At 59.1% G+C, this 56,680-nt stretch carries 54 protein-coding genes, 1 tRNA gene and 2 pseudogenes (2 of these 57 only partly in view); 21 read left to right on the forward strand and 36 right to left on the reverse strand.

The window, feature by feature from the left end:
• On the forward strand, nt 1-21 hold the 3' end of the coding sequence (locus LJX92_RS17720) for a GNAT family N-acetyltransferase (RefSeq protein WP_228308737.1). Its footprint begins 474 nt before the window's first position; 21 of the gene's 495 nt are visible here — the last part of the coding sequence; the start codon falls outside the window, past its left edge; its stop codon occupies nt 19-21.
• 6 nt (nt 22-27) lie between these two features.
• Here the strand turns inward: LJX92_RS17720 and LJX92_RS17725 are convergent, their stop codons facing one another.
• Nucleotides 28-261 carry a hypothetical protein gene (locus tag LJX92_RS17725; RefSeq protein WP_003192651.1) on the reverse strand — a complete coding sequence of 78 codons (234 nt, stop codon included), beginning with the start codon at nt 259-261 and terminating at the stop codon, nt 28-30.
• A gap of 162 nt (nt 262-423) precedes the next feature.
• Between LJX92_RS17725 and LJX92_RS17730 the strand changes: the two genes are divergently transcribed.
• Together LJX92_RS17730 and LJX92_RS17735 are read left to right on the forward strand one after the other, a co-directional pair.
• A complete protein-coding gene (locus LJX92_RS17730; protein WP_032880211.1) occupies nt 424-966 on the forward strand; it encodes a GNAT family N-acetyltransferase in 543 nt (180 codons plus the stop codon).
• Between the two features lie 205 nt (nt 967-1,171).
• On the forward strand, nt 1,172-1,537 hold the full coding sequence (locus LJX92_RS17735; protein ID WP_228308738.1) for a hypothetical protein: 366 nt from the start codon (nt 1,172-1,174) through the stop codon (nt 1,535-1,537).
• A 38-nt stretch (nt 1,538-1,575) separates the two neighbouring features.
• On the opposite strand, the gene LJX92_RS17740 is transcribed toward LJX92_RS17735, so the two are convergent.
• The 6 genes and pseudogenes from LJX92_RS17740 to LJX92_RS17765 form a co-directional block, all read right to left on the reverse strand.
• Nucleotides 1,576-2,292, reverse strand: a complete 717-nt coding sequence (locus LJX92_RS17740; RefSeq protein WP_228308739.1) for a class I SAM-dependent methyltransferase — start codon at nt 2,290-2,292, stop codon at nt 1,576-1,578.
• 363 nt (nt 2,293-2,655) lie between these two features.
• Nucleotides 2,656-3,072 (reverse strand): hypothetical protein, encoded by a 417-nt coding sequence (locus LJX92_RS17745; protein WP_228308740.1) that lies wholly within the window; start codon nt 3,070-3,072, stop codon nt 2,656-2,658.
• 136 nt (nt 3,073-3,208) lie between these two features.
• Nucleotides 3,209-4,021 carry an HNH endonuclease gene (locus LJX92_RS17750; protein ID WP_228308741.1) on the reverse strand — a complete coding sequence of 271 codons (813 nt, stop codon included), beginning with the start codon at nt 4,019-4,021 and terminating at the stop codon, nt 3,209-3,211.
• Nucleotides 4,018-5,538, reverse strand: a complete 1,521-nt coding sequence (locus tag LJX92_RS17755; protein ID WP_228308742.1) for an AAA family ATPase — start codon at nt 5,536-5,538, stop codon at nt 4,018-4,020. The genes LJX92_RS17750 and LJX92_RS17755 overlap by 4 nt, the downstream gene beginning before the upstream one ends.
• Nucleotides 5,539-5,735: 197 nt before the next feature.
• Complete coding sequence (locus LJX92_RS17760; protein WP_228308743.1) at nt 5,736-6,110, reverse strand: hypothetical protein; 375 nt, start codon at nt 6,108-6,110, stop codon at nt 5,736-5,738.
• 147 nt (nt 6,111-6,257) lie between these two features.
• Nucleotides 6,258-6,536: pseudogene (locus tag LJX92_RS17765) on the reverse strand (MFS transporter); the annotation flags it as partial.
• A gap of 300 nt (nt 6,537-6,836) precedes the next feature.
• Here LJX92_RS17765 and LJX92_RS17770 point away from each other — a divergent pair.
• The 5 genes from LJX92_RS17770 to LJX92_RS17790 all read left to right on the forward strand — a co-directional run bounded on the left by LJX92_RS17770 (nt 6,837) and on the right by LJX92_RS17790 (nt 13,529).
• Nucleotides 6,837-8,597: a S8/S53 family peptidase gene (locus LJX92_RS17770; RefSeq protein ID WP_228308744.1), complete on the forward strand. Its 1,761-nt coding sequence runs from the start codon at nt 6,837-6,839 to the stop codon at nt 8,595-8,597.
• 74 nt (nt 8,598-8,671) lie between these two features.
• Nucleotides 8,672-9,040 (forward strand): cupin domain-containing protein, encoded by a 369-nt coding sequence (locus LJX92_RS17775; RefSeq protein WP_228308745.1) that lies wholly within the window; start codon nt 8,672-8,674, stop codon nt 9,038-9,040.
• Nucleotides 9,041-9,129: 89 nt separating this feature from the next.
• The gene (locus tag LJX92_RS17780) at nt 9,130-9,636 is read left to right on the forward strand and encodes a sigma-70 family RNA polymerase sigma factor (protein ID WP_060767271.1); all 507 of its coding nucleotides are present in this window, start codon (nt 9,130-9,132) and stop codon (nt 9,634-9,636) included.
• On the forward strand, nt 9,633-10,595 hold the full coding sequence (locus LJX92_RS17785) for a FecR domain-containing protein (RefSeq protein WP_228308746.1): 963 nt from the start codon (nt 9,633-9,635) through the stop codon (nt 10,593-10,595). The genes LJX92_RS17780 and LJX92_RS17785 overlap by 4 nt, the downstream gene beginning before the upstream one ends.
• 96 nt (nt 10,596-10,691) lie before the next feature.
• Nucleotides 10,692-13,529, forward strand: coding sequence for a TonB-dependent receptor (locus tag LJX92_RS17790; RefSeq protein WP_228308747.1), 2,838 nt, complete (start codon nt 10,692-10,694; stop codon nt 13,527-13,529).
• A 19-nt stretch (nt 13,530-13,548) separates the two neighbouring features.
• On the opposite strand, the gene LJX92_RS17795 is transcribed toward LJX92_RS17790, so the two are convergent.
• From LJX92_RS17795 to LJX92_RS17825, 7 genes are all read right to left on the reverse strand, one after another.
• Nucleotides 13,549-14,634, reverse strand: a complete 1,086-nt coding sequence (locus LJX92_RS17795; RefSeq protein ID WP_032880201.1) for a GlxA family transcriptional regulator — start codon at nt 14,632-14,634, stop codon at nt 13,549-13,551.
• Between the two features lie 22 nt (nt 14,635-14,656).
• Nucleotides 14,657-16,063, reverse strand: a complete 1,407-nt coding sequence (locus LJX92_RS17800) for an amino acid permease (RefSeq protein ID WP_032880200.1) — start codon at nt 16,061-16,063, stop codon at nt 14,657-14,659.
• Nucleotides 16,064-16,201: 138 nt separating this feature from the next.
• Nucleotides 16,202-16,942, reverse strand: coding sequence for a BPL-N domain-containing protein (locus LJX92_RS17805; RefSeq protein WP_228308748.1), 741 nt, complete (start codon nt 16,940-16,942; stop codon nt 16,202-16,204).
• Between the two features lie 110 nt (nt 16,943-17,052).
• Nucleotides 17,053-18,783: an OPT family oligopeptide transporter gene (locus LJX92_RS17810; protein ID WP_228308749.1), complete on the reverse strand. Its 1,731-nt coding sequence runs from the start codon at nt 18,781-18,783 to the stop codon at nt 17,053-17,055.
• Nucleotides 18,784-18,969: 186 nt separating this feature from the next.
• Nucleotides 18,970-19,596: a glutathione S-transferase family protein gene (locus tag LJX92_RS17815; protein ID WP_078821883.1), complete on the reverse strand. Its 627-nt coding sequence runs from the start codon at nt 19,594-19,596 to the stop codon at nt 18,970-18,972.
• A gap of 67 nt (nt 19,597-19,663) precedes the next feature.
• Nucleotides 19,664-20,359, reverse strand: coding sequence for a tRNA (adenine(22)-N(1))-methyltransferase (locus LJX92_RS17820; RefSeq protein WP_228308750.1), 696 nt, complete (start codon nt 20,357-20,359; stop codon nt 19,664-19,666).
• Nucleotides 20,360-20,369: 10 nt separating this feature from the next.
• The gene (locus LJX92_RS17825) at nt 20,370-21,083 is read right to left on the reverse strand and encodes a FadR/GntR family transcriptional regulator (protein WP_032880194.1); all 714 of its coding nucleotides are present in this window, start codon (nt 21,081-21,083) and stop codon (nt 20,370-20,372) included.
• Nucleotides 21,084-21,412: 329 nt separating this feature from the next.
• Between LJX92_RS17825 and LJX92_RS17830 the strand changes: the two genes are divergently transcribed.
• On the forward strand, nt 21,413-22,774 hold the full coding sequence (locus LJX92_RS17830) for an MFS transporter (protein ID WP_148852534.1): 1,362 nt from the start codon (nt 21,413-21,415) through the stop codon (nt 22,772-22,774).
• A 20-nt stretch (nt 22,775-22,794) separates the two neighbouring features.
• A complete protein-coding gene (gene gudD, locus LJX92_RS17835; protein ID WP_228308751.1) occupies nt 22,795-24,120 on the forward strand; it encodes a glucarate dehydratase in 1,326 nt (441 codons plus the stop codon).
• 196 nt (nt 24,121-24,316) lie between these two features.
• On the opposite strand, the pseudogene LJX92_RS17840 reads toward gudD, so the two are convergent.
• From LJX92_RS17840 to LJX92_RS17850, 3 genes and pseudogenes are all read right to left on the reverse strand, one after another.
• Nucleotides 24,317-25,318 (reverse strand): annotated as a pseudogene (locus LJX92_RS17840) (chitinase); the annotation flags it as partial.
• Nucleotides 25,319-25,358: 40 nt separating this feature from the next.
• The gene (locus LJX92_RS17845; protein ID WP_228308752.1) at nt 25,359-25,994 is read right to left on the reverse strand and encodes a lytic polysaccharide monooxygenase auxiliary activity family 9 protein; all 636 of its coding nucleotides are present in this window, start codon (nt 25,992-25,994) and stop codon (nt 25,359-25,361) included.
• 321 nt (nt 25,995-26,315) lie between these two features.
• The gene (locus tag LJX92_RS17850; protein ID WP_032880190.1) at nt 26,316-26,690 is read right to left on the reverse strand and encodes an addiction module antidote protein; all 375 of its coding nucleotides are present in this window, start codon (nt 26,688-26,690) and stop codon (nt 26,316-26,318) included.
• Between the two features lie 361 nt (nt 26,691-27,051).
• On the opposite strand from LJX92_RS17850, the gene LJX92_RS17855 reads away from it, so the two are divergent.
• The 4 genes from LJX92_RS17855 (at nt 27,052) to LJX92_RS17870 (ending at nt 31,036) form a co-directional block, all read left to right on the forward strand.
• Nucleotides 27,052-27,663, forward strand: a complete 612-nt coding sequence (locus tag LJX92_RS17855; RefSeq protein ID WP_056847984.1) for a DapH/DapD/GlmU-related protein — start codon at nt 27,052-27,054, stop codon at nt 27,661-27,663.
• Nucleotides 27,664-27,999: 336 nt separating this feature from the next.
• Nucleotides 28,000-28,305 carry a DUF6124 family protein gene (locus LJX92_RS17860; protein WP_046071914.1) on the forward strand — a complete coding sequence of 102 codons (306 nt, stop codon included), beginning with the start codon at nt 28,000-28,002 and terminating at the stop codon, nt 28,303-28,305.
• A gap of 176 nt (nt 28,306-28,481) precedes the next feature.
• A complete protein-coding gene (locus LJX92_RS17865) occupies nt 28,482-29,510 on the forward strand; it encodes an alpha/beta hydrolase family protein (RefSeq protein WP_228308753.1) in 1,029 nt (342 codons plus the stop codon).
• 134 nt (nt 29,511-29,644) lie between these two features.
• Nucleotides 29,645-31,036, forward strand: coding sequence for a PLP-dependent aminotransferase family protein (locus LJX92_RS17870; RefSeq protein ID WP_228308754.1), 1,392 nt, complete (start codon nt 29,645-29,647; stop codon nt 31,034-31,036).
• Here the strand turns inward: LJX92_RS17870 and panB are convergent.
• Entirely contained in the window at nt 31,024-31,839 is an 816-nt protein-coding gene (panB, locus tag LJX92_RS17875; protein WP_228308755.1) for a 3-methyl-2-oxobutanoate hydroxymethyltransferase, read from the reverse strand. The genes LJX92_RS17870 and panB overlap by 13 nt on opposite strands.
• 154 nt (nt 31,840-31,993) lie before the next feature.
• Between panB and LJX92_RS17880 the strand changes: the two genes are divergently transcribed.
• The gene (locus LJX92_RS17880; RefSeq protein ID WP_216091848.1) at nt 31,994-32,164 is read left to right on the forward strand and encodes a DUF2986 domain-containing protein; all 171 of its coding nucleotides are present in this window, start codon (nt 31,994-31,996) and stop codon (nt 32,162-32,164) included.
• Here the strand turns inward: LJX92_RS17880 and LJX92_RS17885 are convergent.
• The 5 genes from LJX92_RS17885 to LJX92_RS17905 all read right to left on the reverse strand — a co-directional run bounded on the left by LJX92_RS17885 (nt 32,136) and on the right by LJX92_RS17905 (nt 36,650).
• Nucleotides 32,136-33,131 (reverse strand): GlxA family transcriptional regulator, encoded by a 996-nt coding sequence (locus LJX92_RS17885; RefSeq protein ID WP_228308756.1) that lies wholly within the window; start codon nt 33,129-33,131, stop codon nt 32,136-32,138. The genes LJX92_RS17880 and LJX92_RS17885 overlap by 29 nt on opposite strands.
• Before the next feature lie 4 nt (nt 33,132-33,135).
• Entirely contained in the window at nt 33,136-33,678 is a 543-nt protein-coding gene (locus LJX92_RS17890) for a cysteine hydrolase family protein (RefSeq protein WP_228308757.1), read from the reverse strand.
• A gap of 91 nt (nt 33,679-33,769) precedes the next feature.
• On the reverse strand, nt 33,770-34,303 hold the full coding sequence (locus LJX92_RS17895; protein ID WP_228308758.1) for a GNAT family N-acetyltransferase: 534 nt from the start codon (nt 34,301-34,303) through the stop codon (nt 33,770-33,772).
• On the reverse strand, nt 34,293-35,504 hold the full coding sequence (locus tag LJX92_RS17900; protein WP_032880178.1) for a YeeE/YedE family protein: 1,212 nt from the start codon (nt 35,502-35,504) through the stop codon (nt 34,293-34,295). Before LJX92_RS17900 ends, LJX92_RS17895 begins: the two co-directional genes overlap by 11 nt.
• Nucleotides 35,505-36,032: 528 nt before the next feature.
• Nucleotides 36,033-36,650, reverse strand: a complete 618-nt coding sequence (locus LJX92_RS17905) for a TetR/AcrR family transcriptional regulator (protein WP_228308759.1) — start codon at nt 36,648-36,650, stop codon at nt 36,033-36,035.
• A gap of 135 nt (nt 36,651-36,785) precedes the next feature.
• On the opposite strand from LJX92_RS17905, the gene LJX92_RS17910 reads away from it, so the two are divergent.
• On the forward strand, nt 36,786-37,226 hold the full coding sequence (locus tag LJX92_RS17910) for a hotdog fold domain-containing protein (protein ID WP_005789870.1): 441 nt from the start codon (nt 36,786-36,788) through the stop codon (nt 37,224-37,226).
• Between the two features lie 23 nt (nt 37,227-37,249).
• Here LJX92_RS17910 and LJX92_RS17915 read toward each other — a convergent pair whose 3' ends face one another.
• From LJX92_RS17915 to LJX92_RS17930, 4 genes are all read right to left on the reverse strand, one after another.
• The gene (locus LJX92_RS17915; RefSeq protein ID WP_228308760.1) at nt 37,250-38,311 is read right to left on the reverse strand and encodes an NAD(P)-dependent oxidoreductase; all 1,062 of its coding nucleotides are present in this window, start codon (nt 38,309-38,311) and stop codon (nt 37,250-37,252) included.
• A gap of 31 nt (nt 38,312-38,342) precedes the next feature.
• The gene (locus LJX92_RS17920) at nt 38,343-38,495 is read right to left on the reverse strand and encodes a hypothetical protein (protein ID WP_164699537.1); all 153 of its coding nucleotides are present in this window, start codon (nt 38,493-38,495) and stop codon (nt 38,343-38,345) included.
• A 415-nt stretch (nt 38,496-38,910) separates the two neighbouring features.
• Nucleotides 38,911-40,221 carry a sensor histidine kinase gene (locus LJX92_RS17925; protein WP_032880173.1) on the reverse strand — a complete coding sequence of 437 codons (1,311 nt, stop codon included), beginning with the start codon at nt 40,219-40,221 and terminating at the stop codon, nt 38,911-38,913.
• Nucleotides 40,214-40,888, reverse strand: a complete 675-nt coding sequence (locus tag LJX92_RS17930; RefSeq protein WP_078821902.1) for a response regulator transcription factor — start codon at nt 40,886-40,888, stop codon at nt 40,214-40,216. The genes LJX92_RS17925 and LJX92_RS17930 overlap by 8 nt, the downstream gene beginning before the upstream one ends.
• 136 nt (nt 40,889-41,024) lie before the next feature.
• Here LJX92_RS17930 and LJX92_RS17935 point away from each other — a divergent pair, with 136 nt between their 5' ends.
• Both LJX92_RS17935 and LJX92_RS17940 read left to right on the forward strand, forming a co-directional pair.
• Nucleotides 41,025-41,198: a hypothetical protein gene (locus LJX92_RS17935; protein WP_164365968.1), complete on the forward strand. Its 174-nt coding sequence runs from the start codon at nt 41,025-41,027 to the stop codon at nt 41,196-41,198.
• Complete coding sequence (locus tag LJX92_RS17940) at nt 41,179-41,457, forward strand: hypothetical protein (protein ID WP_032880171.1); 279 nt, start codon at nt 41,179-41,181, stop codon at nt 41,455-41,457. The genes LJX92_RS17935 and LJX92_RS17940 overlap by 20 nt, the downstream gene beginning before the upstream one ends.
• A 38-nt stretch (nt 41,458-41,495) precedes the next feature.
• Here LJX92_RS17940 and LJX92_RS17945 read toward each other — a convergent pair whose 3' ends face one another.
• A complete protein-coding gene (locus tag LJX92_RS17945) occupies nt 41,496-42,995 on the reverse strand; it encodes a PLP-dependent aminotransferase family protein (protein WP_148852524.1) in 1,500 nt (499 codons plus the stop codon).
• Between the two features lie 95 nt (nt 42,996-43,090).
• Here LJX92_RS17945 and LJX92_RS17950 point away from each other — a divergent pair, with 95 nt between their 5' ends.
• Nucleotides 43,091-44,338: a benzoate/H(+) symporter BenE family transporter gene (locus LJX92_RS17950; RefSeq protein ID WP_216091854.1), complete on the forward strand. Its 1,248-nt coding sequence runs from the start codon at nt 43,091-43,093 to the stop codon at nt 44,336-44,338.
• A 297-nt stretch (nt 44,339-44,635) separates the two neighbouring features.
• Here the strand turns inward: LJX92_RS17950 and LJX92_RS17955 are convergent.
• A tRNA-Asn gene (locus LJX92_RS17955) sits at nt 44,636-44,711 on the reverse strand.
• A gap of 60 nt (nt 44,712-44,771) precedes the next feature.
• A complete protein-coding gene (locus tag LJX92_RS17960) occupies nt 44,772-45,668 on the reverse strand; it encodes a LysR family transcriptional regulator (RefSeq protein ID WP_032880168.1) in 897 nt (298 codons plus the stop codon).
• A gap of 100 nt (nt 45,669-45,768) precedes the next feature.
• Here LJX92_RS17960 and lldD point away from each other — a divergent pair, with 100 nt between their 5' ends.
• The gene (gene lldD, locus LJX92_RS17965; protein ID WP_032880167.1) at nt 45,769-46,905 is read left to right on the forward strand and encodes an FMN-dependent L-lactate dehydrogenase LldD; all 1,137 of its coding nucleotides are present in this window, start codon (nt 45,769-45,771) and stop codon (nt 46,903-46,905) included.
• A gap of 409 nt (nt 46,906-47,314) precedes the next feature.
• Nucleotides 47,315-48,241, forward strand: coding sequence for a GGDEF domain-containing protein (locus tag LJX92_RS17970; RefSeq protein WP_032880166.1), 927 nt, complete (start codon nt 47,315-47,317; stop codon nt 48,239-48,241).
• 21 nt (nt 48,242-48,262) lie between these two features.
• Here LJX92_RS17970 and LJX92_RS17975 read toward each other — a convergent pair whose 3' ends face one another.
• The 6 genes from LJX92_RS17975 to LJX92_RS18000 all read right to left on the reverse strand — a co-directional run.
• On the reverse strand, nt 48,263-49,042 hold the full coding sequence (locus LJX92_RS17975; protein ID WP_416309123.1) for a TenA family transcriptional regulator: 780 nt from the start codon (nt 49,040-49,042) through the stop codon (nt 48,263-48,265).
• A gap of 78 nt (nt 49,043-49,120) precedes the next feature.
• Nucleotides 49,121-51,583, reverse strand: coding sequence for an EAL domain-containing protein (locus LJX92_RS17980; RefSeq protein ID WP_032880164.1), 2,463 nt, complete (start codon nt 51,581-51,583; stop codon nt 49,121-49,123).
• A gap of 71 nt (nt 51,584-51,654) precedes the next feature.
• Entirely contained in the window at nt 51,655-53,457 is a 1,803-nt protein-coding gene (locus LJX92_RS17985; RefSeq protein WP_005789883.1) for an ABC transporter ATP-binding protein, read from the reverse strand.
• Nucleotides 53,450-54,085 carry a DsbA family protein gene (locus tag LJX92_RS17990; RefSeq protein ID WP_032880163.1) on the reverse strand — a complete coding sequence of 212 codons (636 nt, stop codon included), beginning with the start codon at nt 54,083-54,085 and terminating at the stop codon, nt 53,450-53,452. The genes LJX92_RS17985 and LJX92_RS17990 overlap by 8 nt, the downstream gene beginning before the upstream one ends.
• Before the next feature lie 3 nt (nt 54,086-54,088).
• Nucleotides 54,089-55,030, reverse strand: coding sequence for a rhodanese-related sulfurtransferase (locus LJX92_RS17995; RefSeq protein WP_228308762.1), 942 nt, complete (start codon nt 55,028-55,030; stop codon nt 54,089-54,091).
• A 131-nt stretch (nt 55,031-55,161) separates the two neighbouring features.
• On the reverse strand, nt 55,162-56,680 hold the 3' portion of the coding sequence (locus LJX92_RS18000; RefSeq protein WP_228308763.1) for an RHS repeat-associated core domain-containing protein. 1,388 nt of this gene lie beyond the right edge of the window; only the last 1,519 of its 2,907 coding nucleotides appear in the window; its start codon lies off the right edge, out of view; it ends in the stop codon at nt 55,162-55,164.

Consider the following 56,680-nt stretch of genomic DNA (forward strand, 5'->3'; position numbering starts at 1 on the left):
CATTCCGGAACCATGGGCTGACGTGCACTACCCCTTCAGTTCACCAGCCCGATTGCTCGCCGCGTCGTCATACGCCACATACAACGACTCTGCAATCTGGCTTTTGATCGCCTTGGTGGCCTCCAGCCCCAGCACGAAACCCTCGGCTTTACCGCCAGCACGGTTAAGTTCTTCATGGGTGGAGGCGCCTGTAATAGCGTCAAGAAGCTTGGCGGCGTGGGGGCCGACGCCTTTGGGGAGGGAGATCTGGTCGATGGACATTATCGCTACCTTGAAAAATGGAGTTCGGGAGCGAGTGGAACCACTGCCGGGGCTGGCATGGTAGACCTGTTTGCAGTGAAAGGGCTCGCTTTACGCGTAGCGGCGCTATTCTGTGCGGCTACGCAGTGAGGTGGGGGGCCATTGGTAAATCTGGAGGGGCTTATGGATTATTGCGTTGAGGGCTACTGCCTTCGGCCATTGTGCCGCGACGATTTCGAGAGGATCAGCCGTTACGAAAGCGTCAACCGCAGGCATCTGCAACCCTGGGAGCCGCTCAGGGATGAGGAATACTTCACCACTGGCAACGCCAAGGCCAGGGTCGAGCAGCAGGTAAACAATATGCAGGCTGGCAACGCTCTGTGTTTCCTCTTGCTTGAACCCGAGAGCGGAGAGGTTCTAGCGCGGTGTAACTACACGAACATTGTGAGGGGCGTTTTTCAGGCCTGTCATCTCGGCTTTTCGTTGGCGGAATCTGCCCAGGGCCGTGGCCTGATGAAAAGAACACTTCAGGTCACTAACCGTCATTGCTTTGAGCAGTTGGGGCTTCACCGGATCATGGCCAATCATTTGCCCCGCAATGTGCGAAGTGAACGCCTTCTGGAGTCGCTGGGGTTTGAAAACGAAGGTTATGCGCGAGCCTATCTGAAGATTGCTGGCGTTTGGGAGGACCATACGTTGAGATCGTTGATCAACCCTGAAGAATAAGCGCACCACCCACCCTACTCAGGAAAAAGCTGATGTCTACCGAGCCCCTCTGCCCAATGCCGGCCAATTAAGACAGCGCCAATAACTGTGGCGAGGGAGCTTGCTCCCGCTGGACTGCGTAGCAGTCCCATTCTTTTGAAGCAAAGAACGGGGCCGCTTCGCGCCTGACGCCCCAACCCACTCCCAGGACTCACGGACTTCCTTTATGCCGCCTGCCTCACGCGACCACGCCCGTATCGAACGCCGCCTCATCGCAACCCTGACCGACGCCTGCGAGATCGCAAAAACCGAAATCCCGGGCTTCGAATGGCTGACCCACACCGTTGACTACCGCGCGTTTCCCCAAAGCCTGCGGGTGATTTGGGTGTTCGACAACGTCGCGAGCAAGGCTCACGCCATCGCGACCGGGGCGGACGCCCGTATGCGCGAGCTGACCACCGCCGCGTTGGATGACGCTGACGTGCACGTCCCGAACATTGCCCGCTGCGTCAGTTTCGACTCTGAAGAAGAATGCCACCTTCGGCATGGCGGCGATTGGCGTCGGCGGCTGGCTACTCTCCGGGCGATCTGAATCGCGCCACGGGTTACTGAGTATGGTGGAACACCTCGCTACCCCACTTTGCACGTCAACCAAGCGCCCCAGAAAAGGCTGCTGAAGAAACGGGTCGCATCGCCAAACCCGGCGTCGTGCAACAGTTTCTGAACCGCCGCTTCGGAATGTGGCGGGTCAGCGCCTTGAAGGATTTTGCCGAGCTTGGCTTTCACTTCGTCCGGGGTGGCGCCATGCTGACGCCACCGTTGCCCCCATGTCGCCAGCAGCAACGGCTGGCTGGCATACGCGTAATGATTGCCCGCGACGATCAGCGGTGCCCCCGGTTTCAGGTGCGCGCGAATCGATTGCAGCATCCGGTCCTTGGCGTCATCACCCTCCAGATGATGGAGCACACCGATCAAGGTGGCGGCGTCGTATGACGCATCTGCTGCCAGGTCTTCAAGCGGCCCGAGATGCAGGGTTGTTCTATCAAGCAAGTGGTTGGCCTCCAACTGCTGCCTTGCCGCGTCGAGCATCGGTTGGGAGGGATCAACCGCCATAAAGCGCCATTCCGGTTCAAGGCTGGCCATGGCGATGATCTCCTGCGCCGTACCGCCGGCGCCGACCACCAGTACCTTGGCCGAAGGGGTATCGCCAAGGCTTGCCGCCAGCATGCACGCTGCCAGGTCCTGGCACGCGTCATAGCCCGCCAGCGCGATACGGCTTTGTCGTGCGTACTCGTTGGCTCTTGAGGTATCGAATTTGTCAGCAGGGTTGGGTGAAGATGAATTCAAGGCGGTTCTCCGTGGCCTTGACGCAAATTACGTTAACCGTGGCAGTAAGAAAAATGCATTAATTTTATGTGCTGCATTCCCGTGGGGAATGCGCGTCAACGCCGTCATTCGCGTGCCAAACGCTCGGAAAGCTCTATCGCATTACCCAATCGATCCCTATGATGCCCACGCACGGAGCCCCCCACATCAAAGAGAATGCAATAAACGCCTTACCTTAATAGCCGCGGCTTTACTGGCCATCCAGACCGGTTAGCGACCAGCAGAGTGACCAAGAAGCCGCTGACGCCCCCGTCAGGAAAAAATGCTGAGCTAGCCGAACCCAGATCAACACTATGCTAATTCAAAACAGCAATTTCATTATCGCTAACGTAAAATATCCGTCTCTTGTATATTATTTACCCACTCATATTGATAAAGGTCAAAGCTAGACTCAGACGCCTTAACCAACGAGGCCTCCAAGTTCAAAAATAAATTCTCAACTCTGTATCTTTTTGCGACCTTTGAATACCTCAGCCCATTTTTAGTTTGCCATTCATAAACAATTCTGACTGCATCACTATTTACCTCTCTAGACCTATCAGTCTTTTTATAAACCGAGGAAAAAACTAAAATTGAAGCTGCCGGATTCAGTAAATAGTAACGATAGACATATTCCCAAACCTCCACACCTGCCGTACTTAAACTATCAGAAACTTCCTCCCAGTATTTTAAATTACCTTTTCCTTTCATGCTGGTTAAACACGATTGAAACTCAGACTTCCAATACGATTGATAAGACATCAGCCCTCCTAAATTTTTTAAAATTACAAACCTAAAAACAACAAAACTAAAAGCCACAACAACCACATCGTAAGTCGTGAGATCAAATCTCCAACAAGAGCTCCCCCCTGCCCCCCACCTATTAGCAAAATTATTCCTACCTACATATGAGACCCATATGCGGAGACAGTGCTTGGTGAAAAGCATGAGCCCATGTATTTTTCAAATTCGCAACGCACTGCTGATTAACAAAATTGCTCAACTCTCTAAGACGATCATCATAGCTCGCATAACCTTCAATAATTCGCGCAATTTTAGGAACCTCTTCTGACGAAGCTTTAGCGATATACCTAACCTCAAGATTGAGCTCAATAAAATGACGAGATATCAGACCAAATACACTCGTACTTACGAGCGGATCTCTTTTAAGCCAATAAGAAATCTTGTACAGTTTACCTGGCAATAAAGATACTGTGCAAAATAGAAACTGTACATCAGGGACCGCATCAAAATAAGGATGAATAAAACTCCTGCTGTTACCGTTACCCCACTTTGTTTTTTTATACGTAGTATTACAAGCGCTACAAGCAGGGACAAGATTTTGAGAAGAGATAGAAAGCTCGGGAAAAACACTCCTTGGATAAAAATGATCAAGATCCTTGTGAGTATCTATCTGACAATACGGGCACAGTTTCATGCCACCATATAGATCTATTACACTCTTCTTAATTCCTAACACTTCAGCAGCTTTACTGGTATAAAGATCATAATACGCTTTGCGTTCAATCGGACTCAAAGCAATTGCTGATATAACCCCTCCTGACAGATCAGTTCTATACGCATCAATTTTGGCACTCGCCTGAACTTCCTTTGCAACAAGAGCTGCCTTTCGAGACTTCCGTTGCTTATGAACCGCTTTTTTAAAATCTGCTTTATCATTAAACTTCAAAGGAGAAGTTGATGTTTTCACATCTCACCCCCCACACTCAAAAAATAAGTAGCGGCTTCCGCGCTCAATCTATTTTTTAACGCTTCGTTCACTTCAGACAACCTGAACCCATTGACAGCCAATCGCTTCAAAACAGCTCTATAGTCAGGCATTTCACTATGAATACCAAAAATATTTGATGCCAAGGTGTCGAGACTAGTCCCCAAAGACTCTAACATCATCTCATCAACCCTTGTGCTGCCTTGAATTTTTGACATCACACGAATAAATTTTGCCGGTGTTTCTTGAATAACTATCGGAGAGTGCGTAGATACAATAGCGTAGCTCTTCTTTACTTCCAGCATAGACCTTAATGCATGCATTGTGGATGAAAGCAAACTTGGATGCAGATGATTTTCCGGCTCATCCATGACGACTAATGAATTTTCGCCAAGCTTAGAAAACAAACACGTCAAAATAGATATAGAGACTTTATGGCCTGCGCCCATTCGCCTAAAATTAGCCGCCAACAGGCGCTCATTTTCAGCCATAGGACTGAGATTAGCTTCGTTAAATATAGGCGCCATCGCCTCATACCATGAGTCTAGAGCATTATCCGCTTTAATCTTTCTAATCGCCTCGATAAATTTTTTACTTAAAGTTGTCGAACCAACCACCCTATACAATAGCTCATTCTTACTCTTATCACGAATCCCAATGTATTCGTATTTAGCATAATTCTCCAAGAAATCCTGACGTCGCGTAGACCTTGGAATTTTGACATCATTAGGCATGAAAAATTTATCAAAGACGCTATAAGAAATTGCAAAAACCTTAGATATTCTTGCTCGAGAATCCGAAATATGCTCGGTTTTACCAATACCCGTAACCGCGCCAACCAAATTCGCTAAAAGTTGTGTCTTACCTACTCCATTCTTCCCAACCACAACATTTATTCTTCCCGGAATATACAAATCATCACTAAAACTAAAATCACACTCAGTTATTTGATCAGATCCTTGTAAACTGCAAGAAAAATCAATTTTAAAACCCTCAACAAAACCAATTGATTTTGGTTTCTTGACAACACTATCCGCGCTTAATTTTTTTTCACCAGAGGTCGCTAACCCTTCCCCCTCCGACACCAGCTTTAAAGCACCCAAATTTCTAACCAACGATCGCTTAAATACTAGTTGATACCGGACTTTTTCTATTTTTTCAGTGTTATATCTTAAATCACAAAGCGCCACCAAAATTTCTGAACCATAGCCTCCGGGGAGGTTTTTTATATTTTCATAGTACTCATCTGATTGTCCCAAAGAAAAATAAATCTCATCAAGTCTACTAAACTTATCAGGTATATCCATGCGCCCAGGCTTTTGACCTAATTTCGCAATCTTTGTCGCGCCCACCTTTATTGGCTTTGAAGCTTCAGACTCAAAAAATTGCAAATAAAAATTTGTTTTATAAGAAAAGTCATCCCAATCCGATCTTATTAACACAACACAAGGATATACCTGCTCACCCTTATAAGTTGACACATAGAATACAACACTCATATAAATACTCACTCCACGGTGCATACAATAAAAAACCAATCCAACACTGAAGCCGGACTGCATCACTTATGTCTTCTTTTAAGCAGCAACTTACTCTGGAGAGCTCGAAGAAATTGCACTATCGCATCACGACTGACACGTTCGTCTAATCCGGCCATTCGTCAATTGGCTTCGGAGTCAGTACAGGATTTTGCGAATCATGCCTGACCAGCCTTATCGAACACTTTCAGACGGCCATGGGATTCGACAGTAAAACCACCAATCTTGGCCGAGTCGGGCGCGGCAGTTGCTAGGACCGCTTCGAATGTCTTGAACCAGGTTTTCAGAACACTTTGCGCCCCGGTGAATATTCCGACGAAACGCAGAAATACCGGCGATTGGGAACGGCCGATCCAGGTGTAGACAGCCTGTAGGGATTCCTGCGCGGTTTGGGTAGCTTCACTGGGATGGTAGATGGTCGCCGCGGCTTGCTTGGCGGAGTCCATCAGCGTCTGGGACACGAGCTTCTGGTCAGAAGATGGGAGGCTGACGGTGGCCGGCGGAATATAGGCATAGCTGACGGAAAGTGCCATTTAATCGATCCATGATTGGCGGGTTCTTGGGTTTATCGGCGGCAAAGGCGCAATCTTTAGATCGAAGGTATCAACCAAGTCGCGTTTATTGATTGCGTCCCCTCAATCTTCAGCCTGTGACAACGGCCGCGCCACCGTTTCCAACGCCTAGCACTCCGCCGCCACACCCCAGACTGCTTGCAACAGCACCGCCGCGCACATTAACCCTGCGCGGATCAAATACCCAATCAGCAAATTCCCACGCAGCTGGGTTTGTATGAGTTGCCCAAATAACGTCGGGCCGATAATCCCGCCGAACCCGGTGCCAAACGCATAGAACACCGCAATCGCCAGTGCACGTATCTACAGCGGGAAGGTTTCCGCCACGGTCAAATACGCCGAACTCACCGCCGCCGAGGCAAAGAAGAAAATCGCCATCCACGCCATCAAGCCGGCCAGAGTTCACCTCGAGGCCGTCGAGCAGCCAAGTGATACCCAAGGCAAACACCAGCAGGGTATGGAAGCGGCCTCAGGGCAGGCGGTCGAGACGTGCGAGCAGGTCGGTTTCGAAGACCATGCCCATATCGCCTTTGAGTGCCTGTTGTCGGGTCATTGCCACATCCATCCTGTGCACTTGCCCCTTCGTTATGAGTCAGCCCGCGCAGCGGGAGTTCAGTTGCGCAGGCTGAACGAAGCAGGCTCTGGTGCAGTCGGAACAGCAGGCCCTAAAGGCAAGGAACCCTGCTCATGCCGTTACGCTGCGCCGCCCTCCTCAGCTTGCTCACCTTGGCTGCCAGCTCGTACGCCGTGGCCCAGGAACCGTTGCGCCTGGAAAACCTCAAGCGGTGTGGCGACCTGCTGGAAAACCGTCAGCAGCACTGGTGCCTGACCGTGCGCGGCCTCGGCGCTGGCACCCCGCAGTTGAAACTGGCGGGCCAGGCATTGCCGGCCAAGGCCCTGCAGCGCGACGGCAACCAGTTGCGCCTGCAGCTGGACAGTGCCGCTTACCAAAGTGGCCCGCTGTGGCTGGAAGACGGCCCGCGTACCAGCAATGCGGCCTGGTTGACCCTGCGCCACAGCCAGGTGGTGGCCGCCGGGCCAAGTGAAGTCGCCAAGAACATGGATGGGTTGACCACCTATGTCGACCTGGTCAGCGTGCTGATTGAAGAAGACCACGACGGTCGCCAAGAAGCCGAGCGCCTGGCGCGCAAGTACGGCGCAACCGTGGTGGGCAGCATTGCACCGCTGAACGTCTACCAGCTGCGCCTGCCGGCCAAGGACCTGATGCAACGCGATGCACTGGTGCTGCGCCTGGGCAGCGAGACCAGCGTGGATGCGGTGGTCATCGAAGAGTCCGCAGCCGAAGAAGCCGAACAGCCGCCCCCTGAAAAACCAAGCAAGCCGGCGCCAGACTCTGACGAGTGGGCCGCCAACCGCTTTCTTGATGCGGTGGCTTACTATCAGCGTCGCATCCCGGGTCAACGTACGCCCATAGCGCCGCAACCGGTACGCATCGGCGTGATCGAGCGCGGGGTGGATTTCGACACCGCGGATTTCGCCGACGACCTCGGCCCCTGCTCGCCCAAACGCACCTGCGTGTATGCCCGCGATACGCAGGCGCCGGACAGCCATGGCACCACGGTCACCGGCATACTCGCGGCAGGCTGGGATAATGGCGGCAACAGGGGCTTTCTGCGCGGGCTGGACAAGGCGAGTAATGGCTTCGAGGTGATTGTCGACCGCAACTCTGATGCCGGCATTACCGCCAACATCGCCGCGTCAGTCAACCTGGTGGAAGACGGCGTGCGCGTGCTCAATTGGAGCTGGGGCATTCATCGCGTCGGGGCCAAGGACGTCAATAGCAACGACGTCGATTCCCTGGTGCGCTCGGGCATTGCCATGAGCGGCTATGAAGAACTGCTCGAAGAGTTTTTCCTGTGGCTGCGCAAGGAACATCCCGACGTGATCGTGGTGAACTCTGCCGGCAATGGCTCGGCGTTTTCGGGCAGTGATGACTACCGCCTGCCCTCCTCCTTCATCACCGAACAATTGCTGGTGGTCGGCGCGCACCAGCGCAACCAGCGCACCGGCATTGCCGTTGAAAACCCGGCTTACGCCGTCACACGCAGCTCTTCGAATGTCGACATGCGCGTGGACATCACCGCCGCCGCCTGCGCCCATGCCTCCACCGCCACGGCCGGCGAGGAAGGCGCGGTGCGTTGCGGCACCTCCTACGCCACGCCGATGGTCGCGGGGCTGCTGGCGGCGATGCTGTCGATCAACCCGCAACTTGAACCCGAACAACTGCGCATGCTGCTGCGCCGCAGCGCCATGGCGATTGGCGACAACCATGATTTCGAACGCAGCGACGCCCAGGACCTCACCGCGCCCATCCTGCCCTCAGAGCGCAGCTACCAACTCAATGACCAGGACGTGGGCCGTTCGGCGCGGCTGGATATGCAAAAGGCGTTGGACCTGGCGGTGCAGAGCCGTACGCGGGTGCGCTGAGGTTGCAGGATCGTACAAGCCTGCTGACCGGTTGCCTGGGTAGTCTGGCCTTCTCATCGACAGGAAGACCCCGCATGACTCAAGCACAGCCTGTAAACCTCGCACAAAAAGCCTCGCTCATCGATCAGCAATGGAGCCCAAGAGTGGTTGCCGAAATGAACGACTACCAGTTCAAGGTGGTGCGCATCGAGGGCGAGTTCATCTGGCATTCGCACCCCGAAACCGATGAAGCCTTCCTGGTGCTCGAAGGCACGCTGCGTATCGACCTGCCGGGTGGCCCGGTGTATGTGAAGCCGGGTGAGTTGTATGTGGTGCCGCGTGGCATTGAGCACAGGACCGCCGCCGAAGGAGAAGCCAGGCTGATGATGATCGAGCCAAGGGGTATCTTGAACACCGGACACGAAGGCGGAGAGCGGACGGCAGTCAACGATCAGTGGATTTGAGCGCAGGCGTACGCTGCTTAGCGCTGTACAACCCTTAACCAAAACCCATAAGATGAGAAGAGTTATCATTTAAGCCAAGCGAATCTCACATGTTCAACGACAGCACCGCCTCGCCGGTCGAGCAGTTGTATACCCGCCACCGCACCTGGTTGCGGGGCTGGTTGCATCGACGTCTGGGGCACCGTGCCGATGCCGAGGACCTGGCCCACGATACCTTCGTGCGCGTGTTGTGCTCGCGCCAGGAGGTGGGCGAGCTGCGCCAGCCCATGGCGTTTCTGGCCAAGATTGCCAATGATTTGCTGATCAATCGCTGGCGGCGCCAGGCGATTGAACGCGCTTACCTGGAGGCACTGGCCGCTCGGCCCGAAGCGTTGGAGCCCTCGCCGGAGGAGCGACTGCTGACCATCGAGACCCTGCTGCAACTCGACTCATTGCTGGTGGGGCTGTCGATGCCGGTGCGGCGGATTTTCTTCTTGTCCCAGCTCGACGGCTTGACCTACCCGCAAATCGCCGCGCAGCTGAACCTCAGCGTGGCTCAGGTGCAGCGGGCCATGGGCAAGGCGTTCAGCGTGTGTTACGCGAGTCGTTTTGAATGAGCCTGCCGGTTGATCCGCAGGTCCGCGACAGCGCCATCAACTGGCTAGTCAAAAGCCAATCCGGGCTGATGAACGCTGCCGATTGTTTGGCTTTGCAGCAATGGCGCCAAGCCAATACCGAACATGAATACGCCTGGCAGCGCGTCAGCAGTTTGCCGTTGTCGTTGCAACCGGGAGCGACACTGTTGGCGGATGCCACCACGCGACGGGCGCTGGAAGCTGCCGGCAATGATCCACAGCAGCGCCGCCAGATGCTCAAGGCGCTGCTCGCCGTCGGCCTGCTCGGCGGGCTGTCGTGGCAGGGTGCGCAGTCCACCGTAGTACGTTCGGCGTTGGCCACTTATAGCACCGGCACCGGCGAGCGGCGCGAATGGCGGTTGGCCGACGGCGGTTCGTTGTGGCTGAACACCGCCAGCGCGGTCAACCTGGACTTCAACGCCGCACAGCGCAGCGTGCAGTTGGTCGAAGGCGAGATGGCCCTGGACGCGCCCGTCGAATCGCGGGCGCTGCAACTGCTGACACCCGACGCGACGCTGCATAGCCCGGGCGCTCATCTGCTGGTGCGCCACGACCGCCGGGGTACCCAGGTGACGGTCCTGCGCGGCTTGGTACAGGTGCATGCGCGAGGCCACCAACTGCCCCTGCGGCTGGACGCGGGCTGGCGTACCCAGGTCAATAGCCAGGGTATCGCCGCGCCGGCTCCTGTCGATGGGTTCCTCGCCCAGGCCTGGCTGCGGGGTTTGCTGCCCGCCGAACGCATGCGCCTGGACACGCTGCTGGCCGAACTCTCGCGCTATCGCCCAGGGATTCTGCGCTGTGGCGAAGCCGTTGCAGGCTTGCGCGTCACCGGCAGTTTCCAGCTCGACGACACCGACGCCGCCCTGGCCCTGCTGGCCAAGGCGCTGCCGGTGCGCATTGAGCGGCGCACGCGTTATTGGGTGACCGTGGTGCCGGCCTGAAAATATTTTCGTAATACAGCGCAGTTTTTTCCACGTCGCTTGGCCTATGGGAACAACCCATCGAAACAGGTGGGCCTTCACCCTCAGGAGCCCTGCATGACCTCCCCCCTCCATGTTCTGCGCAGCCGCACGCTCGGCCTGCTGTTTCTTGGCTTGCAACCGCTGTACGTCGCGGCGGTGTTGGCAGCCGATGAGCGCCAGCACTTCCACATCGACGCCGGTACGCTGGACCAGGTGCTCTCGCGCTTCGGCGTACAGGCGGGCATCAGCATGGCGGGGCGCGCCACGCTGACTGCCGGCAAGAGCAGCCAGGGCCTGACCGGCGACTTCACCACCGAAGCCGCGTTGACACGGCTGCTGGAAGGCACGCGCTTGAGTTATCAGCGCCTGGCCGATGGCAGCTACGAGCTGTACCCGGGCGGCACGGCGCTTGCGCTGCCCACGCAGAAAGTCACCGGCGAAGACCCGCAGAAACAGCAGGTGTATTCGGCGCCGCGTTCCTCCGTGTATATCTCCGGCGAGGACATGCAGCGCTTCGGCGTGATCTCCGCCGGCGACCTGCTCAAAGGCCAGCCCGGCGTGCAGGTGGGCGACAGCCGCAACGGCGGCGGTTTGGATGTGAACATCCGCGGCATCCAGGGCCAGAGCCGCGTGGCGGTTACGGTGGATGGCGCGCAGCAAGCGCTGGATGTGTATCGCGGCTATGCCGGCACCCAACAGCGCAGTTACATCGACCCGGATTTGATCAGCGACGTGACCATCGACAAGGGCCCCAGCGTTAACTCCAGCGCCATTGGCGGCACGGTAAAAATGCGCACCCTTGGGGTTGAAGACATTCTGCGCGATGGGCAAAACATCGGCCTGCGCCTCAAGGGCGAGGCGTGGAACAACGGCGTTGCGCCCGCCTACCGCGACGGTCACTCATCCGAGGGCAGCCTGTACGCCGAACCGCACCGAAACCGTGGCGGGCTGTTCGGCTCCCAAGCCGAATCCGGCAGCGCCGCGTTTGCCTACACCCATGACCTGTTCGATGTGGTCGCAGCCTACGCCCACCGCAATCAAGGCAACTATTTTGCCGGCAAAAAGGGACAGGATCGCTACCGTACCTACGACCGCTATGGCGACGAAGAAAGCACAGTGGCCAGCACTTATAACGCCGGCGAAGAAGTACTCAATTCGTCGGCCGAGACTGAATCCTGGTTGCTCAAGACTACGATCCGCCCCACCGACGAGCACACCTTCGACCTCGGTTACCAGCGCTACAACGGGCACATCGGCGAGATCATGCCGTCGGATATTTTTCGGTTCGGCACCGGCGGCATCTACCAGTACCCGCTGGGCCATACCCGGATCGACACCTATACCGCGCGCTACCATTACCTGCCCACCAACAACCCGCTGGTGGACCTTACCACCAGCCTGTGGATGACCGATGCGCAAACCAGCCAACTGACTTCAGTGCTCGCGCCCGCTTCCCAAGCCTACCGTTCGGACCGCAACTGGAGCCGTCAGGCCAACCGTCGCATCGGCGGTGACCTGGCCAATACCTCACGGTTCACCAGCGACTATGGTGACCTCAAGCTGGACTTGGGCGGTGGCTTCCAGGTCGAAGAGCTGCGCCCGCAAAAAGGCGTGGTCACCACCCAGCACGACATCAACGCCAACCGCAGTTTGCGCGATGGTTCACGCCAGGAATTCAACCTCAACGGCAAGCTCGAATACCAACCCGTGGACCGCCTGACACTATGGGGCGGTGGCCGCTATACCTATTACCGCACACAAGACCATGTGCCGCTTTCAACGGCGCGCCGGGAAGAGCGCCCGTTGCGCTACGTGTCAGCCACGAACGCCGGGGCCTACGGCAACATGCTCTGGTTCCCCGACATGAACGGGGACTACACCGACGCTACCGACCCGCGCCTGAACAACGGCATCGTTTTCAGTAACACCAACTACCCATTTGAGGGCCCGCGCTATAACGATTTCGGGGCCACGGATACCACGGCGTATGAGCCCCAGGTGGGCGAAGTGGTCAGCGGTTATGACTACTCCGGAAAAAACCGCAACAGCGGCGGTGCATTTGCGCCTGCCTTCGGCATCAATCTGGAGGTGGCGCCCGACACCTTCGTCTACGCCTCTTACACCCAGGGCCTGCGGATGCCGTCGCTGTTCGAGACCAGCCAGGGCGTATTACAAACCCTACCCGGCAAAGGCTTGAAGCCCGAGCGTTCGAGCAACTGGGAAATCGGCGCCAGCACCCTCCAAAAAGGCCTGTTTGTGGCTGACGATGAGGCGGCGATCAAACTGGCGTACTTCAACAACACGATCAAAAACTACATCACCCGTTACTACGACCCCAGCCCCGGCCTGATGGGCCAGATGCAATTCAGCAACACCGACAGCTTCAAGACCAGCGGCCTGGAGTTGCAGTCCCATTACGATGCCGGCCGTGTGTTTGCCGACCTGTCATCCACCTACTACCTCAAGACCCAAACCTGCGACTCGGCGTTCGCCGCTCGCCTGCGTGCCAGCAGCAACCGCTATCGCGACACCAGCCAGACGCCCAACTGCACGCCCGGCAGTTTCATGGGCTCCTACACCAACACCCAGAACCCGCCACGCTTTGCCGCCAACCTGACCACCGGCGTGCGCTTTTTCGACCAGTCGCTGACGGTCGGCACGCGCATCACCTACACCTCCGGCCCCACGGTGACCGCCGATAAACCCTGGCAGACAGGCGCCACCACGCCACAATTGGTCTATCGCGAAGTGACGCTGGTGGACTTGTTCCTCAACTACAAATTGCAGGACCACACCCAACTGAATGTCTCGCTGCAAAACCTCACCGACCGCTACTACCTGGACCCGCTGGCGCAAAGCTTTATGCCGGCACCGGGCCGAACCCTCAGGGTGGGTCTACAGACAACATTCTGACGCTAAGCTGAGCATCGCCTTAGCGCCGCTGAATCTGCACCGTGGCAAAGGTCGGCTCGTCGCGCGCCTGCTCCAGTGCATTCCTGGGCCTTTGCGGGGCCCGGGCTTGCACCTCGGGCCGTAGCTCAGGCGGCGGATGCAGGCGCATGTCCGAGCGCTCATCGCTGGGCGCCACGCCGAAGAAGTCCCGGTAGCACTTGGAAAAATGCGGCGTGGACACAAAGCCGCAAATCACCGCCAGCTCGACAATCGAAATCGGCGTCTGCATCAACAACTGACGCGCACGGGTCAGGCGCAGTTTGAGGTAATAGCGCGATGGCGTGCAGTACAGGTGCTTCTGGAACATGCGCTCCAACTGGCGTCGGGACACGTGAACATAGGCGGCCAGTTGGTCGAGGTCGATGGGTTCTTCCAGGTTAGATTCCATCAGGGCGACCACTTCTTGCAGCTTGGGCTGTTGCGTGCCGAGCAGGTGCTTGAGCGGCACGCGTTGGTGGTCGCGCTCATTGCGAATGCGCTCGTACACGAACATCTGGGAAATCGCCGCCGACAACGTGTGCCCGTGATCGCGGCCGATCAGGTGCAGCATCATGTCCAGCGGTGCAGTGCCGCCGGAGCTGGTGAAGCGGTTGCCATCGAGCGTGAACACGCTGGAGCTGACCTTGACGCGGGTAAACGCCTCCTGCATCGACGCCATCAGCTCCCAATGCACACTGCACTGGAAGCCATCGAGCAACCCCGCCTGGGCCAGTGCCCAACTGCCGGTGCACACCGCGCCGAGACGTTTGCAGTACAAGCGCGCCTGGCTGCGCAGCCAGGCGATGAGCGCAGGGCTGATAGCCTGTTGAATGCCGACGCCGCCGCACACGATCACCGCATCGAAGCCGCGCTGGTCCTGCGCGCACGCATCCGGGGTCACCGACACGCCATCGCTGGCCCAAACCGGCTGGCCGTCCAGGCTCAGGGTTTGCCAACGGTAGAGTTCTTCGCCCGCCAATTGGTTGGCCATGCGCAGCGGCTCGACCGCACACGACAGCGATATCAGGGTGAATTGGTCCAGCAGCAAAAAGCCGATGGTCTGGCAAACAGGTGCCTCGGTTTCCATCACCGCTACCCCGCAGGCGTGATCAGGAATGTTCCAGCGCCACCGGCTTGGGTGCCCGGTTGTGCTGGCGCGACGTGACCAGGCCGATGAAGGAAATCACCAACGCCAGGCCAATGGTCGAGGACACTTCGGTGCGGTGCTCGGGCGTCACCATCATCACCCCCAGGGCCAGGCAGATGAACACGATCACCAGGTAAGTCAGCCACGGAAACAGCCACATGCGAAAGGTCAACTCGACGTTTTGCCGAAGCAGCAAGCGACGCATACGCAGTTGCGAGATCGCGATCACCAGGTACACCAACAACGCGATGGCGCCGGAGCTGGCGAGCAGGAACTGGAACAGACCGGCTGGCATGAAGTAGCTCAGCAACGTGACGCCCGCACCGATGATGGTGCTGGCGATCACCGCCGCCCGGGGCACGCCCGCCTTCGAGGTGATTTTAAGGGCCGATGGCGCATCGCCGCGTTTGCCCAGGGAAAACAACATGCGCGAGGAAATGTAGATCGAGGAGTTCATGCAACTGGCTACCGCAATCAGTACCACCACATCGACCATGAACTTGGCATTGGGAATATTCATCAGTTCCAGTGCGCGCTGATAGGAGCCCACGGACGCCAGCAGCGGGTCATTCCAGGGCACCACGGAAATCACGATGGAGATCGACAACAGGTAGAACACGCCGATGCGCCAGATCACCGAGCGGGTGGCCTTGGCGATGTTCTGCGCCGGGTTGCTCGATTCGGCTGCGGCGATGGTCACCGCTTCGGTACCGATGAAACTGAACATGATGGTAATGAACGCGCCCACCACCGCCGAAAGGCCGTTGGGGGCAAAACCTCCGTGTTCTTCCATCAAGCGGCTCAAGCCGCTGGCTTCACGATCCGGGATCCAGCCCATGAGCACGCTGAAACCCAGGCCGATAAAGCCGACGATGGCAATCACCTTGGCCATGGCGAACCAGAATTCGAACTCGCCATATTTGGCCACGCTGAACAGATTGGTGATCACCAGCAACACGATTGAGACCAAGGCGAACAGCCACGCATCGACCTGAGGGAACCACTGGTTGAGCACGTGCCCGGCGGCCAAGGCTTCGATGGGAATGACCAGCACCCAGAACCACCAGTACAACCAGCCGATGGTGAACCCCGCCCAGGGGCCGATGGCCTGGTCGGCGTAGGTGGAAAACGAGCCGGTGTCGGGGCGTGCCACCGCCATCTCCCCCAGCATGCGCATGACCAGCACCACCAGCAGGCCGGAAAACAGATAAGCCAGTAAAACCGCCGGTCCCGCGGCGGCAATGGCATGTCCGGAGCCGACAAACAACCCCGCGCCGATGATGCCGGCGATGGACAACATGGTCACGTGACGCGGCTTGAAGCCCTGCGCCAGCTGACCGTTGGAATCGTTGCAGTTGAGGCTAGTCATTGTTTTTGTTGTTCTCGGGCGGCCAATGACCCTCACCTTAAGTGCCCGAGGCCAGGCGCAAGTAGCCTGGTTACGCCACCATCGTGTCTGATATCGACATTTGTGAGGGTGGCCCCCTGAAGTGACGAGCGTGGCGCCCTACTCTTGCGCGCTACGTATCAACGACCCGAACAGCTCTCCACGCGGCATCTTGCTCAGCTCGATATCGGCATTTTCAAACCACTCTCGCCCGGCTTCCGGATGCGGCCCGCTCAGAACAACCACGCCACGTTCGTAGGTGTAGCGCGCCGCCGCCACGTCGCCATTGTGGTAGGTCGCGATGACCTTGTAGGGCGCCGCGGCGCTGGCTTTCGGGAAGTAAGGGCCGTCCTGGTAAAACACATGGTCAGGCTGCCCGTCCCACGTCACCCGCACGGCGGCGTCATCGATACCGGCCACTTCAAAACCGGGGCGGCCGGCTTCGGTGTCGAGCGCCTGGGGGATCAGGCCGAGGTTGTTGTCGTCGGCCAGGTAGGCGCCCATGCACAGGCCCAGGTAGCGGCCGCCGTTGGCGACGTAAGCGCGGATGGCTTCGGCACGTGTATCGCCCAGGCTGTCGAGAGCGGCCGGGATGTCCTGGCCGCCACCGGGTTGCACGTAGAGGTCATAGTGCGCCAGGTTCTCTGGCGTGATGTCGATGGGTTCGTCGGCGCCGACGAAGTCGATCCGGTAATTGGTGTTGAGACGCTGCAGGGCGGTTTTCACATTTTCCGAGCAGTCCGGGCAACCTGCCGGGCCACGGTAGATGGCGACATGGGTGATGGGGCCTGCGCCGTGCACGGGTAAAGGGTGCAGCGTAGCAACGGCGAGAAACGTGGCAGCGAGGGCAGGCAGTTTCATGGGGCAGGCTCAACGCTCAGTTGAATGGGTTTGATCCAGTGATCGCAGCGCCAAGCCTATAACGATGAGCCTTTTGAATTCGTGAAAAGTTGTAAATCCACGTGGGTCATTCATCCACTCCCCAGCATCTGCCACAACGACGCGCCCACGCCGGTAATGCTCTCGCCGGCGATCAACCCCGCCGCTGCCGTGATCGCAAAGCGCTGCGTCACGCTCGGCCAGCGACAGCTCACGGCCCAGGTCATGATCGCGCCAAGGGCCATCATCAGCGACACCGACGCAGGCAACACAAACGCTAGTCCCAGGGCTGCCGCACTTGGCAGATAGCGGGCGCGATGTGTGGGTAATGTGCTGTCGAGTATGCCCAGCAGCACGCCGAACAAGCTTGCAATGCCGATGGCCCAGCGGATGCTGGGGGACAGTGAATCCAAACCGTGGGTCAGGGTTTGGGCCACGGCTTTCCAGGTGGCGACGGCCGGGGCCGGCCATTGTTCGGTGAGCAGCATGGTTTGAGGGTCAGGGATCAACGCCAGGTACGCGAATACGCCGACGATGCTGCCGACGAAAATTCCGAGGATCTGGGCGATCACTTGCTTGTGCGGCGTCGCGCCAATCGCTTTGCCCACCTTGAAGTCGTTCATCAGGTCCGTGCACTGCCCCGCCGAACCGCCGGCGGTGTTGGCGCTCATCAGGTTGATCGGCACCTGGCCAGGCGCAACAATGCCAAAGCTCAGCTGGGACAGTTGCCCGATGGCGCCAATCGGCGGAATACCGGTCGCCCCCACCACCCGCGCCGCCACCGCGGCCAGGCAGATCGCCAGGGGAATGGTCAGCAGCGCCATGCCCAGGTTGATACCGAACAACAGCGCTTGCAGGCTCACCACCAGCGCGATCGCCAAGGCAAACCCCACGGCAGGCCCGGGCTTGGGAACCGCCCACGGCGTGCCGCCAGACGCCCGGGTCGAGCGATGCAATGCCCACAGGCGAATCGCCAGGGACGCCAAGGTGGAACACACCATCAGGCTCACCCCGGGCCACAGCAGCCATTCCACCAGCGCGGCAAATTGCGGACCGTTGCTGTCGGCGGGCAGGCTCACCAAGCCGTTGGCCAACAGCCACGGCCCCAGCCCGCCCCATGCCAGCAAGGCGCCCAGCAGCAGGGTCAGGCCCACGCGAATGCCGATGATGCCGCCGAACCCCAGCAACAGCAGTGAAGGGTCTGCGGTGAAGGTCAGGCGCTCCAACGCGGGGCTCGGCGACCAGCGCGGGAAGGCCCACATAAAGGTATCTACCCACTTGACCGATCCGGACAACAGCGCCGCGCCGAGCAGCACTTTCAAGCGCGTGGCGGCTTCGCGGCCATGGTTGTAGATGTGCAGCAGGGTTTCCAGGGTGGCCATGCCTTCGGGAAACTTCAGCGCCTTGTCATTGAGCAATGAAGGCCGCAGGTACCACGCGATCCAGATCCCCAGGAAACTCACCGAAAACACCCAGGCGATCATCGGCAGCGCCGCCAGCTGGTTGCCCGTGAGCAGGGTATAGGCCGGGATGGGCGCGACCAGCCCGCCGGAAATGATCGACGCCGCGGCAGAGGCCACGGTCTGGTTGATATTGCTCTCGTGCAGGGTCCACGGCAGGTGCTCGCCGGAACGCCGGGCCAGGCCCTGCCAGATGCCATAGCCAATCAGCAAGGCGATGATCGACATGTTGAACGACCAGCCGATCTTCAAGCCCGCGTACACGTTGGAAGGGGTCAGCAGGATACCCAGCACGATCCCGGTGATGACTGCCCGCAGGCTCAGTTCACGCTCTACGGGCGCGATTGACGAGGTGGAGTGCATGCAGATTCCTTTCGAGAAAAACCAGTGCCACCTCTTAAGTGAGCGCTGGAGGACTCGAAGGTTCACCTGGTTCCAAATGTGGGAGGGGGCTTGCTCCCGATAGCAGTCTGTCAGTCAGCATTTTTGTAGCTGACCCACCGCTATCGGGAGCAAGCCCCCTCCCACATTGGTCCTCTTCACCTCTGGCTATTTGGCGAACGCGTATTCCCCGCCCCGCTCCACCGCCTTGCGGTAAGCCGGCCGCGCCTGGAGCTTTTGCAGCCACGCCGCCAGGTTCGGGTAAGCCTGCAATTTGCCCTGGGCCTGGGCAACTTCACCGATAAAGCTCATCTGGATATCCGCACCGCTGAGTTCGTCGCCCACCAGGTAAGGCGTGCGCCCCAGCACATCATTCAGGTAGCCCAGGTAGTTGGCCAACTCCGATTCAATCCGCGGATGCAGCGGTGCACCCGCTTCCCCCAGCCGCCCCACATAGAGGTTGAGCATCAACGGCAGCATGGCCGAGCCTTCGGCAAAATGCAGCCATTGCACATAGCTGTCGTAGGCGTCGGTGGCCGGGTCGGGTTGCAGTTGGCCGTTGCCGTGGCGGCGGATCAGGTAGTCGATGATTGCGGCAGATTCGATCAGCACGCGGGAACCGTCTTCGATCACCGGGGATTTGCCCAGGGGGTGAATGGCCTTGAGTTCAGGTGGCGCCAGGTTGGTCTTGGCGTCGCGCTGGTAGCGTTTGATGTCGTAGGGCAGGCCCAATTCTTCAAGCACCCACAGGATACGTTGTGAGCGGGAATTGTTGAGGTGGTGAACAGTGATCATAGCGGGCAACACCTTGGGGGATTTAGGAGAAGACTACAGGGTAGCGGTGAAGTGCCGTGAATGTGGCTCAGGCGAGCAACTGATCGATCCACTTCACCTGCTGCACGATCTCCTGCACTTTCTGCTCGGGCACGGCCTGCCGCGCCTGTTCGAGGCTGGCCAGTGTCTTGCGTTTTTCGCGCACCATACGCTGCCACTTCGCCAGGAACTCCTCGCTACGCGCCTGCATTTGCAACGGGCCAAAGTACAGCTGCTCGGCGGTATAGGTGACCGCCTCGGCGCGTTCGGCGACGATGATTTCGTAGTAGAAGCGGTTCTCCCGCAGCAGCTCCTCGTGCAGGATCTGGTAGCCGTTCTCCATCAGCCATTGGCGCAGCGGCTGCTCGCCGCCGTTGGGTTGCAGGATCAAGCGTTCGCGGCCATTGAGGTGCGCCTTGCCGCTGTCGAGAATGTCGCGGATCGTTTCGCCGCCCATGCCGCACAGGCTGACGACGGTAATATCATCGCCCGCCTCGATTGCCGCCAAGCCATCAGCCCGGCGCACGGTGATGTGCTGCGCCAGACCGTTGTCGGCCACGGTACGGTTGGCTGCGTGAAACGGCGTAGCGGCCACTTCCCCCGCCACTGCCGCCGCAATAGCGCCTCGGTGCATCAAGGCCACCGGCAGGTAGGCGTGGTCCGAGCCGATATCGGCCAGGCGTGCGCCGATCGGCACATGCGCTGCCACACGCTCAAGGCGCATGGACAAGGTGTGTTGGTTCAACGGTGGTTCCTTATGAGTGCCCGGAAAATCGATCCCGGCTGTTGGTCAAGTGCAGCACCATGGCTGCCCGTGCGGCATCCGGGTCCTGGCGCTTGATGGCGTTGTAGATCGCCTCGTGCTCCAGGTTCGCCAACTGCCCCAGCTTGGCAAAGTCCGCGCCGCCGCGTTCGGCGTCCTTGACCTGGGTGCGCGGGATCATCGCACTGCCCAGGTGCAGCATGATGTCGGTGAAAAAGGTATTGCCGGTGGCCTCGGCGATCAGCTGGTGAAAGCGCTTGTCTTCCTCCACGCAACTGTCGTTGTTGGCCAGCGAGGCCTGGTAGTCGTCCAGCGCCTGGCGCATATGGGCCAGTTGCGCTTCGCTCCTGCGCAGGGCGGCCAACGCCACGGCCTGCACCTCAAGGCCCAAGCGTAATTCGAGCATGTTGCGCACGCTGGCGACCGTGTCCACATGCAGGCGCAGGCCCGGCTGCGTGTGTTGCTCCAGCACAAAGGTGCCGATGCCGTGACGCGTCTCCACCAGCCCCGACGCCTGCAACTTGGACAAGGCTTCACGCACCACGGTGCGGCTCACTCCGTGCTCAAGCACGATGGTGGATTCAGACGGCAGTTTTTCACCGGGCTTGAGTTGCCCGAGCAGGATGCGCTGGGTCAGCGCCTCAACCACGCCCTGGGCCAGGTTGGTTGAGCGTTTACGCACAGGCGTTGGGCTTTCAATGGGCATGACTACAGGTCCGCAGGGTTGGGCAGGAGCAAGCTTATCACCCTGTCTGGAAGCACCGCCCTTTTGCTGAAAAAATCCTTCAGCTTGTATGACAACACATCAAATGCTCACCACCCGCATTTGCTGAAATGTTTGAACCCTCCCACTCAAATTCCGCTGCAAAAACCAATAAAAACGGCTAAATAACCGAAAAAACTGGTCATTCGCCGTACTTATAAAAACAAATTCACTCATCAGCGCATTGCGATTCCCGGAAAACCACTTGTATGATGTCTATCAACAAAACAGCCAAACCCGCATAAAAACAATCAGGGGGAAGTTTTCAAATGGTGAGCCATTCAAGCCCAGCATCTGCCGCACCCGAAAGTGATTCAGTACTCGCCCGCGCCGTGAGCAAAGTGAAGCGCCATGTGCTGCCACTGTTCGTGGTCATGTTCATCCTCAACTACATCGACCGCGTCAATATCGGCTTCGTGCGCACGCACATGGAGCATGACCTGGGGATCGGCGCGGCGGCCTACGGCTTTGGTGCCGGGTTGTTCTTCATCGGTTATGCGCTGTTCGAAGTGCCGTCCAACATGCTGCTGCAAAAGGTCGGCGCCCGTATCTGGCTGACCCGCATCATGTTCACCTGGGGCATCGTCGCCACGCTGATGGCGTTTATCCAGAACGAAACCCACTTCTACATCCTGCGTTTCTTGCTGGGTGTGGCGGAAGCCGGGTTCTTCCCCGGGGTGATTTATTACTTCACGCGTTGGTTGCCCGGCGTGGAGCGCGGCAAGGCCATCGCGATCTTCCTCAGTGGCTCGGCGGTGGCGTCGTTGATCTCCGGGCCGTTGTCGGGTGCGTTGTTGCAGATCGAAGGTTTTGGCTTGCACGGCTGGCAATGGATGTTCGGCATCGAGGGCCTGGCCTCGGTGGCGCTGGGCTTCTTTGTGTGGTTCTGGCTGGATTCCAAGCCCCATGATGCCAAGTGGATGACCCGCGAAGAACAGGACGCCCTGGTTGGCGCCATCGACCAGGAACAGCGCGAACGTGAAGCCCTGACCACGGTGAAACCGACCATCGGCAAGCTGCTCAAGGACCGCCAGATCCTGCTGTTCTGCGCCCTGTACTTCTGCATTCAACTGACGATCTATGCCGCCACCTTCTGGCTGCCGAGCATCATCAAGAAAATGGGCGACCTGAGTGATGTGCAGGTGGGTTTCTTCAACTCGATCCCCTGGCTGATCTCCATCATTGCCATGTACGCCTTTGCGTCGCTGTCGGGCAAGTTCAAGTTCCAGCAAGCCTGGGTCGCGGCGGCCCTGCTGATCGCGGCGGCCGGCATGTTCATGTCCACCACCGGCGGGCCGATCTTCGCCTTCGTCGCGATCTGCTTTGCGGCCATCGGGTTCAAGTCCGCGTCGTCGCTGTTCTGGCCCATCCCCCAGGGCTACCTGGATGTGCGCATCGCCGCCGCCGTAATCGCGCTGATCAACTCCATCGGCAACCTGGGCGGCTTTGTGGCGCCGACCACCTTCGGCTTTCTGGAACAAACCACCGGCTCGATCCAGGGCGGGCTGTATGGCCTGGCCGGCACCTCGGTGCTTGCGGCCATCCTGGTGTTTTTCGCCAAGACGTCGCCCTCTATCGTGCAGACCTCACATAGCGCTGCACCCTCAGGCGCCGCCATCAGCAAACCCCTTTGAGCGTATATAAGGACCTTGCCATGAATACCCCTGTAGTCACCCATTTCCAGGTCATCCCGGTCGCCGGCCACGACAGCATGTTGCTGAACCTCAGCGGTGCCCACGGCCCCTACTTCACGCGCAATATCGTCATCCTCAAGGACAGCAGCGGCAACACCGGCGTGGGCGAAGTGCCCGGCGGCGAGCGTATCCGTGAAACCCTGGAAGACGCGCGCAGCCTGGTGATCGGTCAGCCGATTGGCCAGTACCAGCGCGTGCTTAACCAGATGCGCAGCACCTTTGCGTCCCGAGACAGCGCGGGACGCGGCCTGCAAACCTTCGACCTGCGCATCACCATTCATGCCGTCACCGCCATGGAAGCCGCGCTGCTCGACCTGCTGGGCCAGTTCCTCGAAGTGCCGGTGGCCGCCTTGCTCGGCGAAGGCCAGCAACGCGACGCAGTGAAAATGCTCGGCTACCTGTTCTATGTCGGAGACCGCAACGCTACCGACCTGGCCTACCGCAACGAAGCCGACGCCGATGATGAGTGGTTCCGCCTGCGTCACGAAAAAGCCCTGACCGCTGACGCTGTGGTGCGCCTGGCCGAAGCCGCCAAGGCCAAATATGGCTTCAACGATTTTAAGCTCAAGGGCGGTGTGCTCAGTGGCGATGAAGAAATCGAAGCCGTCACCGCGCTGGCTGAACGCTTTCCCGATGCGCGTATCACCCTTGATCCCAATGGCGCATGGTCGCTGAAAGAAGCCATCCGCCTGTGCCGCGACCAGCATCATGTGCTGGCCTACGCCGAAGACCCCTGCGGCGCAGAAAACGGCTACTCGGGCCGCGAAGTCATGGCCGAATTCCGCCGCGCCACAGGCCTTAAAACCGCTACCAACATGATCGCCACCGACTGGCGCGAAATGGGCCACGCCATCCAGCTGCAATCAGTGGACATTCCTCTTGCCGACCCGCACTTCTGGACCATGCAGGGCTCGGTGCGCGTCGCGCAAATGTGCAACGAGTGGTGCCTGACCTGGGGCTCGCATTCCAACAACCACTTCGATATCTCCCTGGCGATGTTTACCCAGGTGGCCGCGGCCGCCCCGGGTGAGATCACCGCCATCGACACCCACTGGATCTGGCAGGACGGCCAGCGCCTGACCCGCGAACCGCTGAAGATTGAAGGGGGCTACGTAAAGGTGCCGGCCAAGCCGGGCCTGGGTGTGGATATCGATATGGACGCCGTGGCCAAGGCCCATGAGCTGTACAAAGGCATGGGCCTTGGGGCGCGGGATGACAGTGTGGCGATGCAATTCTTGATCCCGGGTTGGGGCTTTGATAACAAGCGGCCTTGCTTAGTGCGGTAAATCGGCTTTATGAACGCTCAGCGCAATTTGAGCGTGACGCAAAAAATCCGATGCCCAAACAGGCATCGGATTTTAGTCAGATCAGAAGCTTAGCTGTTTGACCTCTGGCACGTCTGCCAGAGGCCTCTTTGCACTACTGCTGATTGGCGACCTCGAGATCCGCCGTATCCTCCTCAAGGCCAGAGAGAGCAGTGCCATTGATCAGCGGCCCATAACGACGGCTGAACTCCCAGTTGTAAGGCACGTGGTCTTTGCTGATCCCGTTGTCCCAATTCACCGACCAGGTCATCAGGCCCTTGATCGACAATCCTTTGTCGTACAAGCGCTTGAATGCATGGGTCACGGCTGCTGGGTTGATCACATAACCGGTGGCAGCCGCATCGACGTTCGCAGGCAAGCCAATGACGAACTTGTCTGCCGGGATTTTGGTAAACCCCCGCGTTCCGCTCACCAGGCTTTCGGTCAGGTAAAACAGGAAGTCCTCTTTCATCGCGTCGTTGTTCTGGGCAATCCAGGCGCCATTGCCATTGTTGACCTCCTGCACCCAGATCCCGTCGCCACCCTGGTTGTAATACTGCGGGGCGATGAAGTCGTAATAGCCTTCCAGCGCCTGGATGTAGCCGACGTATTTGCCGGCGGTGGTCAGGTACGGAAATTCCGGCGCCATGCTGATGATGAAGTGTTTGCCTTGACCTGCGTAGTGGTCCTTGACCAGTTTCAACGCGGCGGGCAGGACAGTCTTGTTGTCGGCGAAATCAATCGCGCTCTGTTCAAGATCGATATCCAGGCCATCAAAGCCATAGGTTTCCACCAGGCGGATAATCTCGTTGGCCAGTGGCTGTTCGTTGCCTTTATGCAGTTCGATGTGTGCATCGGCGCCGCCAAGGGAAATCAGCACCGCCCTGCCCTGGCTGTTCAGCACGCCCACCTGGCGACGGAACTCGGCGTCGGACAGGTTGTACGGCTTGAAGGTTGGGATACCGTTGCCCTTCATGAAGGCCACGGCCACCACGTTGTAATCCTTTGGTACATCCGCCAGGCTGATATTGGCGAACTGGCCACGCTGGTAGCCATCGCTGGGTCCGGCAGGCCAGTTGTGCCAGAAGCCCATGAGGATCTTTTTGCCGGCAATGCTGGGCATCAGCGAAGCGGCATCGTTGAGTGGCGATTGCAATGAGGTAAAGTCGATATTTGACATGTTCTAATCCTTCAGAACCTGTGGGTTTAATGGTGCGGGCTTATTTGAAGTCCACGTCGAAGGCTTGATAGAAGGCGTTGCCGGTGTTGGCGACGATCCACATCAATACGATCACATGCTGGCCCTTCTTGTTGGCCGGCAGTTTCACTTCATGATTGACCTTGGCCTTCAGTTCGCCGGCATGGCTGTAGTACGGCACCTGGGTATAGAAGTCTTCGGCGAACGGCTGGGTTTCCAGCTGTGCGCGGGTGATGCGCTGTTTCGGATCCCAGCCATCCTTGGTGATCAGCCAGCGATAGCCACGGGTGGTGTGCGGCGCAGTGTATGCCCAGGTGACCTTGAAGGTCTGACCCGGCTCGACATTGAGTAACGGCCAGGTGAAGGCGCGGTTGAGTTTCTTGGCCATTTCCTCGTTGGTGAAGTTGATGCAGTCACGCGCATCGGTCTTGCCACCGCTGAGGATGAAGCCGTCGGCTGGTGGAGTGACGCTGTCACTGTCGGTTTGGTAAGGCGCCGGGAACGGACCGGCCATCAGTGCCGGGAAGTTTTTGCCGCCTTCCATTTCATTGACCTGCCAGGTCTCCAGCAGGCCCAGATCCACGGCGACTGCACCACGACTGGAAGGGGATGTGACACGACCATGGCGAAGCGGTGTCTGGGTTTGTGGTTCGTTCATTTTGTGACTCCATTGATTTGATTAAGAACTCTCCTTTCTTGAAGGAGAGGACCTCAACCTAACGGAGTCGCTTTTTTTTGCCACCGGCCCATTTTTCACTCATTTTCGTTTCATGAGCGCGCCGCCCCGAAAATACTGGATATATAACCAGTATTATGGGAATAACCTTACGCTGCAAGATGTCGATTTCCTACAAGACCAGGCGCACATCAACACCGCTTCTCTCGTAAATCGCATCATCCCTTCGTAACGGATAGCCCTCTGTGGACAAAAAGGGACGTCTCTATTTTCAATCAAATAAACCGTCCGATTTTTGGTCCATCAGGTTTTGCCGGTGACGGCCGTTTTTTTAATTGTGGTCGCGGCAATCGGTTGCACCGTCAGTTCCACCCCTAATGCCAACATCAGCTTCTGGACCGTCTCATAACGCGTCTTTGAGCCGCCTTTCAGGGTTTTATACAAGCTCTCCCGATTCACCCCTGCCGCTTCGGCAACCTTGTTCACACCCTGGGCTTTGGCAACCTCGGCCAGCGCCTTCATAAGGACTTGCGGGTCATGGCACGCCATGCTTTGCGCAAGATAGGCACTGATGGTTTGCGGGCTATCAAGGAAGCGTGAAGCCTCATAGGCGCTGGTGCCGGATGTATCCAGCTCGAGGATCGGCATGTCCTCTGGTTTGAATGTTGACTGACTCATGTCATTGACCTCTCAGGGCATCGAGAATCTTTTGTCCGCCTGTAGCCTACTGGCTACATCTTGCATCTGCCAGTGCTTTTTTAAAACCAGCAACACACAGCCAATGTGGGAGGGGGCTTGCTCCCGATAGCGGTGTATCTGCCATTGAGAGGTTGGCTGACCTGCCGCAATCGGGAGCAAGCCCCCTCCCACATTTGCACTGCGTTGTCGTTGAGGCAGCATTTTTGCGCACAACGGCGACCCGCGACTTTCTTTGGTATTAAGTAAACCGGGGCAGACGCTATTAAGATGTCGCCTGAGCCCACCACCCTATCGTCACAGCGGGCTCTACCCTCCCACCCCGACATCGGAAGCGCTCTGCATGAAGCTACCTGAGATCAGTACATTCATTGCTCAATGGCCCTCCCTTGGCGTGACGCAGCCCGCCGCTTGGCGGGTATCTCAAGACTGCGAAAACCAGGTTCTGGCCTTGCTGTCACGCCTCGGCACGGGCTACCGGCGCCACGGAGACTGTGCCATCCACGAAAGCGCCATTGTCGAAGAAGGCGCTGTGTTGAAAGGCCCGATCATCATCGGCGAAGGCTCATTCGTAGCAGCGGGAGCGTACCTGCGCGGCGGCGTTTATCTGGGCAGCCATTGCATTGTGGGCCCAAGCTGCGAACTGAAAAGCACCTTCATGCTGGCCGCAAGCAAGCTGGCACACTTCAACTTTGTCGGCGATTCATTGATTGGCGAAGGGGTAAATATTGAAGCCGGTGCAATCATCGCCAATTACCGTAATGAGTTGGATGGGGCGGATATCAAGATCCGCTATGCAGACAATGTGATCGACACAGGGGTAAACAAATTTGGTGCCCTGGTAGGCGACGGCTGCAAAATCGGCGCGAATGCCGTCATTGCTCCAGGCGCAATATTAGAGCCAAACAGTCGTGTTCCGCGTTTGGGGTTGATTGACCAGTTCGCCTACGAGTAGCGATAGCCCGTAGACATGTCCTACAGCGCTCTGCACCACCTTGCTCCATTGCCTACAGTTGCGTCAGAATCCGCCGGCTTGTGCGCTTGGATGGGCGTCTCTAAGGTGGCTCGGTCGCTGACAACTCAGTGATCGGGTTTAGTAGCCCGAGTGACAACATAAAGTGCATGAGCCTCATCGATCAGATGTTCTTGTCTGTGCTTGATGGTGGCTGTGCGCAGGGCGCCCTCGGGCGCGCCGGCTTTGTGTGTTTCCCCGGTCTACTAACCTGCGTACAGCCGCCACCCCATCGTTTAGTAGCGATGAGGTGTTGGCCCTAAAACAGGTACAACACACATGTATAAAGTCACGCCTAACCCTCCAAACGATCCAAACCTCAAGCTTGATCAGGCATCCCTTAACACCCACGCCGAACCACCTCCCTCACCGCTGTTCAGCGTTGCCGACGACGCCAGCAACGAAATGCTCATCGCCAATAGCTACGAAACCTTTTCCTCGGTGACAGCGTTATTGCTTGACCTGTCGGATGAACTGTCAGGCAAACAGCGCGATGTCGCGCTGGCGATTCATCAGCTGAGTGAATTGGGGGTTTTGTTGGTGGACAAATTGATGGCGAGGGAAAGTGCTTCAAGGGTTAGCTAGTCTTGCAGCCACCCGATAGACCGCCGCGTCGTCATGATCGACTTCACGACGACTCGGCAGCACCTAGGCGCCGGTCAGGCCCTCGGAGCCTGGTGGGCGCCCTTTCTCTTGGACCCTCTACCTGAACCGACCGTTTCAGGTCATGCTGCGCCCTCCCTTTCAAGGACGAAAACAGCATGAAAGCCCGCCTCGCCGCTCTGCTGCTGATGTGCCTGAGCGCTCCCGCATTCGCCAGCGACAGCCCCGTCGGCTTTCAAACCACCACCCTGCCAGACACCCACAACAACCGCCCGCTGGAAATGGCTGTGTGGTACCCCGCCGCCACCACTGCCAAACCCAAGCTGATCGCCGACAATGTGGTGTTCATCGGCGTGCTGGCCGTTCCCGATGCGGCGCCGACGCCCGGCAAGCATCCTTTGGTGGTGCTCTCCCACGGCTACGGGGGCAATTGGGGCAAACAGGCGTGGCTGGCCAGTGCGTTGGCGCAGCAGGGTTATATCGTGGCGGCGGTCAACCACCCGGGCACTACCAGCCAGGATCGCAGCGCACAGGCCGCTGCGCAGTTATGGCAACGGCCTAGGGATTTAAGTCGGGCCATTGATGCGCTATTGGCCCAGCCCGAGCCATTCGGTGCGGTGGATAGCGGCCGGATCGCCGTGGTGGGGCATTCCCTGGGAGGCTGGACGGTGATGGAGACGGCCGGTGCGCGTTTTGACCCGGCGCTGTTTGCCCGGGACTGCAGCGCTCATCCGACGTTGGTCGCGTGTACCGCCTACCGTGAGATGAACCCTGAAGGCACTGCGAACGGGAAGGAGCAATTGGCGGCGGACTTGAGCGACAAGCGCGTCAGCGCCGTGGTGTCTTTGGACCTGGGCCTGTCGCGCGGGTTTACCGATGCAAGTCTGGCGGCGCTGCCGGTGCGGGCCTTGGTGATCGCCGCCGGTGTACCGTCAGCGGATTTGCCGGCGCAGATGGAATCGGCCGACATGGCCAAACGGTTGCCAAACGCCTCGACGCAGTACGTGGAGATCCGCGACGCCAATCACTTCAGCTTTATGTCGCAATGCAAACCGGGCGCGGCGGCGGTGCTCGACGCGGATGTGCCCGGCGACAGCATCATTTGTCAGGATGGGCCGGGTGCACGGCCACGACCGATTATCCAGCAGCAGGTGATCACGTTGATCAGCCAGTTTTTGGCACGTTGATCAGGGTTTGATGATGTAGGAGCGAGCTTGCTCGCGAAAAATCTCAACGATAACGCGCGCTTCCAGGTAAAACGTGGCGTGCTGAAGTGCTTCGCGAGCAAGCTCGCTCCTACAGAATAGCGGTTCAAATAAGTATGAAAAGAAGCAAAGACACCTTTGCCTATCAGGCGGTGTACCGCTACCTCATCGAGCTGATCGAGGCCTGCCCTGCCGACGGCGCACGCAAATTGCCGTCCCTGCGCCAACTGGCCCTGCGCCTGGGCGTGTCGGTGTCGACCACCAAGTACGCGTATGCATTGCTTGAGGAACAAGGGCGGATCCAGGCCAGGCCCAAGCTCGGTTTTTTCATCGTCCCAGGCTTGGCTGCCACCATCAACCCAAGCTCATCTCCCCTGCTCGACCAGGTCTTCGCCAACGCACGCCAACCCGGCATGCTGGCCCTGAGCAGCGACGCGCCGGCGATGCTGCTGTCGCTGGAGCAGCCTTTGTTGATGCTGGAACGTGAACTGACCCGGCAGTACCCGCGCTCGCTGGCACCACTGTATCTGCCAATGGGCGAGCCCGAGTTGCGCGCGGCCTTGGCCGAACGCTATAGCCGCTCTACTGACCATTACTGGCAAGCCGACCAGGTGTATATCGGCTCGGATTTGCAAAGCGTGTTAGAGGTCTCGCTCAATGCCTTGGAACTGGCCGGCACACTCGCGTTGGTGGAGTCACCCTGTTCGTGGGCGATCCTGCGGCAATTGCAGGCGGCGAAAATCCGTGTGATCGAGATGCCCCTCGGCGCAGATGGGCGTTTTGACCTGGGCGCTCTGAACACGCTGCTCAAGCGTGAGCCGATCCGCCTGGCGGTGCTGTCATCGACGGTGAATATGCCACAGGGCGGTGTGATGCCCGCGCAGGATAAACAGCAGATTTGCCAGTGGTTGGCCGAGCGGGATATCTGGCTGTTCGAAAACGACACCTACGGCGAGCTGTACTTTGGCCCGCAACCGGCGCGTTATCGCGACTACGCCGCCCCGCACAAACTGCTGGTGTTTTCGACCTTCGACAAAGTCATCGGCTCGGAAGCACCCTACGGCTATGTGCTGTGTCGCGGTGCTGGGGCGCCGTTGCAGCAGCTGTTCCTGGAGCGCGGCTTTCGCCTCTCGCCGATCCGTCAGAAAGCCATCGCCAAGCTGTTTGCGTCCAAGCGTATCGACGCCCATCTGAAGGCGTTGCGCGCACGGTTACTGGCGCGCATGACACAGCTCAAAGCCCTGCTGTTAACCCACGGCAATGGCCAATGGCAGGTGGTCGAACCCCATGGCGGCGCAAGCTTCTGGCTCCGGGCCAGCCGCCCGGTGGATATGCGCCAGGTGTTCGCGCACTTGCTAAGCCAGCGCATCGTCATCGCCCCCGGCGAACTGTTCAGCCAGCAAGGCGCCTGGCCAGATCACCTGCGCCTGAGCTACACACTCGACTGGAGCAAGGACATTGCCCAGGCCGTCCAACTACTGGCCCAGGCGTTGCGTCAAAGCCCGTAGCAGTGCCGGTCTTCGGGAAAACGACCCTGGCGCACATCGTCGGCGAAACGCTCGCAGGCATCGCGAATCACCGCCCCCACATCAGCGTATTGCTTGACGAAGCGCGGCATCGAGCCGCCGCCCAGGCCCAGCACATCCTCGGTGACCAACACCTGGCCGTCACACGCAGGCGATGCGCCGATGCCGATGGTGGGTTGGCTTGAGTCCAGGGTGATCTGCCGGGCCACACCTTCGGCCACCCCTTCCAGCAGCAGACTGAAGGCCCCCGCTTCCAGGTTGGCGCGAGCATCGGCGACAATCACCGCAGCGGTTTCAGCGCTCAGGCCCTGAGCCTTGAACCCGCCCATGACGTTGACGAATTGCGGCATCAGCCCCACGTGGGCCATCACCGGTACACCCCGTGCAACCAGGAACTCCACGGTACCGGCCAGGGCCTGATTGGCCTCCAGCTTGATCGCATCGCAACCGGTGCGCGACAGCACCTGGGCGCAGTTGCGAAAAGCCTGCTCATACGACTCCTGGTAACTGCCAAACGGCATGTCGGCGATCACACAGGCCAAGCGTGTACTGTCGACCACCGCCCGGGTGTGGCCGATGATTTCTTCCAGTTGCATGCTCAGGGTCGAGGCCCGGCCATAGCCGACCATGGCCGTGGAGTCACCCACCAGGATGAAGTCGACGATCGGATCGATCAGCTTGGCGATAGCGCTGGAGTAGGCGGTCAGGGAGACGATTTTCTGTTGCCCCTTCATGGCGACCAATTGAGGGACAGTCATGCGTTTGGTACGGGTGTGAATGCTCATCGGGGCTTTTCCGTTTGCGCTGGATACTCGGCCCGATTATTGGCGAAACGAAGGACGATTCAATGCACAGATCAGCGCTAAAAAGCGACCCAGGGCCCGGTCACATTTGCTGAAACTGGTATCATCCGCGCCTTTCCCTCTCAGGCTCCGCGACATGAACCGCCAGAAAAAACTTCAGCAGCTCTTCAAGGCCAAAGCCAAAAAGGCCAGCGCCAAACTGGCGCCCAAAAGCAAAGACAAATACATCAGCAAGGCCGACCGCTTGAAGCTGGCGACCGAGGCCGGCCAGGAACCGGTCACGTCCCCCGAGACACCTGCTGAGTAAGGCGCATGGCTGAAGGGGTGGCCGCTTCATATTTGCCCCAGATACGCCGCAGATGCCGCGCCGAACCAAAGCCTGCGCGCTCGGCCACGGTTTCAATGCCCAGGTCCGACTCGGCCAGCAGTTCACGGGCCACCGCCAGGCGCAGGCGGTGCAGGTAGTCCAGCGGGCTGATGCCGACATGCTCCTGGAACAAGCGCCCCAGGTGGCGGCTGCCGGTGCAGGCCAGGGCGGCCATGCGGGTTACGGTCCAGTCCTCACAGGGCGCCGCGGCGATGGCGTCCTGCACCCGATGCACCGCCGGATGCAGGTGATTACGCCCGGTTATCCAGGGCGACAACTGCGGGTCGCTGCCGCTGCGGCGCAGGTAAACCACCATGTCCCGCGCTACCGCGCACGCCAGCCGTGGCCCGGCCAGCTCGGCGACCAGGTGCAGCATCAGGTCGATACCGGCCGTGACACCGGCGCTGCAACTGACCGGACCATCGGTCACGTACAAGCGGTTTTCCAGGACGCGAGCCTTGGGCGCCATGGCTTGCAAGGTGGCGCACAACGAGTGGTGCGTGGTGCATTGGCGGCCATCCAGTAATCCGGCGCTGGCGGCACTCAACGCGCCGGCGCATACGCAGATAAGGCGTTCAGCCGAGGGTGCGAAGACGTTTTGCAACCAGTAAGTCAGGTGGTTGCTGGCCGACTCGAACGCCTGCTGGTGTGCCTTGCTGACCTTCATCGTGGAGCCCACCAAGACCACCAGGGTGCCGGGGGCCAAGGTCGGTGGCAGTGGCGCCAGCCCCGTCAGCGGCAAACCGATGGAGGTGTGCAGCGTTGCCACCGGGCTGACGTACTGCAAGTCGAAATCCACCACCGCCGGGTCATCGACCTGGGCGGCCAGGCGCAGCACTTCGGCAGGCCCGGCCAGGTCGAGCATCAGTACGTTTGGCAACAGCACAAACAGCACCGGCACACTCATCGATTCACTCCGCCAGGGCCTGGGCGACCGTCACGATGCGGGCGAAGCGGTCATCGAGGACCAGCTCCGTGCGTTCGCGAATCTCGGCCGGCGTATAGACCCGGCCGCTACGCGCGTGGGTCATCGGGAAGGTCAGCGTCGCCTCGCTGACAAAATCCACCTTTAAGCCACTGTCGCAAGCCTGCCGCGTAGTGGTCTCGCAGCATTGCTCGGTGCGGATGCCGCTGATGATCAGCGTGGCGACGCCCATCTCCACCAGGCGAGCGGCCAGGGGCGTACCCGCAAAGGCACTGTGGTAGCGCTTGTGGATCACCAACTGCGGATTGATCGACAGCTCGCTCAGTGCCCTGACGTTGCCCGATTGCATGGAGAAATGCCCCTGGTCTTCAACATGGAAGACTTGTACCACCGGGATGCCCTGCTGAACACAACCATCGATGAGGGCCTGCTGTTTTTCCAGATAGTCGGGCAGGTCATTTTCGGACCAATAGGTTGAATGACGGAACGAGTGCTGGGCGTCGATAACGATCAGGGCTTTACGGCTCATGGGCAGTCCTTTTGGCTTGCATCAGTGGGTGAACGATGCAAGCCATGGTAAGGACAACCCACAGCGCACGACAGGCGCAAGGCAGACTACTTCAGGACGGATTCGGACATGTCACCGGGCACGCCATGGCACAACGACTGCCGGGTTCGAAGCCATGGGCGTACTCATCCGCCAGGATCGTTTCCAGACGCGGATCACTGTGAGTAGCGAAGCCCAGGCGCCGGTAGAACGGTGCATTCCACGGTACATGCACAAAGGTGGTCAGGGTCACTGCATGCAGTTGCTGGGCGCGGGCGTGGTTCATCGCCGTTTCCACCAGCCTTCGCCCCCAGCCCTGGCCTTGCAGCGGCCGGACCACGGACACTTCATGGATATGCAGATCGTCGCCAAAGCGTTCTGCGCTGAGGAAACCCTGGGGTTGGTCGTGGTGATCAACCACCACCCAGCAGGTCGATAGCGCGATCCACTGCCGATGGCACTCGATGCCAATCGACGCGGCATCCGCCAGCCAGGCCAGCCCTTCGATTGCGCGAAACGCCTGGGCGGCGCACTGCTCGATGGCGGGCAACAAACCGGCGTCTTGCGTGCACGCCAGGCGAATGTGGACGGACTGCTCAGCAACCACTCAAGGCCACCTGGGGCCGTTCGCCGGCAAAGAAGAAGGGCCGCAGGCGCACGCCCACGCCATTGCCGATAAACGCCGCCACCAGCCACACCCAGCCATGCAGGCTGCCCGAGGCGATGCCGCTGAAATAGGCGCCGATATTACAGCCATAGGCCAGACGCGAGCCGTAGCCGAGCAGCAGGCCGCCGATCACGGCGGCGATCAACGAGCGTGCCGGAATATTCAGGCTGGGAGCGAAACGCCCGGCCAGGCCAGCGGCCAGCAGCGCGCCAAGGACAATGCCGATATCCATGACGCTGGTGATGTCTTCCCAGACCGGCGCGGCCAGGGCCTTGGCATTGCCCGGCATCTGCCAGAACGCCCAACTCGCCACATCCACACCCAGCCCGCTCGCCACTTTGGCGCCCCACAGCGCGAACGCCGAGGTGATGCCCCACGGCCGCCCAGCCAGGGCCAGGGTGGCGTAGTTGAGCAGCGCCAGGCCAATCGCGCCCCACACCAGCGGCCAGGGCCCACGCAGAAAACGACGCAGCCCTTGATGCTCGCTGTGCACGCCTTGTTCAAGCTGGCCGTGACGGCGCTTTTCCAGGCGCACGGTCACCACCGCAATCAGCGCGAACACCGCCAGGCTCAGGACCAGCGCCGGCAGCACACCGAAACTTTTGACGATGGAAACCGCCGGCAACGACGGCAACGCAAACCACCAGTCGACATGGTGGGTGGCGATCAACGAGCCACAGATAAAGAACAGCAGCGTCACCAACATGCGCGCATTACCGCCGCCCACGGTGAACAAGGTGCCCGATGCACAGCCGCCACCCAGTTGCATGCCGATCCCGAAGATAAACGCCCCGAACACCACCGACACACCGGCCGGCGCCACCAGCCCCACGACCGGCTGGCCGAACAAAGTGCCCGCACCCAGCGCCGGGAAAAACAGCAGCACCGCCACCGCCAGCATCACCATCTGCGCACGCAAGCCGGCGCCACGCCGATCATTGATAAACACGCGCCAGGCCGAGGTAAAACCGAAGGCAGCGTGGTACAGCGTCAGGCCCAGCGCGGCGCCGACCACCAGCAACAACACTTGGCGTGCGCCAACGGTGTTTTGCAGGAACAGGGCGCCCGCCACCAGGATGATAAAGGCTATCAGTGGCGCTGCAGGCTTGCGTGCAGGCGCCAGGGAAAGGGAGGTGCTCATGGGGATCTCGATGGGTTGGAAGGAGGCCAGTATAGCCCCAGACGGAACTTGATCAGGCGCAGGCATTGCCGAGAGGCTCATCGTTTGAACCACCGCCTTCGCAGCCTCGCTGGGGCTCGACAGCTCCCACAGGGATTAGCGGTGCTGAGTTGATCTCGATTGGCAAGGCCATTGCGCCAAACACAACTCCCGACAACAACACCGCCCAAATGTGGGAGCTGTCGAGCCCCAGCGAGGCTGCGAAGGCGGCGGCACAGGCACCCTCTTCATCGCCTGAACTACCGCTTTCGCAGCCTCGCTGGGGCTCGACAGCTCCCACAGGGGATTGGCAGTGCTGAGTTGATCTCGATTGGCAAGGCCATTGCGACAAACACAACTCCCGACAACAGCACCGCCCAAATGTGGGAGCTGTCGAGCCCCAGCGAGGCTGCGAAGGCGGCGGCACAGTCAACCCTTCATAGCCTGAACCATCGCTATCGCAGCCTCGCCAAAGCTCGACAGCTCCCACAGGGGGATGAGGAGGAATGACTAACGCTGGCTGATCGAGCTCCACGCCGCTTCAGCCAGCAGCTCACGGTACTCAAAGGGGCTCTTTTTGACCTTCGCCGACAGCCACGCACGGGAGTAGCTTTCCGCCGCGCCAATGATCAACGAAGGGATAAGTTCTGCGGGCAAATGGCTGAAGTGTTCCTTGCGCCCTTCCCCGCCCATCCACTCCTTCAACTGCTGGTTGCGCTGCTTGTTGCGCGCAATCAACTCGTCCTTGAACGGGCCGTTGGACACGGCAAAACGGCTTTGGAAAACAAACCGCGCCCAGTCCGGCTGGGCGGTGACCCATTCAACGTAGCTGTACACCAGGCCGACCACACCGGCGTGGGCCGTATCCGCCGCTTGCAGGTAGTGGTCACGCAGGCTGGCCTGGTCTTCCAGCGCAGCAAAGAAAAGCGCGGCGACCAGCCCTTCCTTGTTGCCGAAGTGGTGATAGATAGCGCCCACGCTGGTGTCGCAGCGCGCACGGATGGTCTCGATGTTGGTCGCCTCGATGCCTGCATCGTTAAAACAAGCCAACGCCTCACGCAGGATGGTGCGCTTGAGGTCGCTGCGCCTGCCGGGGAAGGTGCGCTCGATGAGATCGATGGAGTGCATGGGGGGAACGCCAAATCAAAACAGTTTATAGGCTGAGCGACCACCAGAGAAAGCTCGGGTTGACAGGCACGGAATCTACAGAATATTGTTCTGTTACGGAATATTATTCCGCAACTAAGCCTTGAGGATATTCGTATGAGCCAAGCACTGAGCATGTTCAATAGCGTAGGCCCTGCCGCATTCAGCAACCTGGCGTGCCAGATGGCACCCTACTTCAGCACCATCACTCCCGAGATCGCGGAACTCAAGCCCAACCATGCAGTGGTCACCGTGCCGTTTCGCAAGGAAATCACCAACCACCTGGCTTCGGTGCATGCCATTGCGCTGTGCAACGCCGCCGAACTGGCCGGCGGCATGATGACCGACGCGTCGATCCCCGCTGGCGCACGCTGGATTCCCAAGGGCATGAGCGTGGAATACCTGGCCAAGGCGAAAACCGATATCCGCGCCGTCGCCGATGGCAGCGCTATCGATTGGCAGACCGCGGGCGACAAGATCGTGCCGGTAGAGATCTTCGATGCGGGCGGCGTCAAGGTCTTCACTGCCCACATCACCATGAATGTGAAGCTCGCTTAGCCCCTCAGCCGGCACAGGCAGTATCAGCGACACGGCATCTGCAAGGCGTGACTGAACGCGTGGATGTGGTCGACGATGCGCTGCGAAGCGGTGCGGATTGCGGTGGTGGTATTGCCGGCGATATGCGGCGTCAATTGCGCACCGGCAATGCCCGCCAACGGCGAGCTGAAACGGTCTTTTTCCAGGGCGAAGGTGTCAATGGCGACCGCCTTGATATGCCGGGGAAACCGGATCATGAAGGCGGCCAGTTGCTGCTCGTCGACGATGCCACCGCGAGCGGTATTGATCAGTATCGAACCCTGGCGCATCCGCTTGAACTCGGCGCTGCCGAATAAGCCGCGAGTCTGCGGGGTGAGCGGCACATGGATCGAAACGATATTGGCCTCATCCAGCAACTGTTCCAGGGTTTGCCTGCGTTGCAGCCCGAGGCGGCGCGCCTCCTGCTCGGTGAAGCGCTCGGACCCGGTGGCAATCACCTTCATCCCCAAGGCGCTGGTTTTACACGCCACCTGCTGGGCAATGCTGCCGGTGCCCACCAGCCCGAGGGTGAGTTCGGCGTATTCAGCAGCAGGCGCCAAGGTGCCTTTTGACCAGTGGCCTTGGTGGGTTTGCGCGTTGTAGTGGTCCAGATCCCGAGACAGAAACAACGCCTGGGCCAACACGTATTCAGCGACAGCGGTCGCGTTGGAACCCGGCGTATGCAGAACCGTCACTCCCGCCTGCTCGCACGCCTGTCGGTCGATATGGTTGAGACCGGTCCCGGCCTGGGCGATGGCGCGCAGCGGTATGGGCAACCCGGGTGAGCTGGCGGCGCGAATCAGTTCGCCGCCCAGCGGGATGTTCAAGCGCGTCTTGAACACGCTGTAACCCCCAGCCTGATACACCGCTGCGATAAAACCCCGCTCATCATGGCCGTTGATATCGGCATACCCGATGCGTGCGCCGTAGCGCTGCTGGATGCTGTGTTTATCGGTGAAGTAATAGAGGTTAAGGACGACCGCCAAGCCCAGTTCAAGGAATCGATCGATTTCCTCATAGAGCAGCGGCGGACCGGGCGCGTCAAGTATCAGCGTGGTGAATGCCATGGGGTTTGATCCTTTTGAAGGCATCGATAACTCAAACAATGGTTGCTTGATTGCCGCTTCGAAGACCGCATTGCCCAAGGCAGCCGCCCGCTTCGACCAATAAAGCATGGTCCTGATTTTTCGGTAAAAGACCTGTTTGGAATAAAACGAAAGGGAAAAAATCATTGGCCGTCAAAAAGAACACGCCTGCGCTCCATGACCATAATCGAGGCGTTTAACTTTTTGATTAATCAGGGCTAAATAAAATAATTCGAAAACGTCTTACTCAAAGGAAAATCTCGGCACCCATTGCGTGCGAGAGAAACCTGAAAAAATCTTCATAACCCTTGAACGTCAGCCAATGAATTGGCGAAGTATGTGTTTAGCAAGCCAGAGATTCTCTGCACCCCGGAGGATTTTGCGGCCATGCAACCGGCGATTGAAAGTATGGTCAACGACTTGAAAAGCCAAGTCATTGTGCAGACGCTGTAACGCCCTCGCCCTTCTTGCGTGTCAGTGCTGACGCACTGGCGCGCGGGAATCGTGGGCTGTGATGCTGAGGCGCGGGTATAAAAACCGCTCCCCAACCAGCCGTCGCTATTGTGAAGCGCTATCTGCCTTTAATGTTCTGACTCGACAGCCCGCACGCTCGTAAAATCAAGAATGACCGTAAACCTCTGTTGCTCACGGATCACTTCAATCTGCCAGCCCAGCTTTGCGCACAATTGCCGCATCAACTGCAACCCTAGCCCATACCCAAAATCGTCGGACTCCTGTCGCGGCTTGGCCTCGCGGACGTGATTGGCAATCATCAGCCGCGGGTATTCGAAACTGATGTCTACCGTGCCCTCTTCTGCGTATTGCAGCGCATTGCGCAGGAAGTTGCCGATCACGATACGACACGCCGTAGGGGGCAGTCGGCAAGGTTCGGTGTGGATGTCGATGCTTAGCTTGATATCCCGATTACCGATCAGGTAGCGGTGCTTCTCAATCAGTTCGCCGACTACCTCGCTCAGATTAACGTCTTGCTCGGGCAGCGATTCGGAACGCTCGCGGCTCATCCACAGCAATGTCTCGGCAATCAGCTGCATGTTCATCACAGAGCGTTCTATACGTTGCAAGGAAGGCGGCAGCACACCGCCCGATTGCAGGGCCAACAATTCGATATTGGCCTTGAGCACCGCCAGTGGCGTGCGCAGTTCATGGCTGGTGTAGCGCAACAGGCGGCCTTCACGCTGGCTGGCGGCCTGCACCTGCTCAACACTTTTGGCCAGGGCATCGGCCAGCATATTGAACTCCTTGAAACTGAAACCCGGCCGTGTGCTGGCCAGGGCATCAGGGTCTTTGAGTGTGCCGGACCATTGCACCAGACGCCCCAGCGGCCGAACCAGCCACCAGACCAGCAAGGCGATGATGATCAGCGCCGGCACGAATACCGCCAGGCTGATGAACTTGACACTCTCTATGACCTGATCGAAATAGGCGTCAGACAACGGCGTCTCGACCTCACCCCCGGCTTCCTTATCGTGGTCGATGTCGTACATGTAGAGGGTTTTGCCGTCACCCAGGGGCTGTTCAAGGATGATCTGGAAAGGCTCGTCGTCGTCATCGGAATAGAGATCGCCGAAGATATTCACCGCACCGAAGGACAGGCTCGGTGGGGTATCGAGCAACTCACGCACGTCCTGCGGCAATGCCTGCTTGCCGATGACGCTGGTATAGAAGTAATTGTGCGGCGTCGGCGTGGTCGGGTCCTGTTTGTAGTGCCGGAGAAAATATTGGGCTTCCTCCTCCATCATCGCGCTGGCGGTATAGAACAGGCCGCGCACGGTAAATTCAGGCAGCAGCTTGCTGTAGATCACCAGCACCACCGCAATCAAGCACAGGAAACTGCCGCTGATTACCCACTTCAGACTCAGGCCGTTACGCATGGGGTTTTACCTGAATGCCGACACCCGCCAGGGTATGGATCAACGGCCGGCCAAAAGGCTTGTCCACAGCCTTGCGCAACCGATGCATATGCACCTTGAGCGTATCAGTGTCGGGTGGCTCGTCGCCCCAGATCTTCGCTTCCAGGCGTTCTCGAGAGACCGGCTGTGGGCTTGCGCGCATCAGGTTTTCCAACAAGGTCCAGCAGATGGGCGACAAATGCAGCTCCTGCCCTGCGCGGCTGACCTTGCGGGTGGTCAGCTCCATTACCAGGTCATCCACTTGCAGGCGACTGGTCTGGCCGCTGCGGCGCAGGCTCAGGGCGCGAATCCTGGCGACCAGCTCGGCCAGCTCGAACGGCTTGACCAGGTAGTCGTCGGCTCCGGCAGCGAAACTGGCGAGCTTGTCGGATAACGCGTCCAGCGAGGTCAACATCAGGATCGGCGTCTGGATGCCCTGCTGGCGCAACCGATCGCATACCTGCTGGCCGTTCAGTCGCGGCAGCATGATGTCCAGGAGGATGACGTCGTAATGCTGATTGAGCGCCAGGTTAAGCCCGGTCTGACCATTACTGACGTGGTCGCAGACAATGCCGCTGATCTCCAGATACTCGATGACGGTGGTGGCCAGATCAAGGTTGTCCTCGACCAGCAGCAAGTGGATATGCACGGGGAAAACCTCGAACAGGGAGTGCGCAGAGGTTTGCAGGATAACGGAACTCGAGCTGCTTTCTGCTGACGTTTACCTGACGTTAACCCACTGCTGCTTAAGCTAAGGCTTCTCTTATCCAGAGCTCGCCCTCGCCATGAACCTGTCTTCGATGATCAAAGGTGCCCTGCTAGCCTTGATTTTCCTCGCCCTGCTGGTGGGTTTCCTGCCGCCGGACGCTCAGCGGGGGCGCATGGGCGGCAGCGGCTGGTTTCCGATTGGCCAGAATGCCGAGCGCACAGGATCGAGTTATGTCGCCAGCGCGTCCTGACGACATCGGCGCCAGTTATGCCGCCCAGTTGGTCGCGTGCGTGGTGCTGATTGTTGGCGTGTCGGTTTCGGTGGGTATCTATATTGCTCGCTTGAATGCCCACGTCGATAAGCAACGAGAGCTGGCGCCGGTGTATCTGCACGCCTGCCCCGAAGGTCGCGGGGGCTTTATTGTCTACCCGGATGGCAGGCGCAGCGGTGACAGTTGTTATAGAGCCGATGAAGGTGAATCGACAGAGGCCGGCCAGGCGCGGGATTAGACAGGACTCATGCCTGTCGCACCATGCATTTGCGCGCCCTATTTATTGCTCAGCGCATTGGCCAGACGCAGCATGGCGGATTCAATTTCACATGCGCTCAAGGACGAATACCCTAACAGCCAACCTTGCTTCTTTTGTTCGCCGGCGTATAGCCGGCTGAGGCCGGGCAGTTGCACGCCCGCACTGGCAGCTTGGCGGATGGTCTTTTCTTCCGACCAGCCCTCGGCCAGCAGGCAGGGAATCTGCAATCCACCTTGGGTGGTCAAGGCCGTCGCAATACCGTTCAGATGCTGGCTGATAGCATTGAGCATGACCGCACGGCGGCTGGCGTAGAGTTTGCGCATGGCCCGAACATGGGCATTGTAGTGACCGTCCTCCATGAATCGCGCCAGGGTCAATTGAAGGACCTGCGGCGTATGGCCGTCCATCATGCTGCGCGCATAGGTGAAGGCTTTGACCAGTTCGACAGGCAGCACCATATAGCCCATCCGCAACCCCGGATAGAGCGTTTTGCTGAACGTGCCGAGGTAGATCGTGCGCCGATATTTATCCAGGCCCTGCACGCAGGCGGTCGGTAGCCCGTCGTAGTGGAACTCGCTGTCGTAGTCGTCCTCGATGACCCACTTGCCGTGCTCGGCTGCCCAGTTGATCAACTCAAGCCGACGCTCCAGGGGCAACGTCGCTCCGGTGGGGTATTGATGCGAGGGGGTGACATAGACGCAATCGGCGCCGCTGCGGTCTGCTCGCAGCAAGTCCGTACGTATGCCTTGGCCATCGACATCTATGGGCACGACCTTGGTCTCGGCCGTTTCAAAGGCCTTTCTGGCGCCGTAGTAGCCGGGGTTTTCCAACAAGATCGGTTTACCCGCATCCACCAGCAATTGGGCGCACAGGAACAGGGCTTGGCGCGTACTGCTCAACACCAGAATCTGGTCGGCAGAGCACTTGGCTCCGCGTTCAAGGTTCAAGTAGGTGGCGATGGCCTTGCGCAGAGGCTCAGCGCCTTGCGGGTCGCCATGCAGAAGAACGTTACTGCGATAGTCCTTCATGACGTGGCGTTGCAGGCGCTCCCATACATCAGTGGGGAAGGTACGGGTTTCCGGCAACCCTGTAGCAAAGGCCTTAACCGTCTGTTGATCGTTAACGCCACCACTGTTGAAAATCATCATGCCGCGCTGACTCAAGCCCACTCCTGGCGTCACCTCACTGGGTCGGGTGGCTTGCGCCTTGATACGGCGACGTGCAGCACCGCGCAATTGGGCGCCGACCGTTTCGCAGACATAGCTTCCCGCCCCCTCACGCCGCACGATGAAACCATCACGATGCAGTTGCCCATAAGCGTTCTCGACCGTGTCGCGGGCCACGCCAAGCGACTTGGCCAGGACCCGCGTCGCCGGCAATTTCAGGCCAGACCCAAGGGTGCCCTCAAGGATAAGTGCACGCAGAGCCCGCTGAATCCGCTGATGCAGGTCCAGCTTCTGAAACTCGGCGTCATTGATCCTTATCTTCAAGGTGTCGAGCTCGAAGGTTTTCGCCATGCGGTCTGCCCTATGCGAATAAATTGGCCGGAAAAGGCAGGCCAGTTTATCCGTAGACTCTGCTCATCGCCATTTGCAGGGAGCAACGTAAAGCCATGTCTTCATCAACATCCATGTCATCTGTTCGCCTCGGCGATCTGCTTCATCCGATTCTCGCCGGTTTGATCTCGGTCATCGTCAACTATGGCGGCACCTTCATTCTGGTGTTCCAGGCGGCCAGGGTCGCCGGGTTAAGCCCGGAGTTGACCGCTTCGTGGGTGTGGTCCGTATCGATTGGTGTGGGCGTTACCGGGTTGTTCCTCAGTTGGGTTTCTCGCGAACCGATCATCACCGCCTGGTCAACACCGGCGGCGGCATTTCTGGTGATCGCCCTGGCAAGCGCGCCCTATGCCGAAGCGGTGGGCGCATACATGATCTCGGCCGCCGCCTTTGTGCTGCTGGGGTTGTCGGGCTACTTCGAAAAAGTCATCCGCCTGATACCGCCGGGTGTGGCGGCGGGGCTGCTGGCCGGTATCCTGCTGCAGTTTGGCATCGGCGCGTTTGGCGGCATAAGCCTTGATCCCATGCTGGTCGGCTTGCTGATTACCGTATATATCCTGCTCAAACGCTTTACCGCACGGTACGCAGTAGTGGGCATCCTGGTAGTGGGAGTGGTTGCGCTGCTGCTTCAGGGACGTCTGGATATGTCTGGGCTGACACTGCAACTCGCGGCACCCGTGTTCACCCGGCCAGAGTTCTCGCTCAACGCTTTGCTCAGTATCGCGCTGCCGCTGTTTCTGATCACGCTGACCGGCCAGTACATGCCTGGGATGCTGGTGTTGCGCAATGACGGGTTCAGCACCAGTGCCAATCCAATCGTGACCCTTACCGGGTTGGGCTCCTTGCTTATGGCGCCCTTTGGTTCCCACGCATTCAATATCGCCGCGATTACCGCCGCCATCTGCACCGGCAAGGAAGCCCACGAAGAGCCCTCCAAACGCTGGATCGCCGGCATTGCAGCGGGCTTCTTTTACATCCTTGTAGGGATATTCGGCGTGACCCTGGCAGCGGTGTTCATGGCCTTCCCGCCAGCTTTCATCACGGCGCTGGCCGGGCTCGCCCTGCTGGGCACCATTGGCGGCAGCCTGGCCAATGCGATGGCCGACGCCAAAACCCGTGAAGCCTCGCTGATTACCTTTCTGGCAAGTGCGGCCAATATCACGTTGTTCGGGATTGGCGGGGCGTTCTGGGGGCTGCTGATTGGTCTGATGGCGTACGCCTTAATCAATGGCCGTCTGCTGCGTGGCAAGCCGGTCGTCAATGTGGCTGCCGAGTCTGTCAGTGGTAAAGAAGCCGCTAGTTGAGGCGCGTACGTATTGTTTTCGTTCATGGTTGGCAGATAGCTAATGATTGGGAGCTACCTTCGTATGGCGGGTTAACCGGCGCGTCAGCTCCCTGTAGCAATGACTTGACCCACGCCCCCCCCCGCTGTTCGCGGTTTAGATTCACGCTTGCTCCCCACATTCGGTCGCCCTCATGCAGTTGCGCTTCACTTCGTTCGCTGTGATCAGCTTACGGTGGAACTTTTACCCACAAGATTGCGCCCCATGCTGGGCGCAAAGCAAAAAAAAAGCCTGCATCTCTGCAGGCTTTTCTCTATCTGGCTCCACGACCTGGACTCGAACCAGGGACCCAATGATTAACAGTCATTTGCTCTACCAACTGAGCTATCGCGGAATGCGTCGTATGTTACTGATTAAAAAGAAGAAGTCAAGCTTTGCGTTACATTCGCTTCAATTACCCGCCATGACCGCTTGAAAACGCCGGTTCCGCCGCCAGATCCAGCCAGGCCCGTGCCGCCGGTGGCAGGTGGGCGCTGGCGCGCCAGGCCAGGGCGATGTGCCAGTCGGTGTGGGGTTCGTCCAGGGGGATCAAGGCGATGCCGGCGTGTTGGTGCTTGTGCGCCAGCATTCGCGGCAGGAAGGCAACGCCCAGGCCGGCGGTGACCAAGTCGACGATAAAGTCGATCTGCCCGCTACGGGCGGTGACTTTCGGGGTCACACCTTTGCGCTCACACGCGCTGAGAATCTTGGCGTTGAGGGCGAAACCGGCTTCGAACAGGATGAACGGCGAGTCCGCCAGGTCGGTGAAGTCGATGCGCTTGCGTCGGGCCAGTGGATGGCTGATGGGCAGTACTGCGATCAGGGGTTCGTTGCGTACCGGTTGGTAGTCAAAGCCTTCGTCCACCGGCAACAGCAGTGCGGCCAGATCGACCTCCCCGGCTTCCAGGCATTCACGCAGTTTTTTACTGCCGTACTCGGTCAGTTCAATGTCGATGTCCGGGTAACGGCTGCGGTACGTGGCGAACATGGCGGCAAACAGCACCCCGCACCCCACCGGCGGCAGGCCAATGCGTAGTACGCCGCGTGTAAGACCGCGCAGGTCGTTGATTTCAGCCATCAGGTCGTTGCGTTCGGCGAGTATCACCAAGGCGCGGCGGTAGGCGATTTCACCGGCGGCGGTCAGCTCGTTCTTGTGGCCGAGGCGGTTGAGCAACGGCGTACCCAGCTCGTCTTCCAACGTCTTGATCGCCTTGCTGACGGTAGACTGAGTCAACGCTACCACCTCGGCCGCCTGGGAGAACCCACCCTGGCGCACCACTTCGACAAACGCACGCAATGTTCGCAGGTTCATCAGTATTCCTTTTGCGACTGGATAGCAGTGATAAAAGTTGTTTTTATCATGTCACAACTTTGCTTATCGTGTAGCACTTTGCCCTGTGGAGACACCGTCGATGATCATCTCGTCCGCTTCCGACTACCGCGCTGCGGCCAAGCGCAAGTTGCCGCGCTTTCTGTTCGACTACATCGACGGCGGCGCCTACGCCGAGCACACGTTGCGCGCCAACAGTTCGGACCTGGCCGAGATCAGCCTGCGCCAACGCATCCTGCGCAATGTCGACAGCCTGAGCCTGAGCACCAACTTGTTCGGCACGGAACTGGCGATGCCGGTCATTCTTAGCCCGGTCGGCCTGACCGGCATGTATGCGCGGCGCGGCGAAGTGCAAGCGGCCAAGGCAGCTGCCAACAAAAACATCCCCTTCTGCCTGTCGACGGTGTCGGTGTGTTCAATTGAGGAAGTGGCCTCGCAGAGCCCGCAGTCGATCTGGTTCCAGCTCTATGTGCTCAAGGATCGCGGCTTTATGCGCAATGCGCTGGAGCGAGCTCAGGCGGCCGGCGTGACCACGCTGGTGTTCACCGTGGATATGCCCACACCCGGCGCACGCTATCGCGATGCGCACTCGGGCATGTCCGGGCCGTACGCGGCGCAGCGGCGCATGTTGCAGGCGGTCACCAAGCCGCAATGGGCATTCGATGTGGGCTTGATGGGCCGCCCCCACGACTTGGGCAATATCTCCAAGTACCTGGGCAAACCCACCCATCTGGAGGACTACATTGGCTGGCTTGCCAACAACTTCGACCCGTCGATCAGTTGGAAAGACCTGGAGTGGATCCGCGAATTCTGGAAAGGCCCGATGATCATCAAGGGCATCCTCGACCCTCAGGATGCCAGGGATGCGGTGAGCTTCGGTGCCGACGGTATCGTGGTGTCCAACCATGGCGGCCGCCAACTCGACGGCGTGCTGTCCACCGCCAAGGCGTTGCCGCCGATTGCCGACGCGGTGGGCGATGACTTGACCGTGCTGGTGGACTCCGGCATTCGTTCCGGGCTCGACGTGGTGCGTATGCTCGCCCTGGGTGCCAAGGCGTGCCTGCTGGGGCGTGCGACCACCTATGCGCTGGCCGCCGAAGGCCAACGTGGGGTAGAGAACGTGCTGGATATCTTCGCCAAGGAAATGCGCGTGGCCATGACGCTGACCGGCGTCACTTCCATCGCGCAGATCGACCGCACGACGCTGGTCCAGCCGTGATGAAGGCGGTGTCATTTATGTGAGGTTTATTTGAGTCGTTGTTTGTTCGCGACAAACAACGCGAACCACCGTGACATTAAAGTTGAACGGGTCGGCTGCAACGCCGGCCCATACCAGCCAAATAACTGGCGCCATTAATTAAAAGATAATTTTTTATTTTAATTACAGTCTTTTGATTTATAAGAACTTTTTAAAACAAAACGGCTTTGGCACGAATCTCGCTGTAACACTTGCCAAGCAGGTTAAGTGATGACAAGACGTGCGGCACGTGCCTCGGGGTTATAACTCAATGCAAAGCGGTTTAAACTGCTCCTCATGTTTTACGGAACTGAAGGAACAGTAAGACGCCTGGCACTTGCCGCCCTCATCCCGCCTGTAAGACAGCCAAGTGCTTAGAGGCCATCCGCTTATGAAAACACCCACCCAGACCAACGCGATTGACTTCGACACTGCCAAATTGCAGCGCCTGGGATTTGGTCAGCCTTCCCTGCGGCCACGCCGCCCCGCAACCCTGAGCGAACTGTGCCAGCAACTGAGCCAACAGTTGCAAACCAGCCTGGAGCCGGAGCGCATCCTCGGCCTGTTCTTTCGCGAAATACAACGCCTGGTGCCGCTGGACGCGTTGCAGTATCGCCATACCGCCAGCGACCTGCGCCTCGAGTTCGGTCATCGTGGCCACCATTCGGTGAGCTACACCTTGAGCCACGAAGGCGAGCACCTTGGAGAACTGGTGTTTCGCCGCAACCAACGGTTGATCGACGAGGAACTGAGCCAGCTCGAATCCCTGCTGGTGACGTTGCTGTATCCGATGCGTAACGCCCTGCTCTACCGTGCAGCCACCCGCAGCGCCCTGCGCGATTCGCTGACCGAAACCGGTAACCGCGTGGCCATGGATCAGACGCTGCAACGGGAAATCGACATGGCCAGGCGGCATCTGCACCCCTTGTCCGTGCTGATGCTGGACATCGACCACTTCAAGAGAATCAATGACACCCATGGTCACGCCGCCGGCGATAGCGTGCTGCGCACCGTGGCGGGGGCGATCAAACACCAGTTGCGTAACGTCGACATGGTATTTCGGTTTGGCGGGGAAGAGTTTCTGATCCTGCTGTCCAACACCGGACGCGATGCAGCGAAGATGGTCGGTGAGCGTTTGCGCCAGGCGGCACAAGCCCAGGACTATTGGGTGGAAGGCACGCGGGTCGAATTGACGGTGAGCCTGGGTTGCTCGACGCTGCTGGCGGCCGAATCGGCTGAAAGCCTGCTGCGCCGGGCAGACAACGCGCTGTACGTGGCCAAGCGCGAAGGCCGCAACCGCTTGGCGATGGCGGGGTAAGTCCCCGCCATCACGTTTACATCACGCCTCGCTGGCAACGCGCACCGGGCGCTCGCGAATGGCTGGCGCCTTCTCTTTGTCTTTCTCGACGTTCTCCAGGCGCATGCAGCTTTCCAGGAACAGGTACATGTAGTCGTAGCTTTTGCATACTGCCTGGCGCAACTCTTCCTGCAGGGCCTTGCCAGGGTTGTTCCCGGCCAGGGTGCAGATGATTTCCAGGGCTTCCCACGGGTGGGCGTCGTCGTACTGGGCGTGCATCTTCAGCCACTTCATCGCCCGCTTGCGATCTTCCTCGGGGAAGGCGTCGGCATACACACCGGTAGAGCAGACCACGGCAGACCACTCCCCAGTCGCCCCCTCGATCGCATAGTTGGTGGCGGCAATCGCGACGATCAACGAATCCGCCGAGCTGGTGTGCCAGCACCAATGACTCAGTGCATGCAGTTCCGGCGGCACGTCCTGGGCTTGCAGCTCTTCAAGGCTGACACCATGGGCACGCGCCCAATTCACCCAATAATCAGCATGGTTGAGTTCCACGCGAATGTTGCGCATCAGCCAACGTCGCGCCATATCCTCACCCGGGTGGCGGGCGAACTTGGTCTTGGTCAGGTTTTGCGCCATGTACAAAGCAAACTGTTCCACCACCGGCCAACCACCAATGAGGTAGTGGCGCATGGTCTTGGCGCAGAGGGCGTTGTCGCGCATACGCTGATACAGTTCGTGCTCGACAACCCGACGCTTGCTCTCGCTACAGGCCTGGATCAATTGCTGCGCCCAGGCAGGGTAACTCGAGGCTTCCATAAGCGGCCCGGTTCTGTTGAATGTGTCGATCACTGTAGGGCTCCTTTTTAAGTGTGATTTTACAGACCAGCAAATGTTTCAGCGGAATGTGCCGGGCGCCTTGAACACCAAGGGCTGAGGCCGCACGGGTCGACACTGCAAGCTATCAAAGGTAAACAATTGCGGGCGTTCAATCAGGTAGCCCTGAGCGTAATCCACACCGATCTCAAGCAACGCTTGTTCGATCTGGGGTGTTTCAACAAATTCGGCAATTGTGCGCTTACCCATGACGTGGCCGATGTGGTTGATCACTTCGACCATGGCGCGGTTAATCGGGTCGTCCAGCATATCCTTTACGAAACTTCCATCGATCTTCAGGAAGTCTACAGGTAAATGTTTCAAATATGCGAATGAGGACATTCCGGCGCAAAAGTCGTCGAGTGAGAAATGGCAACCTAACGCTTTGAGTTCATTAATAAATCGAATGGCACTACCCAAATTGGCTATAGCGCTGGTTTCAGTTATTTCAAAACAAATCATTTCTGGTGGAATGCTGTAAGCACCGAATTTCTCACGTAAAAAACCTAGAAAATCGTCATCACCGATAGTTATTCCTGACAGATTAATCGCACACATGGCCATAGGACGGCCCGGACGTTCAGTCATGCATCGAGCAATGATCTTGAATACGTTTTCAACCACCCAACGATCCAGCGACGTCATCAAACCGTATCGTTCGGCTGCCGGGATAAAACTGTCGGGCAAAATGATGCGCCCGGCTTCGTCATGCAGGCGTAGAAGAATTTCGATGTGCCCATTGCCGGCTTCGGTGTGGCCCAACGGCGAGATTTCCTGCGCATAGAGGCAAAACCGATCCTCCTCAAGGGCAATGTGCAGGCGCTGCACCCAGGCCATTTCGCCAAAGCGCAGCGACAACTCGGAATCATCGGCGTGATAGACCTGTATGCGGTTGCGCCCTTTTTCCTTAGCCATGTAGCAGGCCATGTCGGCCGCCCGCAGGGAGGTTTCCAGGGTGGTTGGGGTTTGCGAGATATGCACAAGGCCGATGCTGACGGTGGTCATGAACGGTCGGCCTTTCCACACAAAGTGCAGGCTTTGCACCGTATGGCGCAAGCTCTCGGCGATCTTTTCCGCCACCGGCGCCGGGCAGTTCTCCAGCAGAATGCCGAACTCGTCCCCCCCCAGGCGTGCCAACGTATCTCCCTCGCGCAAGTCAGATTGCAACAGCGCGCAGATGTGGCGCAGGAGTTCGTCGCCTGCCGCATGGCCGCAGGTGTCGTTGACCAGCTTGAACTGGTCGAGGTCGAGAAACATCAAGGCATGTCGCCCATTTTGCTGGCGTGCCACCTGTTGCAGTACCTGCTCAAGACGGAACTCGAATTCGCGGCGGTTGGCCAGGCCAGTCAAGGCATCATGGGTCGCCTGCCACGAAAGGTTGGCGATGTACTGGCGCTCCTGGGTCATGTCGTGCAGCACCAACACCGCACCGCTGACCTTGCCGGCACTGCGGATCGGCGCGCCCACCAGCGTGACCGAGACGGTGCTGCCGTCCAGGCGCTGGATCAGCTTGGAATGCTCGCTGCCGCCACTGAGTTGGCCCTTGATGATGTGTTCAATCAAGGTAAAGCCGTCGGGCTCGGCGTTTTCATCCAGCAACTTGAATAACGCCGCCAACGGCAAGCCCTGGGCCTGCTCCGACTTCCAGTGGGTCAGCGCTTCGGCCGCGGGGTTCATATAGGCAATGGCGCCGTCGACGTCGGTGGTGATCACCCCGTCACCAATCGACTCCAACGTGATCTGCGCCCGCTCCTTCTCCGCCTGCAGCGCGTCAGCGAAGGCGTGGCGCTGGGCCAGCAACTTGTGGGTACGCAACAGCGCCAGGACGATCAGCCCCAGGGCGGTGGCCAGGTTGGTGATCAACAGCAGACGCAGGATCATTCGCGAACCTTCGCCCAGCGCATCACTGAACGCCTTGGCGGCCGGCGTTACACCCTCGTTGATGGCAATGATGCGCGCTTTCCAGGCGCGCACATCCTGCTCGGTGACCTGATCCGTGCTGATGGCGCTGTGCATCTGCTGGGCCAGTTCATCCAGTTGCTCAAGGTAGCCATCGCCCACCGTCCACAGCTCAATGGCTTTTTCCAGGTAGCTGAAATGGCGGAAGTTGAGGTACAGCCAGATCAGGCTGGGGACGTCGTCCGGGTGATTGCCACCCTTGAGGATGCCCAGGCGCGCGGCAGCCAGGTTTGGCGTGGCCCGATCCAGAGCCACACGCAGCTCATGCCCGCCTTGAGGTACGGCAATGGCATGCTGGTATTTGAGATAGGTGGCGTCGTCGCGGCTATCGGCATACAGCGTCAGGTAATAGATGGCATCCTTCTGGCCCTTGGACCACAAGCTTTCGCCAGCCACATAGCCACGCACCGCAGAGAGCACGTAGAGACTGCCACAGCCTAACAATGCCTGGAACAAGACAACGGCAATAAAGGGCCAGACGATACCCAACAACCGTGGCGTTCCGAGAGTCCGCTTTTGCTTCATGAAGTCCCTTACACATGCACAGCTTGATACGCACGCGAAAATCCGCTTCCGATAGCACAGCCTAAGCTAAATCAACGCACTTGTTGCAGGTGTCCGTAAAGTTTGGCGTAGAGCCCGCCGTCGGCGATCAATTGCTGATGATCACCATCCTCGGCGATGTGCCCGCCATCGAACACCAGTACTCGGTCAGCCTGTTTCACCGCGGACAGCCGGTGGGCGATGATCAGTGTAGTACGCCCGCTGAGAAACCGCGCCAATGCCTGGTGCAGGTTGTACTCGGTCGCCGCATCCAGTGCCGACGTGGCTTCGTCCAGAATCACCACTTTAGGCTCGGCGAGCACCATGCGGGCGATGGCCAGGCGCTGCCGTTGACCACCGGAGAAGCGCACACCCGAGCGCCCCACCACACTGTCCAGGCCCATGGGCAGCGCCCTGACAGTAGCATCCAGCTGGGCGATTTCCAGCGCCTGCCAGCAGGCTTGATCGGAGCGAGTGCGGCCCATGGTCAAATTGGCGCGCACGGTGTCGTTGAACAGCGCCGGGTGTTGCAGGACTACGGCGACGTTTTCACGAATGGTTTCCAGGCCGATCTCCTGCTGGGTGGCCCCGCCAAAACGAATGCTGCCGGCCTGTGGTGTATAGAGCCCCAGCAGCAACTGCACCAGGGTACTTTTGCCGCCGCCGCTGGCGCCGACAATCGCCACCTTCTCCCCCGGCGCGATCGCCAGGTTCAATTGGTCGAGCACCAGGTCCTCACCGTAGCCAAACTCCAGACCACGCACCTCGATACCGACAGTCTCATGCCCGGTAAACGGGTCGGCACCACCGGCGTACTGCGGCTCATCGGCGCGTGCCAACAGCTCGTTGATCCGCGTCAGCGCGCCGCCCGCGGCGTAGTAGGCGTATTGCAGGTTCAGCAGTTGTTCCACCGGGCCGATCATGAACCACAGGTAGCTGAACACGGCGAGCATCTGGCCGATGGACAGGTCGGAGAACAGCACCGTAAGCATGGCTGCCGCACGGAAAATGTCGATACCGAACTGGAACAGCAACCCACTGGCGCGGCTGGAAGCATCGGTTTTCCATTGGGAATGAATCGCATAGTCGCGCACTTCCTGGGCACGCTGGCCCAGGCGCCCGAGGAAAAAGCCCTGGCGATTGCCGGCGCGCACTTCCTGGATGGCATCGAGGGTTTCGGTCAGTGCCTGGGTAAAGCGCGAGGTGCTGTCGTTCTCCAACTTCTTCAGATGCTTGACGCGCTTGCCCAATTGCACGGTGGCGTAGATCACCAACGGGTTGAACAACAGGATCAATAGCGCCAGCTGCCAATGCATCCACACCAGGATTGCCGACGTGCCGACCAGGGTGAGCATCGCCACCAGGAAACGGCTGAGGGTTTCGCCGACGAATTTGTCCAGGGTGTCCAGGTCGGTGACCAGGTGGGTAGTGACCGTACCGCTACCCAAGCTTTCGTACTCACCCAGGGAGATCCGCTTGAGGCGTTCGATCAGCCGCACGCGGATGCGATAGACGATGTCCTTGGCCAAACGCGCAAACAGCCGCGCCTGCACCACGTTGAACACCAACGCACCACAGCGCAGGGCCAGCGTTACCAATAGCATCAGGCCGATGTAGCCGGCGGCTTTCTGCCAACCCAGGGGCAACGCGTGGTTCATCACCTTGAGCGCGGCATCGCCGTGGCCCAGCAGCACTTCGTCCACCAGCAATGGCAACAGCAGGGGGATCGGCACACTGCACAGCGTCGCCAGCACGGCCACGCCATTGGCGATCCACAGGGCTTTCTTGTGGCGCAGCGCCAGACGGCGAATCTCTGCCCAGGTCAGGCGGTCAGTGCGTTGAGGTTGCTCATACACAGGCAGCTCGCTCCAGCCATCGACCCAATAACGGCGACAGCTCGGACAGCGGCTGGTAACCATTGGTCAGCAAGGCCAACTGGCCATTGCGCTCTGCGAGCAACGTCGGGAAACCGGCGATCCCCAGATCCTGCACCCAGGTGAAATCGGCGGCCGTGGCGGCATGCTGCTCGGCGCGGTCGAACTCGCCTGCAAACTCGATACGCGGAATACCGGCCTGCTCGGCCAGGTCCACCAGCACATGGGCGAGGGTCACGTCCTGTCCCTCGACATAGAACGCGCGCTGGATCAGCCCCAGCAGCGTCCAGGCGCAATCCGGCGCCAGGCTGCGCGCGGTGACGATGGCACGGCAGGCAGGCTCGGTGTCGTAGACAAACCCGTCAGGCAATGCGCCCTCACGCTTGAATGGCTGGCCGGTGGCCTCGGTGACCGCTTGCCAGTGTTCAAGAATGTAGCGCCGGGTGGTCGGCTCCAGCGCTGCACCGCTGCCGGTGCGCAAGCCGCCCACCACCAGGTGCACGTCCACGCCGGCCGCCTGGGCCTGCTCTACCAGCGCCTGCGCGACCGGGGCGAAGCCCCAGCACCAGGAACACATCGGATCCATTACATAGAGCAGGCGCGCAGACATGGCTCAGGCCTCGGAAGGAGTTTGCTTGTAGTTGAAACCAATCGGGTGCGGCATATTGCGGGCCTTGGCCAGCTCGATCTGCTTCTGCCGGTCGATCGCGCTGCGACGGGTCTTCTCCGGCAGCTTATCCCAGCAATGGGGGCAACTGATGCCAGCCACATAATGCTCAGAGGCGCGATCTTCTACGCTCACTGGTGTGCGGCAGGCATGACATTGATCGTAGTCGCCTTGGCTCAAGTCGTGGCGCACGGTCACGCGATTGTCGAACACAAAGCAGTCGCCCTGCCATTTGGTTTCTTCCTGGGGCACCTCTTCGAGGTACTTCAGGATCCCGCCCTTGAGGTGATAAACCTCATCAAAGCCTTCGCTGAGCATATAGCTCGACGCCTTCTCGCAGCGAATGCCGCCGGTGCAGAACATGGCGACTTTCTTGTGCTTGGCCGGGTCGAAGTTGGCTTTGATATAGTCGGGAAATTCGCGAAAACTGGTGGTCTTTGGGTCGATTGCGCCCTCAAAGGTACCGATTGACACCTCATAATCGTTACGGGTGTCGATCAACAGCACTTCAGGATCGCTGATCAGCGCGTTCCAGTCTTGCGGGTCGACGTAGGTGCCGACTTTTTTGTTCGGGTCAACACCTTCGACGCCCAGGGTCACGATCTCTTTCTTGAGCTTGACCTTGGTTCGATAGAACGGCTGGTCGTCGCAGTAGGATTCCTTGTGGTCGATGTCGACCATGCGCGGGTCTTTTTTCAGCCAGGCCATCAGGCCATCGATACCTTCGCGGCTGCCGGAAACGGTGCCGTTGATGCCTTCTTCGGCGATCAGCAAGGTGCCTTTGATGCCGTTGTCGACCATCGCCTGCAGCAGTGGCTCGCGCAGGGCGACGTAATCTTCGAGGGTGACGAACTTATACAGTGCCGCCACAACAATCGGTTGAGTCATGGGTGTTCTCTCCAGGTGGCTACCCTCGTAAGGGGTGAACCGGATGCAAAAAGGCGTCGGTCAGGCGACGCGGCGCGCATTCTAACAAAAGTGCGGCGCCATCGCATCGGCACGCAGCCGCTGATATGTCCTCAGCGATGTGGGTTACGTACCCCTTCCACTCGGTACCGCTGGCCGCCGAGATGGCTGAACATCAAACGATAGGCACCGCGTCCACGAGCAGCGGCGTAGCCGTGCAAATCAGCGGACCATAGTTGGTCTCTGTGAGCATGCCAATGAACCGCGCCAAAACGCCCTTCACGCAAGTGGCTGAGGGTAAGGGCAATACTGCGGCGCTCGCGGCCCGATAGTTGGGTATCTACAAGCCTCGCGGTATCGAACTCCATCTGCGGGGTAGCGGCTCTCGCTGCCGCCGGCGCCACCAACGGCACCTGCGCCTGTGCTTGCCGACCACCGCGTGCGCGACTTGAACCAGCCACCGGTGTCGTCACCCCAACCTCGAACGCGCTTGGCCCCGCCTGCTGACCGCTCGCGGCAGCGGACTCACGTGCTGGACTTCGCAGCACTATCACGCCATAGCCCATGCGTTTCAACTCCGGCATCGGGTTACGATTCCCCCCCAGTACGCGTTCGAGGTCTTCCGCCTCGTCCACAGGCCCCACGTAGCCACGGAGGGTCCCCTGACGCCGATGGACCATAAGGGTAATGCCTTTTTCAGCATGACGGCGCGCGTAGGCAAAATTCACCAGCCGCTCCGTTTCTTCGTGACTCAGCCCCGCATCCTCCGCCGCAGCAATCGCCGTCTCCGAAACGGCCCTGGCGAAATTTTCTTCCTGTTGTTGCGCTGCGCTGGCCAGGGCCTGCGGCTGCATGCTTTGATAGGTAATGAAGCGGGCGGTACCAACCAGCAGGCCTCCCACCAGCCCCCCCACGGCAGCCCCCACCCTCTCATCACCCAGCAACGCTCCCGCCCCCAGGCCCAGCAAGGCCAGAACCAGGATGAGTATGATCTCGTCCTGTATCTGAGGATTTTCCATGTCGGTAGGCTGCAACCCCATTGAATCAACGAACGTGACCGGGTTGTTGAACGCCATGAGATAAGGATTCAGCTGCGTCCCTCCCCCAACGGGGTCGGGGCTTATCCAGCGCTGCAACCATGGGGCGTAATAGCGGAAACCGTAGTAATACAAACCGCTGCCGTCACGCTCCTTGCCTGAATATCGACGGGTTTTGTAACTGCCCTCCACCGCGTTGCGCGATGCCCACCACGCTGTCCCCCCATACGGGAAATAACTCTCCTGACTCAATAACTCGGCCTGTTCGCCCAACTCCAACCCATGGCTCGACTGCTGATCGGTCAGGCAGAAACGCAGGGCTTCATCGTCAGCCCCCTCATCAAGTCCCAGCTCCCATTGCAAGACCTCCACCGCGCAGCGCGCTACGTCAAGGCGCAACACATTCAATCGACGCAATGGCCACTGGCGAATTTCCAGGCCTGGCAGGTAATAGACACGCGCCGTTTGTCGACTGCCGGCAACCTGCTGGTGAGTGAGCTTGAGCACACGCTGGCCGTCGCCTGCATACACATAAGCTTCCTCATCCGAGTCAGCTCCGTCGCGCACAACTGACGTGACCCTGGACAACTGATTA

This window comes from Pseudomonas sp. HN8-3, from assembly GCF_020790195.1.
GTDB lineage: Bacteria > Pseudomonadota > Gammaproteobacteria > Pseudomonadales > Pseudomonadaceae > Aquipseudomonas > Aquipseudomonas synxantha_A.

Excerpts from the sequence above, each read along its gene's own strand:
- LJX92_RS17935 (WP_164365968.1), top strand. The coding sequence starts at position 41,025 with ATGAACCTGTCTTCGATGATCAAAGGTGCCCTGCTAGCCTTGATTTTC.
- LJX92_RS17825 (WP_032880194.1), bottom strand. The coding sequence starts at position 21,083 with ATGCCCATTGAAAGCCCAACGCCTGTGCGTAAACGCTCAACCAACCTG.
- LJX92_RS17900 (WP_032880178.1), bottom strand. The coding sequence starts at position 35,504 with ATGAGCACCTCCCTTTCCCTGGCGCCTGCACGCAAGCCTGCAGCGCCA.
- LJX92_RS17845 (WP_228308752.1), bottom strand. The coding sequence starts at position 25,994 with ATGAACGAACCACAAACCCAGACACCGCTTCGCCATGGTCGTGTCACA.
- LJX92_RS17785 (WP_228308746.1), top strand. The coding sequence starts at position 9,633 with ATGAGCCTGCCGGTTGATCCGCAGGTCCGCGACAGCGCCATCAACTGG.
- LJX92_RS17905 (WP_228308759.1), bottom strand. The coding sequence starts at position 36,650 with ATGCACTCCATCGATCTCATCGAGCGCACCTTCCCCGGCAGGCGCAGC.
- LJX92_RS17745 (WP_228308740.1), bottom strand. The coding sequence starts at position 3,072 with ATGTCTTATCAATCGTATTGGAAGTCTGAGTTTCAATCGTGTTTAACC.
- LJX92_RS17850 (WP_032880190.1), bottom strand. The coding sequence starts at position 26,690 with ATGAGTCAGTCAACATTCAAACCAGAGGACATGCCGATCCTCGAGCTG.
- LJX92_RS17995 (WP_228308762.1), bottom strand. The coding sequence starts at position 55,030 with ATGACTCAACCGATTGTTGTGGCGGCACTGTATAAGTTCGTCACCCTC.
- LJX92_RS17960 (WP_032880168.1), bottom strand. The coding sequence starts at position 45,668 with ATGAACCTGCGAACATTGCGTGCGTTTGTCGAAGTGGTGCGCCAGGGT.
- gudD (WP_228308751.1), top strand. The coding sequence starts at position 22,795 with ATGAATACCCCTGTAGTCACCCATTTCCAGGTCATCCCGGTCGCCGGC.
- LJX92_RS17975 (WP_416309123.1), bottom strand. The coding sequence starts at position 49,042 with ATGGAAGCCTCGAGTTACCCTGCCTGGGCGCAGCAATTGATCCAGGCC.
- LJX92_RS17915 (WP_228308760.1), bottom strand. The coding sequence starts at position 38,311 with ATGGCATTCACCACGCTGATACTTGACGCGCCCGGTCCGCCGCTGCTC.
- panB (WP_228308755.1), bottom strand. The coding sequence starts at position 31,839 with ATGAGCATTCACACCCGTACCAAACGCATGACTGTCCCTCAATTGGTC.
- LJX92_RS17925 (WP_032880173.1), bottom strand. The coding sequence starts at position 40,221 with ATGCGTAACGGCCTGAGTCTGAAGTGGGTAATCAGCGGCAGTTTCCTG.
- LJX92_RS17775 (WP_228308745.1), top strand. The coding sequence starts at position 8,672 with ATGACTCAAGCACAGCCTGTAAACCTCGCACAAAAAGCCTCGCTCATC.
- LJX92_RS17990 (WP_032880163.1), bottom strand. The coding sequence starts at position 54,085 with ATGTCTGCGCGCCTGCTCTATGTAATGGATCCGATGTGTTCCTGGTGC.
- LJX92_RS17870 (WP_228308754.1), top strand. The coding sequence starts at position 29,645 with ATGAAAAGAAGCAAAGACACCTTTGCCTATCAGGCGGTGTACCGCTAC.
- LJX92_RS17880 (WP_216091848.1), top strand. The coding sequence starts at position 31,994 with ATGAACCGCCAGAAAAAACTTCAGCAGCTCTTCAAGGCCAAAGCCAAA.
- LJX92_RS17970 (WP_032880166.1), top strand. The coding sequence starts at position 47,315 with ATGAAAACACCCACCCAGACCAACGCGATTGACTTCGACACTGCCAAA.
- LJX92_RS17860 (WP_046071914.1), top strand. The coding sequence starts at position 28,000 with ATGTATAAAGTCACGCCTAACCCTCCAAACGATCCAAACCTCAAGCTT.
- LJX92_RS17885 (WP_228308756.1), bottom strand. The coding sequence starts at position 33,131 with ATGAGTGTGCCGGTGCTGTTTGTGCTGTTGCCAAACGTACTGATGCTC.
- LJX92_RS17810 (WP_228308749.1), bottom strand. The coding sequence starts at position 18,783 with ATGCACTCCACCTCGTCAATCGCGCCCGTAGAGCGTGAACTGAGCCTG.
- lldD (WP_032880167.1), top strand. The coding sequence starts at position 45,769 with ATGATCATCTCGTCCGCTTCCGACTACCGCGCTGCGGCCAAGCGCAAG.
- LJX92_RS17805 (WP_228308748.1), bottom strand. The coding sequence starts at position 16,942 with ATGAAACTGCCTGCCCTCGCTGCCACGTTTCTCGCCGTTGCTACGCTG.
- LJX92_RS17980 (WP_032880164.1), bottom strand. The coding sequence starts at position 51,583 with ATGAAGCAAAAGCGGACTCTCGGAACGCCACGGTTGTTGGGTATCGTC.
- LJX92_RS17865 (WP_228308753.1), top strand. The coding sequence starts at position 28,482 with ATGAAAGCCCGCCTCGCCGCTCTGCTGCTGATGTGCCTGAGCGCTCCC.
- LJX92_RS17800 (WP_032880200.1), bottom strand. The coding sequence starts at position 16,063 with ATGACTAGCCTCAACTGCAACGATTCCAACGGTCAGCTGGCGCAGGGC.
- LJX92_RS17725 (WP_003192651.1), bottom strand. The coding sequence starts at position 261 with ATGTCCATCGACCAGATCTCCCTCCCCAAAGGCGTCGGCCCCCACGCC.
- LJX92_RS17730 (WP_032880211.1), top strand. The coding sequence starts at position 424 with ATGGATTATTGCGTTGAGGGCTACTGCCTTCGGCCATTGTGCCGCGAC.
- LJX92_RS17950 (WP_216091854.1), top strand. The coding sequence starts at position 43,091 with ATGTCTTCATCAACATCCATGTCATCTGTTCGCCTCGGCGATCTGCTT.
- LJX92_RS17910 (WP_005789870.1), top strand. The coding sequence starts at position 36,786 with ATGAGCCAAGCACTGAGCATGTTCAATAGCGTAGGCCCTGCCGCATTC.
- LJX92_RS17790 (WP_228308747.1), top strand. The coding sequence starts at position 10,692 with ATGACCTCCCCCCTCCATGTTCTGCGCAGCCGCACGCTCGGCCTGCTG.
- LJX92_RS17945 (WP_148852524.1), bottom strand. The coding sequence starts at position 42,995 with ATGGCGAAAACCTTCGAGCTCGACACCTTGAAGATAAGGATCAATGAC.
- LJX92_RS17770 (WP_228308744.1), top strand. The coding sequence starts at position 6,837 with ATGCCGTTACGCTGCGCCGCCCTCCTCAGCTTGCTCACCTTGGCTGCC.
- LJX92_RS17815 (WP_078821883.1), bottom strand. The coding sequence starts at position 19,596 with ATGATCACTGTTCACCACCTCAACAATTCCCGCTCACAACGTATCCTG.
- LJX92_RS17735 (WP_228308738.1), top strand. The coding sequence starts at position 1,172 with ATGCCGCCTGCCTCACGCGACCACGCCCGTATCGAACGCCGCCTCATC.
- LJX92_RS17890 (WP_228308757.1), bottom strand. The coding sequence starts at position 33,678 with ATGAGCCGTAAAGCCCTGATCGTTATCGACGCCCAGCACTCGTTCCGT.
- LJX92_RS17795 (WP_032880201.1), bottom strand. The coding sequence starts at position 14,634 with ATGGAAACCGAGGCACCTGTTTGCCAGACCATCGGCTTTTTGCTGCTG.
- LJX92_RS17755 (WP_228308742.1), bottom strand. The coding sequence starts at position 5,538 with ATGAGTGTTGTATTCTATGTGTCAACTTATAAGGGTGAGCAGGTATAT.
- LJX92_RS17855 (WP_056847984.1), top strand. The coding sequence starts at position 27,052 with ATGAAGCTACCTGAGATCAGTACATTCATTGCTCAATGGCCCTCCCTT.
- LJX92_RS17940 (WP_032880171.1), top strand. The coding sequence starts at position 41,179 with ATGTCGCCAGCGCGTCCTGACGACATCGGCGCCAGTTATGCCGCCCAG.
- LJX92_RS17780 (WP_060767271.1), top strand. The coding sequence starts at position 9,130 with ATGTTCAACGACAGCACCGCCTCGCCGGTCGAGCAGTTGTATACCCGC.
- LJX92_RS17760 (WP_228308743.1), bottom strand. The coding sequence starts at position 6,110 with ATGGCACTTTCCGTCAGCTATGCCTATATTCCGCCGGCCACCGTCAGC.